This window comes from Flavobacterium sp. Sd200, assembly GCF_009826935.1.
In the GTDB taxonomy this organism is placed as follows: domain Bacteria; phylum Bacteroidota; class Bacteroidia; order Flavobacteriales; family Flavobacteriaceae; genus Flavobacterium.
This window is the reverse complement of record NZ_WUMN01000001.1, coordinates 288,358-346,028: the sequence shown is the minus strand read 5'-3', so window position 1 is coordinate 346,028 and position 57,671 is coordinate 288,358. Positions and strand designations below refer to the sequence as shown.

At 38.8% G+C, this 57,671-nt stretch carries 46 protein-coding genes, 1 tRNA gene and 2 pseudogenes (2 of these 49 only partly in view); 28 read left to right on the top strand and 21 right to left on the bottom strand.

Features of this window, described 5'->3' with window-relative positions; translation table 11 throughout:
- Positions 1–224: the 5' portion of a DUF2975 domain-containing protein gene (locus GR160_RS01520; RefSeq protein WP_160748066.1), read on the bottom strand. 325 nt of this gene lie to the left of the window's left edge; 224 of the gene's 549 nt are visible here — the first part of the coding sequence; its start codon is at positions 222–224; its stop codon lies beyond the left edge, outside the window.
- Positions 225–388: 164 nt separating this feature from the next.
- Here GR160_RS01520 and GR160_RS01515 point away from each other — a divergent pair, with 164 nt between their 5' ends.
- The 4 genes from GR160_RS01515 (at position 389) to GR160_RS01500 (ending at position 3,708) form a co-directional block, all read left to right on the top strand.
- Positions 389–832, top strand: coding sequence for a DUF1456 family protein (locus tag GR160_RS01515; RefSeq protein WP_160748065.1), 444 nt, complete (start codon positions 389–391; stop codon positions 830–832).
- Positions 833–895: 63 nt separating this feature from the next.
- Positions 896–1,621 carry a phytanoyl-CoA dioxygenase family protein gene (locus GR160_RS01510; protein WP_160748064.1) on the top strand — a complete coding sequence of 242 codons (726 nt, stop codon included), beginning with the start codon at positions 896–898 and terminating at the stop codon, positions 1,619–1,621.
- A gap of 4 nt (positions 1,622–1,625) precedes the next feature.
- Positions 1,626–2,153 carry a DUF4269 domain-containing protein gene (locus GR160_RS01505; protein WP_160748063.1) on the top strand — a complete coding sequence of 176 codons (528 nt, stop codon included), beginning with the start codon at positions 1,626–1,628 and terminating at the stop codon, positions 2,151–2,153.
- A 304-nt stretch (positions 2,154–2,457) separates the two neighbouring features.
- Positions 2,458–3,708, top strand: coding sequence for a T9SS type A sorting domain-containing protein (locus tag GR160_RS01500; RefSeq protein WP_160748062.1), 1,251 nt, complete (start codon positions 2,458–2,460; stop codon positions 3,706–3,708).
- Positions 3,709–3,783: 75 nt separating this feature from the next.
- Here GR160_RS01500 and GR160_RS01495 read toward each other — a convergent pair whose 3' ends face one another.
- On the bottom strand, positions 3,784–4,377 hold the full coding sequence (locus tag GR160_RS01495) for a hypothetical protein (RefSeq protein WP_160748061.1): 594 nt from the start codon (positions 4,375–4,377) through the stop codon (positions 3,784–3,786).
- Between the two features lie 252 nt (positions 4,378–4,629).
- Here GR160_RS01495 and GR160_RS01490 point away from each other — a divergent pair, with 252 nt between their 5' ends.
- A complete protein-coding gene (locus GR160_RS01490; RefSeq protein WP_160748060.1) occupies positions 4,630–6,819 on the top strand; it encodes a bifunctional alpha,alpha-trehalose-phosphate synthase (UDP-forming)/trehalose-phosphatase in 2,190 nt (729 codons plus the stop codon).
- Between the two features lie 87 nt (positions 6,820–6,906).
- On the opposite strand, the gene sucC is transcribed toward GR160_RS01490, so the two are convergent.
- The gene (sucC, locus tag GR160_RS01485) at positions 6,907–8,100 is read right to left on the bottom strand and encodes an ADP-forming succinate--CoA ligase subunit beta (protein ID WP_160748059.1); all 1,194 of its coding nucleotides are present in this window, start codon (positions 8,098–8,100) and stop codon (positions 6,907–6,909) included.
- A gap of 617 nt (positions 8,101–8,717) precedes the next feature.
- Between sucC and lysA the strand changes: the two genes are divergently transcribed.
- Positions 8,718–9,941: a diaminopimelate decarboxylase gene (lysA, locus tag GR160_RS01480; RefSeq protein WP_160748058.1), complete on the top strand. Its 1,224-nt coding sequence runs from the start codon at positions 8,718–8,720 to the stop codon at positions 9,939–9,941.
- A gap of 118 nt (positions 9,942–10,059) precedes the next feature.
- On the opposite strand, the gene GR160_RS01475 is transcribed toward lysA, so the two are convergent.
- The gene (locus tag GR160_RS01475; RefSeq protein ID WP_160748057.1) at positions 10,060–11,139 is read right to left on the bottom strand and encodes a T9SS type A sorting domain-containing protein; all 1,080 of its coding nucleotides are present in this window, start codon (positions 11,137–11,139) and stop codon (positions 10,060–10,062) included.
- A 346-nt stretch (positions 11,140–11,485) separates the two neighbouring features.
- Here GR160_RS01475 and GR160_RS01470 point away from each other — a divergent pair, with 346 nt between their 5' ends.
- The gene (locus GR160_RS01470) at positions 11,486–13,009 is read left to right on the top strand and encodes a tetratricopeptide repeat protein (RefSeq protein WP_237421153.1); all 1,524 of its coding nucleotides are present in this window, start codon (positions 11,486–11,488) and stop codon (positions 13,007–13,009) included.
- Positions 13,010–13,092: 83 nt separating this feature from the next.
- Entirely contained in the window at positions 13,093–13,791 is a 699-nt protein-coding gene (locus tag GR160_RS01465; RefSeq protein ID WP_160748055.1) for a hypothetical protein, read from the top strand.
- Between the two features lie 206 nt (positions 13,792–13,997).
- Here GR160_RS01465 and GR160_RS01460 read toward each other — a convergent pair whose 3' ends face one another.
- Genes GR160_RS01460 through GR160_RS01440 form a run of 5 tightly spaced genes read right to left on the bottom strand, consistent with a single transcriptional unit; the run spans position 13,998 to position 17,012 of the window.
- Entirely contained in the window at positions 13,998–14,315 is a 318-nt protein-coding gene (locus tag GR160_RS01460) for a 2TM domain-containing protein (protein ID WP_160748054.1), read from the bottom strand.
- 24 nt (positions 14,316–14,339) lie between these two features.
- Positions 14,340–14,633 carry a 2TM domain-containing protein gene (locus tag GR160_RS01455; RefSeq protein WP_160748053.1) on the bottom strand — a complete coding sequence of 98 codons (294 nt, stop codon included), beginning with the start codon at positions 14,631–14,633 and terminating at the stop codon, positions 14,340–14,342.
- A 35-nt stretch (positions 14,634–14,668) separates the two neighbouring features.
- Positions 14,669–14,968 carry a 2TM domain-containing protein gene (locus GR160_RS01450; RefSeq protein WP_160748052.1) on the bottom strand — a complete coding sequence of 100 codons (300 nt, stop codon included), beginning with the start codon at positions 14,966–14,968 and terminating at the stop codon, positions 14,669–14,671.
- Positions 14,969–15,003: 35 nt separating this feature from the next.
- On the bottom strand, positions 15,004–16,347 hold the full coding sequence (locus tag GR160_RS01445) for a 2TM domain-containing protein (protein WP_160748051.1): 1,344 nt from the start codon (positions 16,345–16,347) through the stop codon (positions 15,004–15,006).
- A 41-nt stretch (positions 16,348–16,388) separates the two neighbouring features.
- Positions 16,389–17,012 carry a hypothetical protein gene (locus GR160_RS01440; protein ID WP_160748050.1) on the bottom strand — a complete coding sequence of 208 codons (624 nt, stop codon included), beginning with the start codon at positions 17,010–17,012 and terminating at the stop codon, positions 16,389–16,391.
- A 607-nt stretch (positions 17,013–17,619) separates the two neighbouring features.
- Here GR160_RS01440 and GR160_RS01435 point away from each other — a divergent pair.
- The 4 genes from GR160_RS01435 to GR160_RS01420 all read left to right on the top strand — a co-directional run bounded on the left by GR160_RS01435 (position 17,620) and on the right by GR160_RS01420 (position 31,468).
- A complete protein-coding gene (locus GR160_RS01435; protein WP_160748049.1) occupies positions 17,620–19,956 on the top strand; it encodes a glycoside hydrolase family 127 protein in 2,337 nt (778 codons plus the stop codon).
- Positions 19,957–20,111: 155 nt separating this feature from the next.
- Entirely contained in the window at positions 20,112–21,155 is a 1,044-nt protein-coding gene (locus GR160_RS01430) for an endonuclease (RefSeq protein ID WP_160748048.1), read from the top strand.
- Between the two features lie 227 nt (positions 21,156–21,382).
- On the top strand, positions 21,383–25,834 hold the full coding sequence (locus GR160_RS01425; RefSeq protein WP_160748047.1) for an S-layer family protein: 4,452 nt from the start codon (positions 21,383–21,385) through the stop codon (positions 25,832–25,834).
- Between the two features lie 381 nt (positions 25,835–26,215).
- Entirely contained in the window at positions 26,216–31,468 is a 5,253-nt protein-coding gene (locus GR160_RS01420) for a GEVED domain-containing protein (RefSeq protein ID WP_160748046.1), read from the top strand.
- Between the two features lie 199 nt (positions 31,469–31,667).
- On the opposite strand, the gene GR160_RS01415 is transcribed toward GR160_RS01420, so the two are convergent.
- The 4 genes from GR160_RS01415 to GR160_RS01400 form a co-directional block, all read right to left on the bottom strand.
- Positions 31,668–33,431: a T9SS type A sorting domain-containing protein gene (locus GR160_RS01415; RefSeq protein WP_160748045.1), complete on the bottom strand. Its 1,764-nt coding sequence runs from the start codon at positions 33,429–33,431 to the stop codon at positions 31,668–31,670.
- Between the two features lie 293 nt (positions 33,432–33,724).
- Positions 33,725–37,666 (bottom strand): choice-of-anchor I family protein, encoded by a 3,942-nt coding sequence (locus tag GR160_RS01410; RefSeq protein ID WP_160748044.1) that lies wholly within the window; start codon positions 37,664–37,666, stop codon positions 33,725–33,727.
- Positions 37,667–37,862: 196 nt separating this feature from the next.
- The gene (locus GR160_RS01405; protein ID WP_160748043.1) at positions 37,863–38,486 is read right to left on the bottom strand and encodes a bifunctional 2-polyprenyl-6-hydroxyphenol methylase/3-demethylubiquinol 3-O-methyltransferase UbiG; all 624 of its coding nucleotides are present in this window, start codon (positions 38,484–38,486) and stop codon (positions 37,863–37,865) included.
- A 9-nt stretch (positions 38,487–38,495) separates the two neighbouring features.
- Positions 38,496–39,032 carry a YceI family protein gene (locus tag GR160_RS01400; protein WP_160748042.1) on the bottom strand — a complete coding sequence of 179 codons (537 nt, stop codon included), beginning with the start codon at positions 39,030–39,032 and terminating at the stop codon, positions 38,496–38,498.
- Between the two features lie 323 nt (positions 39,033–39,355).
- Between GR160_RS01400 and GR160_RS01395 the strand changes: the two genes are divergently transcribed.
- Together GR160_RS01395 and GR160_RS01390 are read left to right on the top strand one after the other, a co-directional pair.
- Positions 39,356–39,544 (top strand): hypothetical protein, encoded by a 189-nt coding sequence (locus GR160_RS01395; RefSeq protein ID WP_160748041.1) that lies wholly within the window; start codon positions 39,356–39,358, stop codon positions 39,542–39,544.
- Between the two features lie 20 nt (positions 39,545–39,564).
- Positions 39,565–39,891 carry a hypothetical protein gene (locus GR160_RS01390; RefSeq protein WP_160748040.1) on the top strand — a complete coding sequence of 109 codons (327 nt, stop codon included), beginning with the start codon at positions 39,565–39,567 and terminating at the stop codon, positions 39,889–39,891.
- 108 nt (positions 39,892–39,999) lie between these two features.
- On the opposite strand, the gene GR160_RS01385 is transcribed toward GR160_RS01390, so the two are convergent.
- The 3 genes from GR160_RS01385 to GR160_RS01375 form a co-directional block, all read right to left on the bottom strand.
- On the bottom strand, positions 40,000–40,443 hold the full coding sequence (locus tag GR160_RS01385) for a DUF6526 family protein (RefSeq protein ID WP_160748039.1): 444 nt from the start codon (positions 40,441–40,443) through the stop codon (positions 40,000–40,002).
- A gap of 28 nt (positions 40,444–40,471) precedes the next feature.
- Positions 40,472–41,041, bottom strand: coding sequence for a YdeI family protein (locus GR160_RS01380; protein WP_160748038.1), 570 nt, complete (start codon positions 41,039–41,041; stop codon positions 40,472–40,474).
- A 71-nt stretch (positions 41,042–41,112) separates the two neighbouring features.
- Complete coding sequence (locus tag GR160_RS01375; protein WP_160748037.1) at positions 41,113–41,802, bottom strand: HAD family hydrolase; 690 nt, start codon at positions 41,800–41,802, stop codon at positions 41,113–41,115.
- A 137-nt stretch (positions 41,803–41,939) separates the two neighbouring features.
- Between GR160_RS01375 and GR160_RS01370 the strand changes: the two genes are divergently transcribed.
- The gene (locus GR160_RS01370; RefSeq protein WP_160748036.1) at positions 41,940–43,367 is read left to right on the top strand and encodes an ATP-binding cassette domain-containing protein; all 1,428 of its coding nucleotides are present in this window, start codon (positions 41,940–41,942) and stop codon (positions 43,365–43,367) included.
- A gap of 350 nt (positions 43,368–43,717) precedes the next feature.
- Here the strand turns inward: GR160_RS01370 and GR160_RS01365 are convergent, their stop codons facing one another.
- Entirely contained in the window at positions 43,718–44,089 is a 372-nt protein-coding gene (locus tag GR160_RS01365; protein WP_160748035.1) for a nuclear transport factor 2 family protein, read from the bottom strand.
- 7 nt (positions 44,090–44,096) lie between these two features.
- A complete protein-coding gene (locus GR160_RS01360; protein WP_160748034.1) occupies positions 44,097–44,654 on the bottom strand; it encodes a putative glycolipid-binding domain-containing protein in 558 nt (185 codons plus the stop codon).
- A gap of 206 nt (positions 44,655–44,860) precedes the next feature.
- Here GR160_RS01360 and GR160_RS01355 point away from each other — a divergent pair, with 206 nt between their 5' ends.
- The 6 genes from GR160_RS01355 to GR160_RS01330 all read left to right on the top strand — a co-directional run bounded on the left by GR160_RS01355 (position 44,861) and on the right by GR160_RS01330 (position 49,959).
- A complete protein-coding gene (locus GR160_RS01355) occupies positions 44,861–45,415 on the top strand; it encodes an RNA polymerase sigma factor (protein ID WP_160748033.1) in 555 nt (184 codons plus the stop codon).
- Positions 45,412–45,954: a hypothetical protein gene (locus GR160_RS01350; protein ID WP_160748032.1), complete on the top strand. Its 543-nt coding sequence runs from the start codon at positions 45,412–45,414 to the stop codon at positions 45,952–45,954. Before GR160_RS01355 ends, GR160_RS01350 begins: the two co-directional genes overlap by 4 nt.
- Complete coding sequence (locus GR160_RS01345; RefSeq protein ID WP_160748031.1) at positions 45,935–46,990, top strand: DUF4097 family beta strand repeat-containing protein; 1,056 nt, start codon at positions 45,935–45,937, stop codon at positions 46,988–46,990. The genes GR160_RS01350 and GR160_RS01345 overlap by 20 nt, the downstream gene beginning before the upstream one ends.
- Positions 46,991–47,172: 182 nt before the next feature.
- Positions 47,173–47,532 carry a BlaI/MecI/CopY family transcriptional regulator gene (locus GR160_RS01340; RefSeq protein WP_160748030.1) on the top strand — a complete coding sequence of 120 codons (360 nt, stop codon included), beginning with the start codon at positions 47,173–47,175 and terminating at the stop codon, positions 47,530–47,532.
- 1 nt (position 47,533) lies between these two features.
- Positions 47,534–49,741, top strand: a complete 2,208-nt coding sequence (locus GR160_RS01335; RefSeq protein WP_160748029.1) for a M56 family metallopeptidase — start codon at positions 47,534–47,536, stop codon at positions 49,739–49,741.
- Between the two features lie 77 nt (positions 49,742–49,818).
- Complete coding sequence (locus tag GR160_RS01330) at positions 49,819–49,959, top strand: SsrA-binding protein (protein ID WP_160748028.1); 141 nt, start codon at positions 49,819–49,821, stop codon at positions 49,957–49,959.
- 9 nt (positions 49,960–49,968) lie between these two features.
- Here GR160_RS01330 and GR160_RS01325 read toward each other — a convergent pair whose 3' ends face one another.
- Positions 49,969–50,481, bottom strand: coding sequence for an adenine phosphoribosyltransferase (locus GR160_RS01325; RefSeq protein WP_160748027.1), 513 nt, complete (start codon positions 50,479–50,481; stop codon positions 49,969–49,971).
- Positions 50,482–50,591: 110 nt separating this feature from the next.
- Between GR160_RS01325 and GR160_RS01320 the strand changes: the two genes are divergently transcribed.
- Positions 50,592–50,665 (top strand) — tRNA-Arg (locus GR160_RS01320).
- Positions 50,666–50,801: 136 nt separating this feature from the next.
- Here GR160_RS01320 and GR160_RS01315 read toward each other — a convergent pair.
- Both GR160_RS01315 and GR160_RS01310 read right to left on the bottom strand, forming a co-directional pair.
- Positions 50,802–51,518 carry a response regulator transcription factor gene (locus GR160_RS01315; protein ID WP_160748026.1) on the bottom strand — a complete coding sequence of 239 codons (717 nt, stop codon included), beginning with the start codon at positions 51,516–51,518 and terminating at the stop codon, positions 50,802–50,804.
- Complete coding sequence (locus GR160_RS01310) at positions 51,515–52,876, bottom strand: cell wall metabolism sensor histidine kinase WalK (RefSeq protein ID WP_160748025.1); 1,362 nt, start codon at positions 52,874–52,876, stop codon at positions 51,515–51,517. Before GR160_RS01310 ends, GR160_RS01315 begins: the two co-directional genes overlap by 4 nt.
- Before the next feature lie 142 nt (positions 52,877–53,018).
- Between GR160_RS01310 and GR160_RS01305 the strand changes: the two genes are divergently transcribed.
- From GR160_RS01305 to GR160_RS01285, 6 genes and pseudogenes are all read left to right on the top strand, one after another.
- Positions 53,019–53,705 (top strand): peroxiredoxin, encoded by a 687-nt coding sequence (locus GR160_RS01305; protein ID WP_160748024.1) that lies wholly within the window; start codon positions 53,019–53,021, stop codon positions 53,703–53,705.
- A gap of 95 nt (positions 53,706–53,800) precedes the next feature.
- Entirely contained in the window at positions 53,801–54,370 is a 570-nt protein-coding gene (locus tag GR160_RS01300) for a Crp/Fnr family transcriptional regulator (RefSeq protein ID WP_160748023.1), read from the top strand.
- A gap of 416 nt (positions 54,371–54,786) precedes the next feature.
- Positions 54,787–55,449, top strand: a pseudogene (locus GR160_RS19540) (type 1 glutamine amidotransferase domain-containing protein); the annotation flags it as partial.
- A 24-nt stretch (positions 55,450–55,473) separates the two neighbouring features.
- On the top strand, positions 55,474–56,106 hold the full coding sequence (locus GR160_RS19535) for a putative quinol monooxygenase (RefSeq protein ID WP_370519202.1): 633 nt from the start codon (positions 55,474–55,476) through the stop codon (positions 56,104–56,106).
- 134 nt (positions 56,107–56,240) lie between these two features.
- A complete protein-coding gene (locus tag GR160_RS01290) occupies positions 56,241–57,056 on the top strand; it encodes a DJ-1/PfpI/YhbO family deglycase/protease (protein ID WP_160748021.1) in 816 nt (271 codons plus the stop codon).
- 77 nt (positions 57,057–57,133) lie between these two features.
- A pseudogene (locus tag GR160_RS01285) lies at positions 57,134–57,671 on the top strand (alkene reductase) (it continues 563 nt past the right edge of the window).

Below are 57,671 nucleotides of genomic sequence, written 5' to 3'. Positions count from 1 at the left end.
ACCAGGGTCATAAAAAAAGTCTGTACCAAATAATGCCCCACATCATAGCTATAAAGACCGGAAAGATCTATTTTTTCCCAAAAGTGCCCGGCTCCGGAAGGATTAACCGTAACTGTATAAACAGCATTAAATATAAAGCCTCCCGCTTCTATGCAAAGGCCAACAAAAATGATCCAGGCAAACACATAAAGTATTTTGAGCATCTGGGCAGTAGTTATTTTCATAATATCCTGTTTTTAATTTAACAGTACTAAAATAATAAATATTTATCGCAAAACAATAAATATTTATTAAATAATAATTTAAAATAAAACAAACAGTGCCAACATAAAGAACCCGGAAAGCTTTTATTTTTTTTACACTACCTTTGTGACTTATAAATTTATATATGAATAACAACGACGTATTTAAAAAACTGCGTGTAGCACTGCAACTTCGCGACGACCAGATCGTGGATATTTTACAGCTTGTAGACTTTAGGATATCTAAGGCGGAGCTTGGTGCATTTTTCAGGAATCAGGATCATCCTAACTACATGGAGTGTGGAGACCAGGTATTGCGCAATTTTTTAAATGGGCTTGTAATTCATCTTCGTGGCACAAAAGAGAATCCAACCAATGCTGCCGATGTTATAGCTAAAAACAGTGAAGCAGTAAAACAGCAGGGCACAGAAAAAAAAACTACACAGAATAAACCTGCCAACGCAGGCCAAAAACCTAAAAATCAGTCAAAAAAAGGGCCAGCGCAAAAGAAAAAGTTTGACAAGCCACAAAAACCTACACCTGTTGTTGAAAAGGTAAAATTTAATAACGGTAAGAATAAAAAGGGATAAAACCTTATATAAGCTGCTTTATATAGGCAGCTTTTTTGTATATCTTAATTTAGATTAATACATATGGAATTACATCAACATAAATCTGACATTGAAACTAATGGATTTACCATTATTAACAGCATTTATACCAAAGATGAAATTAACGGCCTTTTAAGTCTTATAGAAAATATTGAAGCCTTAGGTGAAACTTTTCGAAGATCTACCGATATTTTTGCTATCCGACAATTCCTAAAGGAGATACCTGCCACCATACCACTTGTATTTAATAAGAAACTTAACCAAATAATTGCTTCCATTTTTGGAAATGATTATTTTATTGTAAAGTCGATTTATTTTGATAAACCCGGAACTTCTAACTGGTTTGTAGCATACCATCAGGATCTTACTATATCAGTAGATAAAAAAGCCGAAATTGAAAATTTTGGACCCTGGACCGTAAAACAAAACCAATATGCCGTGCAACCTCCTGTAAAAATATTGGAAAATATTTATACGATACGCATACATTTGGACGAAACCACCCAAGATAATGGAGCACTTAAAGTAATACCTCGCTCTCATGCAAGGCAAATTTACAGACCCGAAACCATTAACTGGCAAACAGAAAGTGAAGCTATATGCGAAGTAGAAAAAGGCGGTATAATGATAATGAAACCATTATTACTACACAGTTCCGGTCGCACGGTAAACAATAGCAGACGTAGGGTTATACATATAGAGTTCAGTTCTGCAAAACTACCGGAAATTCTAAAATGGTCAGAAAAAATCGATCTATATATGAATTAGCGATATGTATTTTTTTGATTCAATAGATTACCTGCAGCACGGCACTCCCCGCCAGAAACATACCTTCAGGACGCTTTCTGAAATTGGTATTATAGAAAAACTCGCTGGCTACTCCCCTACACTTGCCGGAACCATACCCATTAATATTGATATAGATAAGAGCGATCTCGACATACTATGCCATTACACCAACGCCGATGTATTCTATAAAAAAGTTTTTGATGCCTTTAGTCATTTTCAGGATTTCAAAATAGTAAAAACCACTGTAAACGGAACAGAAACTGTTTTGGCTAATTTTTACTGTAATGATTTTGAAATAGAGATCTTTGGCCAGCCCATACCAGTGCACCAACAGAACGGATATCTGCACATGATAGCTGAATATCAAATACTGGTGAAATATGGTGAGCCATTTCGAAAGCAGGTTATTGCCCTTAAAGAAGCCGGATATAAAACAGAACCGGCATTCGCTAAACTATTAGGTCTTGAAGGTGATCCATACGAAGCACTTTTAAATTACAGGCTACTATAATATACTTTTAAGCAAATACTTAGCTTCACAAAACAACTCCTGCGGACCAACAATCCTTACTTTAATTAACACCAAAGAGTCAAAACGACTATTTCAGGCGGTAGATTTCCTTAACAATAACGCAAACGTTATCGAATAAAACGTTAAAAAAATTAACGTTTTGATGTTTTAAATAATAATTACTAAAAAATTACATTAAGTGTAAAAATATAAACTTAAAAAAAATTAATGTATAAAAATTACTGTTACATTTGAATAAGTGTAATTAACACACTTGCAATTTAAACCAAACTTAATTTAACCTATGAAAAAAAAATTACGATCAACCAAAACAATAGTCGCAATGTGTGCGCTATTTCTTGGACTCAGTTCTGCCGCCGTAGCCCAAACCTACGACTGGGTGGGAGGTGTGAGTTCGGATTTTTACAATGCTGCTAACTGGACCAGTACGCAAGGCCCGGTAGCTTTTGACGACTCGTCATTTAAATTTGTAAGAACCCACCAAACCAATGGTCATGCACCTGTAATTAGCAGCACAATGCCATGGCAGCCTGGAGTATTTGATAATACTGCAGGAGATCTCATTATTAATGCAAACTTTAATGTGTTTTACAATGACAAGCTTAACGGAAATGTTACCGTAAACCAAGGGGCTTATTTTACATGCCGCAACATTATGCGAATTGGGCGCGAAGGCACAGGCATTCTAAATGTATATGGCACCGCATGGAGCAATAACACCGACACATGGCAAGGTATGTTTATTGGTGCACTTGCCGGTGGCAACGGCACAGTAAATGTTTTTGACGGAGGTTTTGTTAGCGGAGGCTACAACATGGAGGTTGGAACCCGAAATAACTACCCTACCGGAACGCTAAATGTGAATGCAGGAGGTACATCTGACGCATTTTGGGCAACTGTTGTAGGACCTAACGGCACCATTAATGTTAATGGTGGTACAGTTAACACAGGGCAGGTTCTTTTTGTTGGCGATCTTTTTGTAGATAATCAAGGGACAGAGGGTACATTAGGCGCAGTAGTAGGAAAAATAAACATTAACTCTGGCTCGGTAATAATAAACCATAACGATCTTGCTGCACCCGACTTAGCAATGCATGCCAATGCTAAAATTATTATTGACAACGGCAGCCTTGCCATTAAGCGTACCGGAGTAGATTTTACAGCTATACTGAATAACTTTATAAACACGGGTCAAATCGAACCTGCACCCGGCAAAGCTTTAAGCGTTAACTACAATGGTATTTTTACTACTGTTACTGCAAGCCCTGTGGCAAGTTCAAAAAATGCCAACAAAAATAACTTTAGTGTATATCCAAATCCTGCTACAGATATTGTAACTATAAAAGGAACCGAAAACTTTAGCGGCAGCCTGAATGTTGCTGTGGTAAACATGCTGGGCGAAACGGTTATGCAAAGTCAGCTATCAGAGCTAAACAATTATAAACTAAATATTACACATTTAGCAGCAGGCATGTATGCTGTTAAAGTAAACAACGGCACACAAACAGCCACTTCCAAAATAATAAAAAGATAGTTTTTTCATACAGTTAGTTAATCCGGGGTGTTTTTAGCAGTTGGGCTAAAAACACCCTTTTTTTAACCCTATACCCTATAAAGCTGCAGGTTCTTTTTTAGTAGTATCCAAAAGTTCTACATTACCTTTCAGATCCATCAAAAAACTGTGTACGTTAAATTCTTCTGCATATTTGGCAGCATGCTTTTTAACACCTGCAACCTCACTAAGAGCCACACGCTCGCCGCTTTCTTTTACATATTTCAAAATAACATCCTTTAGCTGTACAGCATATTTTAAATGCGAGTTAAACTCTGCATCCACAGCTACGCCATCGGCATCAAAATCGCCTTTATTATCTTTAATAAAGTTCTTGTAAGCCCCGCAGTTTCTGTGTTCCAAAATATAAATATCACGAATTTCGTGTAGTTGTATAGCAAGGTCTATATGCTGTTTTAAAGTGGTAAGCCATGCACTGTAAGCCGGAATATGCTCAAGATCAGTATCAGTGCCATCTGCCACAAAAGCTCCTATAGATGTACCCGCAAGAATAAATTGGTCATAACGATTTGTAAGATTATCATGATCCATAAATCGCACGATATTATCCATTAATCGCAAATCAATGCAACTTATAAGTAAAACTTTAAAACGCGGAACACGGTAACCGGTAGGATAAATTTTAGACATATAATTTTTATTTAATGCTGTGTGCAAATTTGGGAAAAAATGCAATAACAAGCACTATCTTTCACAAATGTTAAAATCTGTGATGGCATATTATGAATATTATAACAGCTATATTGCCGATACCATAAAACACCCCTAAAAAAATGTTAACTAACATTTTGTAAACCCCTTAACGCGAAAGGGTTTTGTAATTTTAGGCTATAAACAGTACAGGAATCTTCCCTCCGTCTGTCCTGTACCAATAAATATTTCATGAAAATCATTACCGTTTCTTACAGGTTGCCCCTGTCTATAAAAACGCAAAACCGAAAAACATCTATTACCCAAAGCTCCGGCGGCCTTGCATCTGCAATACTTTCATATTCAGAAAAAAGCGAAGCGAACCTGACCTGGGTGGGGGTAGCTGATTTTGAAAAAAACATCTGGGAAAAACATAAAGACAACTTTCCTAAAACCTTTGATATTGAACCCGTTTTTTTAGAAAAAAAACTCAACAAAAACTTTTACAACATATTCAGCAATTCGGTTTTATGGGCTTTATTCCATTATTTCCCGTCTTTTGTAGAATACAGTGACGAAGCATTCGACGCTTACGTAGAGGCCAACGCTATTGTGGCACAAAAAATAAACGAAATTTATGAACCCGGCGATATTGTATGGATACACGATTACCATTTTTTAGGGCTTCCTAATTTAATAAGACAACAAAACCCAAAGGCCAAGATCGGTTTCTTCCTGCACATTCCTTTTCCTAATTTTGAGATATTCCGCATACTGCCCAACAAGGCAAAAAAATATATACTTGACGGTGTTTTAGGTGCCGATCTTGCCGGATTCCACACTTGGGATGATTCTATACATTTTACCGAATGTGTAGAGAAAATAATGGGTTACAGCCAGCGAAGCTTTACTTTTACCCAGGACAGCCACCGCACCAAAGTGGGGTCCTACCCTATCAGCATCGACTTTAATAAGTTTAACGATGCCTACAGTAAACCGGAAGTTGGAATACTTCGTGACGAAATAAAAGAACTATATCAGGATAAAAAAATAATATTCTCGGTAGACCGGCTTGATTATACTAAAGGTATAAACAACAGGCTGAATGCCTTTGAGCGTTTTTTAATAAAACACCCGGAATGGAAAGAAAAAGTAGTTTTTTTGCTCGTAATTGTACCATCGCGCGAAGAAATAAGCAAGTATGGCGAACGTAAACGTATGATCGAATTTAACGTGGGGCGCATAAACGGTGCATTAGGCAATTACAAATGGGCACCGGTGGTATATCAGTACCAATCAGTAGACTTTAACAGACTGATAGCATTGTACAGCAGCGCCGATGTAGCCCTTATATCACCAGTTCGCGATGGAATGAACCTTGTTGCCAAAGAGTATATAGCATCGCGTCAGGATAAAAACGGTGTTTTAATATTGAGCAGTATGGCAGGAGCAGCAAAAGAATTACAGGAAGCCATAACCATAAACCCGTTTGATACTGAACTTACCGGAGAAAAAATTGCCCTTGCACTGAATATGCCACAGGAAGAACAGCAAAGGCGAATGGAGCGCATGCAAAATTATCTTAAAAAACATGATGTGTTTTTGTGGGCCAACCGATTTCTTAAAGAGATTGAAACCCTGCATTTGCAAAACTCCAATGCAATACCACTCAACGCTAAAGAAATTCATAACATTACCGAAAAATATGAAACCGCCAACAAGCGATTGTTTTTACTGGATTTTGACGGTACGCTTGTAAGCCTGCAGCCGAGACCTGAAATGGCTGTACCCGATAAAAAACTGTTAGACTTGCTCTCCAAGCTTGCTGAAAATCCTAAAAATGAAATATGGATTATTAGCGGACGCGATAAAGAATTTCTGGAAAAACACTTAGGACATTTACCTATTGGTCTTGTAGCAGAACATGGTGGCTACATAAAACGTACACAATGGGATTCTGTTATACACGGAATGCCCGAATGGAAAGACCGCGTTATTGAGGTAATGGAAGAATATACCGACAGGAATGCCGAAAGCTTTATTGAGGTTAAGGAATTTGGTGTGGCTTATCATTACCGCAATGTAGATGAGAAACTTGGATTTTTAACTTCTCGAGAATTGCTTACACTACTTAAAAACCATCTGTACAATACTCCCGTACAAATTATAGACGGCAATAAGGTAATAGAAGTTAAGCACTTTATGGCACACAAAGGCACCACATGCAGGGATAATATTTTATGTGGCGACCACGATTTTGTGCTTGCTTTTGGCGATGACAAAACAGATGAAGATTTGTTTGAGCAGCTTACGGCAGAAAATCAGTTTTCTGTAAAAGTAGGTAAAGGTAACACAGCTGCTAAATACAGGATCGCATCTGTAGCAAAAGTACTGGAACTGTTGAGCGAATTAGCCGAAAACACAGTGGTTTTAAATAGATAAACCAAATAGCAATGTTATATTGGGTTAAAAAACAAACCCCGGGCAATGCCCGGGGTTATATATATATAAACTTATGTTTATCATTTATTATGCTAAAGCAGCTTTTACCTGATCTGCAGCTTCCTGGAACTGAACAGCAGAAAGTATTGGCATACCAGAGTTGTCTATAAGTTCTTTTGCAATATCTGCATTAGTACCCTGTAAACGTACAATGATTGGCACTTTAATAGAATCTCCCATGTTTTGGTAAGCATCTACAACACCTTGGGCAACACGGTCGCAACGAACAATACCACCAAATATGTTGATAAGGATAGCTTTTACGTTAGGATCTTTAAGGATAATACGGAAAGCTGTCTCTACACGTTTAGCATCGGCAGTACCACCCACGTCAAGGAAGTTAGCCGGTTCAAAACCTGCATATTTAATAAGGTCCATAGTTGCCATAGCAAGACCAGCACCATTAACCATACAACCCACAGTACCATCAAGATCTACATAGTTAAGACCAACTTCTTTAGCCTCAACTTCAATAGGGTTCTCTTCAAGAACATCACGCATTTCTGCATATTTTTTCTGACGGTAAAGTGCATTGTCATCAAGAACAACTTTAGCATCTACAGCAAGAATTTTATTGTCAGATGTTTTAAGAACAGGGTTAATTTCAAACATAGAAGCATCGCTGTCTACATAAGCTTTATAAAGCGCTGCAATAAATACAGTCATTTCTTTAAACGCATTGCCGCTAAGGCCAAGGTTAAAAGCAATTCTCCTTGCCTGGAAGCCCTGTAGGCCAACAGCAGGATCGATTTCTTCTGTAAAAATACGGTCAGGAGTGTGCTCAGCAACTTCTTCGATATCCATACCACCTTCGGTAGAATACATGATCATGTTACGGCCTTTACCCCTGTTTAGAAGTACAGATATATAAAACTCTGAAGTTTCACTTTCTCCCGGGTAATAAACATCCTCAGCAATAAGTACTTTATGTACTTTTTTACCTTCGGCAGATGTTTGAGGAGTAATCAGGTTCATACCTATTATTTGTCCTGCAATTTCTTCTACCTGTTGTAGGTTTTTAGCAAGTTTTACGCCTCCGCCTTTACCGCGGCCACCTGCATGTACTTGCGCTTTAACAACATACCAACCAGTACCTGTTTGGGCTGTAAGTTCTTTTGCAGCAACAACGGCTTCTGCCGGGCTGTTAGCAACAATACCACGTTGTACGCGCACGCCATGGCTTGCCAGGATCTCTTTTCCCTGATATTCGTGTAAATTCATATTAAATGCGTTTATCTTATTAAAAGTGGAACAAAAATAATAAAATACATTTTAAGGCAGAAAGTATTTTTAAGATTTATCTGCTAAAAAAGTATAGCTCATTGATTTTAATAATTTATAAACCTTTACGCAACCACTCCCCCATTAATGCATCTACAATTAAACAATTAAGGGGTTATTTATTTAATACATACGTATTTACAGGTAATTTTAAATTAGCCATGAGTATTTTACATCAATATTAACACCTTTGCACTTAGGGTTTAATAACATTTAGCGGTTTATTTACAATAAAATTAACAGTGCGGCAACCGTTACTTTTTACATAAATTTAATAATTTTATAAATACAGTCTCCACAACTAAACACCCAATTATGAAAGACATTTTTATATTAATCCTTGCCATTATGGTACTGCTTATTTATAGAAGAAGTACCGAAGCCGAATATTATGACAGTATAACAAATTAAAAATTCAGTACAAAATGTTACAAATAAAACACAAACAAAAATACATTGTTTTATTTGCAACATTTTGTTATTTTTTGTTAACCTTTACCTAATTGTTTGTCTTCTAAAGTACTGATGCTTAATTTTGCAGCATACAATATTATTTTATGGAAGTAAAAGATCTCGTACAGTTAGCAGAACAATTTGGAAGCCCGCTATATGTATATGATGCGGCAAAGATACAGTCGCAGTATCACAGGCTCGAAAAAGCCTTTAGCAAAGTAAATCACCTTCGCATTAACTATGCAGTTAAGGCGTTAAGCAACATATCAGTACTCAAGCTTTTAAAACAGTTGGGCTCCGGGCTTGACACCGTTTCTATACAGGAAGTTCAGCTTGGCCTTTTAGCCGGATATTCACCCGAGAAAATAATTTATACCCCAAACGGCGTTTCTATGGAAGAAATAGAAGAGGTAGCTGCACTTGGTGTACAAATTAATATAGACAACCTTTCTATACTGGAGCAATTTGGTGCAAAACATCCCACTACCCCTGTATGCATTCGTATAAACCCACACGTAATGGCGGGTGGAAACAGTAACATATCTGTTGGGCATATAGACAGTAAATTTGGTATTTCGATACACCAAATGCCACACCTGTTGCGCATAGTGCAAAATACGGGTATGCATATAAACGGTATACACATGCATACCGGAAGTGATATTCTTGATATAGAGGTATTTTTATATGCCGCCGAAATACTATTCGATACCGCAGTGCATTTTAAAGAGTTGGAATTTCTTGACTTTGGCAGCGGATTTAAAGTTCCTTACAAAAAAGACGACATACAAACCGATATTGATGAGCTGGGCAAAAAACTAGGCAAACGCTTTAATGCTTTTTGTGCCGAATATGGCCGCGACCTTACACTTACTTTTGAGCCAGGCAAATTTTTGGTTAGCCAGGCCGGATATTTTCTGGCAAAGGTAAATGTAGTTAAGCAAACTACCTCTACAGTGTTTGCCGGTATAGACAGTGGTTTTAACCACCTTATACGCCCAATGCTTTATGGATCGCACCATCATATAGAAAATATTAGCAACCCTAAAGGCAAAGAACGTTTTTACAGTGTTGTAGGCTACATTTGCGAGACCGATACTTTTGCAAACAACCGCCGCATTGCTGAGATAAATGAAGGCGACCTGCTGTGTTTCCATAACGCGGGGGCATATTGTTTTTCGATGTCGAGCAACTACAACTCAAGGGTGCGCCCGGCCGAAGTACTTTGGTATGAAGGCAAAGGCCACCTGATAAGGGAAAGGGAAACTTTTGAAGATATAGTCCGTAATCAGGTAATTATGGATTTTGAACCTGCGCCAGTCGCATAAAACACGCAACTATTTTTTTAATGAAACCGCGCTGAAAAGTGCGGTTTTTTTATGCCATAAAAAAACGACCCGCTCAGAAAAAAACACTGAACGGGCCGCCACTTTATGAAAATCAAATTTACTCCTTAATTACTTTCAGGGTAGCATTTTCGCTGCCCGATGTTACTTTTACCATATAATAACCTGCAGATAAAGCACTCATGTCTAAAGCTGTATTTGTGGTATTAAGTGCTTTAGAAATAACCTTTTGCCCTGCAACAGTATAAACTTCAACTAACGAAAGGCTTTTAGCAGCTGTAAGGTTTAGAACATCTTTTACCGGGCTTGGATAATATTGTAAGCCAAGTGTGCTAAATTGATTGTTACCCATAATTTGAGCAGTAACAGCTCCTATAACATTAGATGTTATAGAAGTTACATTCTCATTCGTTGCCTTAACCCTGTAAAAATATTGGCTGTTTGCCATTAATCCTTCCACAGGATAAGACCATGAATCTCCAAGAACGATACCTTCATATCCAGGCACAAAAGAATCGAACTCTAACGACATACTTACATCAAGAATATACCCCGTTGCACCGCTTACCCTGCCCCAGTTTGCCGTAAAGCCGCTCGAAATAATATCTGATGGTGGTGTCGCCACAGGACTTGCCAATATTTGCTCTTCTACCGTTGGTACGATCTTAATGTTATCTATAAAGGCTCTTTTCTCTGTAGTTTCAATAATGATCCTTGAGTTTTCTACGCCCCCTGTAAATTGAAGCGATATGTTTTCAAAAGGTTGGTCCATAGTAGCGGTGTAGGTAACAAATTGCGTTTCCAATCCGGTTATAATAACTTTTATCTGATTCTCTACAGTTTCCCACCCCTTAACATCAAAAGACAATGTAAACAGTCCACCGTTAACGCTAAGATCTATGTTTTGGGTGGTAACATAGCCAAGGTTTGCCGAAGCATTGCCGTTTCCAAGCCTTAATGCCCCGCCCGCCTGAAAGGTGCGCCATGCCGTACGGAAATTGCTGTTGGCAGCCCATGCCGTTTCAGATCCGTCAAGCGTTGTATTATCGCCTGTAGTTATTGTAGTGAAATCTTCTAAAAAAATAGGTTCCTGTGCATGCACTGCAATGGTACCTAAAAATACCGTAGCGAGTGCTACAGTCTTAACAATGCTTTGTAGTGTAGTAGTTTTCTTCATCATGATAGTTTTTACAGTTGTTTGGCAAATTTCAAAATTTTACACCCCGGCAACATTAAATTAACACCGAATAGCAGGGACAACACCTTAGAAAAACGGGGACATGGGCAAAAATGCAGCATTTTACACACACAAATGCTCTAAAAAATAAACAGCATTTAAAAAATACCTTAAAATTCAAACAACTGTAAACACTCTGTAATTCATAATCAAAAAAGACAATATTATAACCCAAAGTTAAGTACAGTTACAGTTTTGCCTGTAAAAAGTAGTATTTTAGCACATGCAATTTTATACCCGTAAAACTTTTTTGCCACTATGGCTTTTCATTTTTGCAGTCCTTCCCATAATGGCACAGGAAGAAATATCTGCACCCTTAAAAGTATGCCGCAATCTTATAGAAAAAGGATATAAAGCAAAAAACACCGGTGCCTATACCAAAGCGCTCGAGTATTTTTCTGAGGCAGAAATATTGGCCGAGAACGGGCAATGGCAGCAGGAACTTTTTGACTGCAAAAACAACATTGGAGTGGTTTATGTAAACCTGTCTAATTATGAAGAAGCCCGAGGCTACTATCAACAGGCACTCGAAATTGCAGAAAAAGACCCTAAAGACAATCTTTTCATGGTGCTGAATAACATAGCCAACACCTACAGCTATGAAAAAGATTATCAAAATGCCCTGAAATACTTTAAAAGTGCCTATAACAACCCAAAAGCTGTTAATACAGATCTAGGGAAAATAGTTATGGCTATAAACGTTGCTGACACTTACAACAAACTTGGCAATTTTAAACAGGCGCGCGCTTATTTACAGGCAGTTGAAAAACTGAAGCGCATTAAGATGACCGACAGGTTTTGGCGAATAAATTATGCCGAGACTTTTTTTATTGAAGGTAAAACTGATATTGCTGAACAAATGATGTTGCAATTGCTTCAGGATATGGGTAATGATAAAGACGCAGACAGCTATGTTTATATTACTGAATTATTATCGAAAATATATACCGTTAAGAATAACATAGAAAAGGCAATTTTTTATGCAAAAAAAGGATTGTTATATACCCATAAACCTAAAGGGCGGATAGATCTTTACAACAGGTTGTCTGACTTATATTTTAAGCAAAGTAGATATTCAGTAGCGGCTGCCTATAAAGATTCGGTTATTGTTACGAAAGATTCGGTTGCTGCACTGTTTAGTAAAGAACTTTTTGAAACAAATAAAATCAAACTTAAAATACAACGCTACCAAAACGAACTGAAAATTAACAGCGAAAAACAAAGTGCAGAACGAACATTATTTGCTATTGCTATAATCTTCAGTCTATTACTTTTCTTTTTTATTTACAGGGTTTTAAAAAATCGTTTACTTAAACAAAAACAGGAAAAGATAATTGCCGAAAACCAGCAAAAAATAGTTGAGCTGGAACTGGATCATCTACAAAACAGCATTGCCGAAAAAAACCGTAAGCTGAGTGCCAAAGCCCTATATCTTTCTGGACGCAACGAACTTATAGAAGAAGTTATAAATTCGGTCTCTAAAATAAAAGAAGTATCGCACAATGAGGAAGTGGCTAATTATATAAAATCACTTAAAGGTTACCTAAAAGCAGATGCCGAATGGGACGATTTTATTAGCTATTTTGAAATGGTTAACCCCACATTTCTAAGTACTTTAACCACATCCCATCCACAACTTAACCCTGCCGACATAAGGTTTATCTGCTACCTTTATATGAATCTTGACCTGAAGGAGATAAGCAATATTTTTAGTATTACCGTTGAAGCTGCTAAAAAACGTAAACAGCGTATTGCAAAAAAAATGGAAATTGAAGCTGATGAATTGTATGGTTATATTTTAAGTTTGAATTAAAGAATGGAAAATATTTTTTTTTAATTAACGAAAAGTTGTAGTAATTTAACATAAAAACCTACTTTTACAACAAAAACAATAAAATGAAATTCAAACTTTTTCTTCTCTTCGCATTTTTTTCTTTTCCTAAAGCATTTTGCCAGGACAGAGTTAATAATGTTGCCAGTATTTCTTTCGAAAAAACCTCTGATACTTTAAAGGCAGCCACTGGTTGGATTTTGGAATCAAATTCGGGGGAATGGCGTGATAATCCTAATGTTATTTACACTTCCAAAAATTGGGTTAAGAATACAGATGACAGTGGTATGTCTATGAATGTAGACCAAAACTTTATTAAGATGTATGTTCGTACACTTACTTATAAAGATAAAAAATATTATGCTTTAATAATGAATTATTGGAATGGAAGTTTTGAATATCCTTCATTAAAGAGAGGTTGGCAACCAGACAGGAGAATAAAAGCGTTTATATTTCCTGAGGATGAATTTAAAAAACTTGATAATTTAAACAAGCCTATTGAACTAAAAAGTAATTATCGAGTTGGAATGATGGAAAGCAATTACAGTGAAAAACAAATACTCTTGGATATTGAACGAGAATTATCCAGAAAAGTTGATAAATATTCTGCTAAATATCTTTTTCCAGTAATGAAATCAGATAAAGGTGATATACGCTTTTTAGTTCCTGAACTTTTCTCAAAATATAACAATAATTTATACGATTTTAGTAAAGCATATTTTGAAACAGATGCACAAAATTTTTCTAAACTTACAATTAAATAATACCCCAATATTAAACCGCATTTTTAATGCGGTTTTTTTAGGTTTGAACTTTTTTGATTTAAAATAGGAATTTTGCTCCAAATTTTAACTTTTTGCATTGCATAGCAGTAATACGAAGCAAGAAAACATGTTAAATCTCGTACAAAAAGGCCATTTGTGAACCAATTGAAAAAAAACCAAACTAGTTCTTCAAATATTTATATAAACTACTCCCATTTATTTTTGGTAGCCTGCTCATTATCCATAAGCTTACGTATTTTGCGTTCTTCCCAGTTGTTACCAAAAATAAAATCGGTTCCAAAGGTATTAAAAGCGTGTAGTGCAAGCCCTATGCCCCAGAAGAAAGCAGTAGAGAATGTATTGAATTCTAAAAAGCGTTCGCCCGGCTCAAGATCTGCCACTTTCATGATTATCATAACTGCATTAACAATTATATAAGCAAGAAGGTGCTTATAAAACCCTTTTATGGCTTTTACTTTTTTTACAGCCATATCTCTTTTTTGCTCGTCGTATAAATTTTCCATGATGATTAATTTTTAAATTGTTGGTTATATTTTATTCTCTTTATCTTTTTCCATAAACTCCCTTAGTTTTCGTTCCTCCCAGTCGGCACCCATAAAAGGTATGCGCCCAAAGGCACTCAGCCCATGAAAAACAACTCCTGTACCCCAGCCCACCAACGAAAACCAAAACCAATGAAACTGTGGGTTAAATTTTAAATTTATAAATACAAGTATTGGTATAACAATACTGTAACACATAAGGTTGTAATAAAAACCTCTTATTTCGCGCGCTTTTTGTCTTGCCTTAAGATATGCTATATTTTTATTATTACTTTTCATAAAATTAGCTTTTAAATTAAACAATGCTCAAAACCCTATTCCCACTTACTGTTTTTTTCTTTATCTAAAAGTTCCTGTATTTTGCGCTCTTCCCAATCGTGTCCAAAAAAGGGCATAACATTAAATACTGCAATACCGTGCATACACACGCCAAGCCCCCAGCCTAATGCCGGCCAAAAAAACCACAAATAATCTCTGTAAGTAGCCAGATTTATTATCATTAGCACTATGATTACCATAACATAAGAAGCCAGGTGCGAATAAAACCCTTTAATCTCTTTTACCTGTTTTTTTGCCTCTCTGTATAACTCTCTGTCAAAATCCGAATTTTCCATAACTTCTGTTCTTTAAATATTTTCAACGTTTCGGCCTATCGCCACTTCTCATTTTGTTTCCTGTCCATTATTTCCCTTATCTTGCGTTCTTCCCATCCTGATCCCATAAACGGCAGAATATTAAATACACTCATTGCATGTATGATCACCCCAATACCCCAGCCAAATGCCGGCCAAAAGAACCATAAATGTTTAGGGCTGGTTACAAGGTTTAAAATGGCAAGCCCTGAAATGATAACTATATAAGAAAACAGGTTACCATAAAAGCCTTTTATGTCTTCTACTTTTTTCTGGGCACGCTCGTAGCTGCTGTTTTTTTCTGAATATACTGGTTGCATGATGTTTACCTGTTTAGTTAATACCGGTAATTTTACCGTAAAATATTTCTCTGTCTGTTCTATTACCACCTGTCTCGAACTGATTATAGCATATCGGCTTATAATGTTTTGCAGCCCCACGCCTTTCCTGTCCTGTAAGACTTCCTTTTTCTGATAATCATTTTGTACCACCAGGAAACCGTCTTCTTCAAAAATGCGAATGTGTAATGGCTGTTCCTGGCTTACAATATTGTGCTTAACAGTATTTTCGAGCAATAGCTGTAAAGAAAGTGGCACCACACGCGCATCCGAGCTGGAAACCTGCTGGGGTACTTCATAAAAAACACTATTCTCAAACCTCATTTTTAGCAGGTTCATGTAAGTTTTTGCAAAAGCCAGCTCTTCTTCTACACTTACCAGTTCTTTGTCCTTTTGTTCCAACACATAGCGGTACACCTTGCTTAATGATGTTGTAAAACGCTGTGCACTATCGGGATTTTCTTCAATAAGTGAGCTAAGAACATTAAGGCTGTTGAACAAAAAATGTGGGTCTATCTGGTTTTTAAGAGTTTCAAACTTTGCCGATGCAGTACCTGCAATTATTTTTTGCTGCTTTACCCTGTTTTCCTGATACTTTTTATAAAAATGGAACAAGTGAAGCGAAAGCGTAATAACCATTGTAATTATCATTGCCATGTAATAATCGCTAACGCGCTCTGTGGCAAAAAAATCAACCAGGCATTCGCCCTCAATAATCACATCTTCAAAAATGCGCAAAGCGAGTACAATCAACAACGACACTATAAAAGAACTCATAACCCCGACAAGCAGCCGTTTAACCGATAGTCCGGTATTTCCAAACACCCTGTCTATTACAACAAATACCCCTGCATTGCCCAAGTGAAGCATTACAGTATAAAGCATAATATATAAGAACTGCACCGCAAGCTCAAGATCCCATCCAAAATATTTTCCCTGAGCCAGGGCAATAAGATAAAGCACAATAAAAATTATAAACCCAAGCACCAGCGCCCTTAAAAGTTCTTTGTTAATCAGTTTCATGTATGTATTTTATGATGCTTTACTGTTCTTATTTGTTATACCTACTTCTTACACTCTTTAAGTGCCTCCTCTGCATTTTCTTTACCCCATTTAGGATGAAAAGGTGTTTCCGGCTTAAAGTTAGCAAAAAGAGTAACAGAACGTTCAATCTGCTCGCACATAGGTTTAGTACTGCTGCCGAAAAACTGCGCCGACCCCATTTCAAACTGTGCCTTATTGAACACCACACGAGGGTTATTTGGTGCTAACTTCAGGGCTTTATCATAAAGTTCTGTAACTACAGGCGACAGCTTCATACCATTATTCATTGGATCGGCTACTATTTTAGCGGTGTGTATCATGGCCTGCACTACAAGCAACTCAGCATTATCGGCAGAAATTACAACTGCATTGTCTAAAGCTGTTTGTGCTTTTACAAGCAGGGCATTGATGGTTTGCTTATCTTTGGTTTTAAATGCCTCGGTAGTATTAACTAAAGCTACATAATATGATGGTAGCCAGTTGTTTTTTTCTACAGCTGCTATCCTTTCAAAAAGTGCCGATGCTTCTGTAGGCTTATTATCTCCCCAAAGGGTGAAAGCTTTTTGCATACCGTTTTCATACTGAGACTGTGCTGCTGCTATATTGCATACAAAAGCGATAAGAATGGTAATAATACGTATCATAATTTTAATTTTTAAGTGGTTGATGTTATTTGATGAAGCAAAGATGCGCACTATTTCTATCCTGCAAAAAAGCGTTTTACCGAACTGTAGAATTTTAAGGATGAGTTGTAATTTTAGCTAACTTTATCTATCTATAAAATACACTTTAACGATCCGGAAGCTTTACTGCTTAAATAATTTCAAATTCGTAAACCTCTATAAAACAATACATTTTAACAATTTACCTAAACTTAATAGTATTATTTTACTTCAAGAGGTAGGGTAAATTTATTTTTACCTGTTAAATAGGCTAAAAATACATTACCACAAAAAAACACATTTAGATATTACAGAATAATGCGTTTGTTTTAAATAGCGCTACAATACAATTTCCGTTGTATAAATATTCTTAGAGTATTTGGCCCCGAACCGTGGGAAGTTCGGGGTGTTTTTTTTTCTTAAATTATCTGTTTAAAAGTCTCTTAAATTTCAATTTACAGTATCTGTAAAATTTCAATTTTAGCTCTCCAATAAACCTTAACGGCATAAAATTTGAACAATAATTTTGATATTCGCTTTAAAAGTGTACTTTTAACATTTATAAATTTCCACCTCTATTATACAAATAATGAACAAAAAAATATGGGGTGCGCTAACCCTTACTATAGCGCTATCTTATACTGGTTTTGCACAAAAAAACAAACTCGAAAGCTTCCCTATCTCATCGGTAAGGCTATTGGACAGCCCTTTTAAAAAGGCTCAGCAAACCGACATGCAGTACATACTCGACCTTGATATGGATAAACTGCTTGCACCATACCGCACCGAGGCCGGACTGCAACCAAAGAAAGAAAGCTATGGCAATTGGGAAAACAGCGGACTAAACGGACATATAGGCGGGCATTATGTATCGGCATTGGCCGACATGTATGCCGCAACAGGCGATAAAGAGATCCTTCGCAGGCTTAATTATATGATAGACGAGTGGGAACTTTGCCAAAATGCTGCCGGAGACGGCTACATAGGAGGTGTTCCTAAAGGAAGGATATTTTGGAAAAACATAAGTGAAGGTAAAGTTGAAGCCATGGACGGGCAATGGGTGCCATTTTACAATATACATAAGGTTTATGCTGGCCTTGTAGATGCCTACATCGTAGCAGGCAACCAAAAAGCAAAAGGTATGCTGGCTAAATATTGCGATTGGCTTTATAATTTAACAGCTAACCTAAGCGACGACCAACTGCAGGTAATACTGAAGATGGAGCATGGCGGTATGAACGAGTCTTTAGCACAGGCTTATGAAATTACGGGAGATAAAAAGTATCTCACGCTTGCTAAGCGTTTTTCACACAGGGCTATTTTGAACCCGCTATTGCATGGCAAAGATTCCTTAACAGGTTTACACGCAAATACGCAAATACCTAAGGTTATTGGCTTTATGGAAGTAGCCAAGAATGAGAACAATGCCGAATGGGCAGGTGCTGCGGAATATTTTTGGAACACGGTTGTACACAACAGGTCGGTTTCGTTTGGAGGTAACAGCGTTAGGGAACATTTTAACCCGGCCGAAGATTTCACCTCCGTTATAGAAGACCGCGAAGGTCCTGAAAGTTGTAACTCATACAACATGCTGAAACTTACTAAGCAGTTGTTCCTTGCCAACCCGCAACGTGAGTATATGGATTATTATGAACGTACACTTTATAATCATATACTGTCTACCCAAAAACCGGGTGGAGGCTTTGTTTACTTTACACCTATACGCCCAAGGCATTACAGGGTATATTCGCAACCGCAAATGGGCATGTGGTGCTGTGTGGGCAGTGGTATGGAAAACCACGGCAAATATGGCGAAATGATCTATGCCCATGGCGATAAAGATGTTTATGTAAATCTTTTCATCCCTTCTACCCTAACCTGGGCAGATAAAGGATTGATACTGGAACAGACCAATACATTCCCTTATGAAGAATCGACACATATAAAACTGTCATTAAAAAAATCGGCTAAATTCAGCCTTAGCTTACGCTATCCGTCGTGGGTTACTAAAGATGGCCTGCAAGTATTGGTTAATGGAAAAAAAGAACCCAAAATGCTTCTTGAAGGCGGCTATATAATACTGAACCGTAAATGGAAAAACAGTGATGTGGTTACACTTATACTGCCAATGGAAACAAAAGCCGAACAACTGCCCGATAAATCTCAGTTTGTATCCTTCATTCATGGTCCTATAGTTTTGGCTGCTGCAACAGAAACTACTGATATGTTTGGTCTTATGGCCGATGACAGCCGCATGGGGCACATTGCCCACGGACCTTTATACCCAATGAACGACGCACCACTTATTGTGAGCAACAATAAAGATCTTGCTCCACTGGTTAAAGAAACGGATAATTTTACTTTTAGTGTGGGTGATGCTACGTATCAGGATAAATACAAGAACCTGAAACTGGTTCCGTTCTACACACTGCATGACACACGCTATGTATTGTATTTTCCGTTTACTACACCTGATGGGCTTGAAAAAATGCAGGCCGATATAAAAGCCAAAGAAGAAAAAGCTCTTGCCTTAGACGCAATAACAGTAGACAAAGTAACTGCCGGAGAACAACAACCGGAAAGTGATCACGGCTATAAATTTGAACGATCTGATGTGGGCATTTATAAAGACCGCCACTACCGCAATGCAAGAGGTTGGTTTAGCTACGACCTAAAGAACACGACGGCACAGGCTAAAAAACTACGTGCTACTTATACTTATAATAAGAACACTAATTTTGATGTACTGGTTAACGACAAACTTATTGCAACTCTAAATCCTATAGACACAAAAGAAGGACAGTTTACTGAAGTTGATTATGAACTGCCAAAGGAATTGCAAACTGCTAAAGTATTAAAGGTAAAATTTGTTGCAAAAGACAAATCCCGCACAGCAAATGTATATGATGTGAGAATACTTAAGTAATTTCATCTATTGAATTAGAAGAATCCCGTAACAGCGTTTTTGTTACGGGATTTTTTTTAACAGTAATACCTTTAGCAGCTACGATCAGTCATGGCTATAAATCGTTATATTTGAAGCCCTCCTTTTTACACGGGAAAATCCTAAACACGAAAACTATGAAAAAAACACTACTCTTATTTTTACTACCCTTTTACTGCCTTGCACAAATACCGGAATACTACAGCACTATAGATTTTACGCTTACCGGAGACGCACTTAAAGACGAGTTGGCAGAACTGATTACTGAAACCCATACAACCGAACTTATATATACTCCGGATGTGTGGAATGCACTACGCCAATCTGACCTTGACCCCGACAATCCGCAGAATGTATTGCTTTTTTATGGTTACAATGACACTGACAATGTTGTTAGTAACGACCGCACAAGAGATGTAAGCCTTAGCTGCAACAGAACCGGAAGCTGCATTGGGTATTGGGTTAGAGAACATGTATATGCACAGTCGTTAGGTGAGCCCGATCTTGAACGCGAGGGTCCCGGAAGCGATGCGCACCATCTTCGTGCTATAGACAGCCAAATGAACGGAAGCCGTAATAACAGAAAGTTTACAGCAGGCAGTGGCAATTCACATACCCTGCCAGGCGATCTGTTTTATCCCGGTGATGAATGGAAAGGCGATGTTGCCCGAATGATGATGTATATGTATGTACGCTACCAGGAACAATGTGCCGCCACGAGAGTGGGTACAGGAAGTACTGATTACAGCACCTTTGGAGACATGCCTGATATTTTTTTAGAATGGAATGTGCAGGATCCTGTGAGCCAATATGAGAGAAACCGCAACACTGTATTAGAAGGCATGCAGGGCAACCGCAACCCTTTTATAGACGAGCCATATCTTGCCACCTTAATTTGGAATGGCCCTAACGCTCAGGACAACTGGCAACTACTTGCTACAGAAGAATATGCCCTAAATACACTTGTAGTTTACCCAACCGTTACAACCGGAAAAGTATATTTGCAAAATGCCACTGCACAGGCCGGATATACTTATATTGTATATAATAGTTTAGGTCAACAGGCTAATATGGCAGTAAGCAACAATGAGATTGACATAGACAATAATGCTCCGGGAATGTACTTTATAAACATAAAAAATGGCAGTGCAACAAAAACTTTTAAAGTAATATTAAACTAACACTATATAGCACGGCTTTTATTTATTGAATAATTCTTAAAATACAGGCAACACACCAAGCTAATCGATACTGTAACGACATCAAAATTGCGGTTACCATAGTTAACACTATGGTAACCTTGTTTTTACACAAAACCTCCTGTTAATATTTTAACAACTGTTATATTTGCAAAATGCATATTTACCGCATTATTCGCAAAGAAAACTATCTAAAAATTAACTATTTTATGCAAAAACAATTACCTAAATTATTGCAAGGGTTAACAATTCTTGCTTTATTGTTTACGGTTACGACCTCATGGGGGCAGACAAATCCAACGGCTCAAAATTTACCTTATTCATTTACGGCCTTGTCTACCGGAACTCTTCCTGCGGGTATGGCTGCACACCGATTCGGTACATCTGCAGGGGCGATACCTACAACAAGAACAACTGCTAACGGTACAGGTGATTTACCAAATAGCCAGACAAATAACAGTGGTTCCTGGAAATATGAAGGTAATAACGGAATTAGTATGCTTGCATCCGGAAGTCAATCAGCCGGTGCAGTTGTTGTAGCGATAGTAACTACAGGAAGAACAAGTGTTACTGTAAACTGGAGGGCTGGTACAATTTTACAACAAGCATCAAGAGATCACTCAGTCGCATTACAGTATAGAGTTGGTACCACTGCAACCTGGACTGATGTGGGTACTACAACAACATATACATCTGCCGGGAAGAGCGATGGCGACTTTTCAGGCACTCTAACCGAAGTACTTCCTGCAGCCGCAAACAACCAGGCTGTAGTACAGGTACGATGGATATACTGGGAAAGTGCAGGATCTAGCGGCTCAAGAGACAGGATAGCTGTTGATGATATCAGCATTACAAGTAGTGTAATGGCTACTGCTCCAACAGTTTCAACTACTGCTTTAGCTAACGGAACTACTGTTAACACAGACTCTGCAACTGTACCGGGAGGTAATGTAACTAATGCTGGTACAGCAACTGTTACGGCAAGAGGTATAGTGTGGGGTACTGCCACAGACCCTACAATATCAAACAATATAGTTTCAGGTGGTACAGGCACAGGTGCTTTTACAGTACCAGCAATTACAGGGCTAACCCCTAATACACGCTACTATTACAGAGCTTATGCTACTAACTCTGTAGACACTGCTTACGGAACCACTTACTCATTTGTTACCAAAGCAAATACTCCGGGTGCTCCGGTTATAGATACAGAGAGTATTACCGTTACACAACTTGCACTATCATTAAACGAAAACAGCAATAACAATACGGTTGTATATTCTATAAGAGTAAACGGAACAAACTTTGTTCAGGCAGATGGCACTCTTGGAACAACAGAAGTTCTCCAAACTGCCGCTGTATGGAACAGCCCGATAATCGTTAGCGGATTAACAGCCAATACGCAGTACACTTTCGACTCAAGAGCGAGAACCATGACAACAGGAGGTGTTATAGGAACTTCTACCTTTACTGATTACAGCCCTGTTGCAACAGCAACGACATTGCCTGCAACGTCACCAATGTTAACCATAGATTCTTCAGCAATTGATTTTGGTAATACATGTATCAATACAACATCTGCTACTGGTTCGTTTACATTTACAGGAGCTAACATTAGTGGCAATGGTACGCTTGAGGTTTCGGCACTTGAAGGATTTACTTATTCGTTAACAGAAAACGGAACATATACTCCTACCCTAACAATTACTAACTTTACAGGGGCATCTACTACAGTATATGTTCATTTCTCACCAACAACGGTACAAAGCTACAACGGTTCTATTTCAGTAGCAGGACAGGGCGATAACTCATCTGCACAGCTTACGGTTAATGCCACCGGAGCAGGCATAAACCCGGCTGGTACAGTAACTACATCTACACCTGCAACAGGCATTGCAGTAACATCTGCCACACTTGCAGGTACAGCTACAGCCGGAGCGTGTTCAGCATTTTCAGCATATGGTTTCGAATACAGCACTACAAACAACTTTGCAAACGGTTCAGGCACGCAGGTAGTATCAAATAACCTTACAGGCGGCAACTTTAGTGCTACTGTAACAGGTCTTTTACCAAATACCACTTACTACTTTAAAGCTTATGGCACCGACGGAACAAGCACTTATTATGGTGTTCAGCGTTCATTTACTACAACTGCCCTAACAACAAATCCTGTTACTACCGCAGCCACAGAAGTTACACAAACAACCTTTACTGCCAACTGGGCAACTATTGAGGGCGCACAAAGCTATAGACTTGATATAAGTACAAACGCTAATTTTGCCACAGGACTTGCTTCCGAACTTATTATATCTGAATATGTTGAAGGAGGTACACAGGCTTCTAATCCGGAAGCAACGAACAGCGACCGTGCCATAGAAATTTATAATGGCACCGGAAATACGGTAGACCTTTCTACCTATTCTTTAAGAACAGCTATTAACGGTTCAACTTCTTTCACAGGAAACTTAACATTATCCGGCACTTTAGAACACGGTCAGGCTTACGTAATTACAAGCAGTTCTGCCGGTGCTCCGATGAGAGCTGCAGCCGACAAAATTGTAGCTTATTCTACCGACAACATTGCAGTGTTCTTTACAGGCAACGATGCAATTGGATTATTTAAAAGTGAGACTATGATCGATGTTGTAGGTGTAAGCCAATCATCAGGCAACTGGGGCGCAGACGTTACATTAAGAAGAAAAAGCAACATATCTACTCCTTCAACAACATACAGCTCAGCTGAATGGGATACCTATGCACTTAATACGATAGACGGGCTTGGAAGCCACGTATATGACTTTACCCCTGTATTTCTTGCAGGATATGAAAATGCTACAGTAAACGGCACATCTTTAACTATTACAGGACTTGATCCTTACACGGCATATTATTACAGAGTTAGAGCTTACAGCCCTAACAGCACTACAGGCAACTCTAACGTTACAAGCGTTACTACTAAACCTGCCGTAGTAACATGGACGGGAACTCCTGCCGCATGGGTACCAAACGTTACTCCTGACAGCACAATTGATGTAGTTATTGATGCAAACTTTACTACCGGCACCAACAGCCTTGCTGTAAAAAACATCACTCTAAACAACGGAAAAACATTTACTGTTACAAGAGGAACAACTCTTACCGTAGAAGAAAGTATTACAAACAATGCTGCAGTTGCTGATTTTGTAGTTCAAAACAATGCTGCTCTATTACAAAACACAGACGTTAATAATACTGATGATATTACTGTGATTAAAAACAGCAACCAACTTTTCAGGTTAGACTATACACTATGGTCGTCTCCTGTTAGTGGACTGACACTTGGCGATTTCTCTCCTCAAACTACTACAGGACGTTTTTATGAGTACAAATATGATTTTGACGCTACTTTAGGAGCAAACGTTGAGCAATATTTTATTGTAGACCCTTCAACACAGTTTGAAGAAGCTAAAGGATACCTTATACGTATGCCAAACGGCAATCTTAGTGTTCCCGGCTACAACGGTGGCACAATAGCATACAGCTATGAAGGAATATTTACAGGTACTCCTAACAACGGTACGGTTTCTAAAACTGCTTCTACACAGGGTGACCGTTTTACAGCAGTAGGTAACCCTTACCCATCGCCAATAAGCGTTGTAGATTTCTTCACAACCAACAGCGGTGTACTAAACGAAACATCAGGTCTTTATTTCTGGAGAAAAAGAAACGGTGCAGGAGATTCATCTTATGCTACATTAACCCTTGCAGGATATGCGTCGAGCCAGGAAGAAGAAGGATATGTACCGAGCCCTGTTGAAGGAGGAGATCCGGCAGGTCAGGCTTCATACTACCAGGGCGCAGAAAACACTTGGTTAATTTCTCAGGGACAGGGCTTTATTGTAAAAACAAAAGCAGCACCATCTACTACAGATATTACCTTTAACAATGCCATGAGAAGACCTGCTCCTGCAAGCGGCAATCAAGGCTTCTTTAGAACGGCTTCTTCTACAAGATCGCGTATATGGTTAAACCTTAAAAACAGTCAGCAGGGCTTTAGCCAGGCAGCAGTTGCCTATATGGATAATGCTACTAATGGTATAGACTTTGGTTATGACGGAGCAATGCTTAACGACAGTAGAGGGATAGCTTTATACACTATTGCCGAAAACACCAATCTGTCTGTACAGGCAAGACCGGCATTTACAGCTAATGATGTTGTAGCATTAGGATTTACGACTGCAACAGCAGGACAGTTTACAATAAATGTTAGCCGTGTAGATGGTTTGTTTGAGCAAGGACAACAAGTATTTATTAAAGACAATTTACTAAACACAGTAACCAGCCTTGAAGAAACCTACAGCTTTACAAGTGAGGCAGGTACATTTAACGGCCGTTTTGAAATTGTGTATGCAGCCAGCCCTATTCTTGGAAACAACAACCCTATACTTGACGCCAACAGTGTTGTAGTATTTAAAGAAGGTAATAACATAAACATAAACATAAGCACAGGTAACAACACCATAAACAGTGTTACCGTATATGATATTAACGGAAGGACATTGTACAACAAAAACAATATGAACAGCTCAAAAGCATCTGTAAATAATTTACAAGTGGCTCAGCAGGTATTAATTATAGAGGTTAATACAGAAAAAGGGAAAGTGAGTAAAAGAATTGTTTTTTAAGTAAAATAGTACTCAATTAATTAAGGGTTGGCACATATGTGCCAACCCTTAATTTTTGTTATATACATAACACAACCAACAGGTTGTTGTTATAAAATTTTATCATTTTTCAAAACAATTATCAGTAAAATAATATTGTTTTCAAAAAAAAAGCAAAAAATAAGTATTTTTAGCACCTCAAAATATCAAATAATCAGATTAGAGATTTTAATCTTTACACGAAAATTATTAAAATTTAGCATTTTAGTAACACATATTTCTCATAAAAAACAATGTATGATAAAAATTTAGGCAAAGATTTATCTATTTACTAAATCAATTCAAAAGATTAACAAGAGAGGTAAATATTTGTAAATTACAAAACACAAATATTACATTCTTATGAAAAAAAACTACAACTTGCCATCCATTCGGCATGGCAACCACTTGCGGTTACCTGTAGTCAATAGCCATGCTATTGATTCCTGTCAGGTATTAGTCAAAAAAAGTTGGATGTTGGTAGCAGCATTCTTCTTAATGTTAAATTCGGCAAATACATTTGCTCAGGACGGGGAAACCTGTGCAACTGCTATTGATCTTGCCACATTGACAAGCCCCTACAGCAGCACAACCGATGGGGCAACAAATGACTATACGCCTAACTGCCATGACTGGGGTTCAGCACCAGATCTATTTTATTCTATCGTGGTTCCTAACGGATACACTTTAAACATTGGTCAGGTAGAGAACAACTATGACTCTGTACACAGTGTATTCTACGGAAGCTGCGACGACCAAAATCTTGTCAGATGTACTGACGACCCGGATTCTCAGGCTGATTATGAAGGCTGGGAAGTGGTTTGGGAGAACACAACCGGAACATCACAAACAGTGTATTGGGTTCAGGATGGCTACAACGCAAATTTTGGAAACTTTACTTTACAGTGGACCTTAACCCCTCCCCCGCCATGTAACCTTCCAAGTGCAGTTACTACACAACTTACATCGGCAACATCTGTAGATGTAAGCTGGGGAGCACCTATTACAGGTACAGCATTAAACTATGAATATGCCGTAACGCAGGAAGAAACACCTCCGGCAAGCGGAACGGTTATATCTGCAACATCTGTTACAGGAATTACTGTTCCGGTAAACGTTTACAGTTATCTTCACGTTCGTTCTAACTGTGGTACTACAGATGGATACAGCGAGTGGGTAACAGTTAGGTTTTATACAGGCTATTGTTTTGCAACACCTCAATCTGTAAGCGGTAGGGGTATAACTAATGTAAGCATAGGCAGTATTAATAATACTACAAGCAATGAAACCAATAACTATGGTGATTATACAAGCCAAATAGCAAACATTGGGCAAGGTGTAACACAGCCTGTGAGCATCTCTCTTGCTACAGATTTTAATGACTATAATGTAAAAATATGGATAGACTGGAACAACGACCTTGACTTTGAAGATGAAGGCGAAGAAGTTTATGCCGGGCTTTCGGGAGTAGCAGCTGCATACACCCTAACGGGTAGCTTTACTGTTCCGGTAAACGCAACATTGGGCCACCACCGTATGAGAATAGGCGGTGTTGTATCATGGAACACTATTAGCCCTTGTTACACAGGTTGGACAGGAGCATTTGAAGATTATACTATAAATGTTACTACACCTCCATCGTGCTTTATGCCAGAAGCACTTACAGCAAGCAGTACCAGTGTAGGAGTAGGCGAATTTAGCTGGACAGCACCAACTCTTGGCGCAACACCACAAGGGTATGAATATGCCATTACAACAACTCCGGGAGCACCTGCAAGCGGTACAGCTACTACAGCAACATCTGTTACAGGAGCAACACTTACAGTAAATGCAACTAACTATATATATGTACGCACCAATTGTGGCAGCGGCGATTATAGTGAGTGGATAGCATATTCTCTTTATCATGGCGTGTGTGTACCTAATCCTCAAACCACAGCAGGACAAGGTTTTACAAACGTTACTATTGGCTCTATAAACAATACAACAGGATTAGAAAATGGTGGCTATGGCAACTATTCTGATCAATCTGTTAGCATAGGTCAGGGTGTTACACAGGCTTTTAGCATAACATATAATTCAGACTGGACTGGTCATAACGTAAGAATATGGGTAGACTGGAATAACGACCTTGATTTTGATGATGAAGGAGAGCAAGTTTATGCAGGTTCTTTCACCGGAGCACAACAAATCTCATCTTTATCAGGAATTTTTACAGTACCTACAACAGCTTCTTTAGGAGAACATCGCTTAAGAATAGGTGCTGTTGTTAACTGGAACACTATCTCTGCCTGTTATACAGGATATACAGCTTCTTTTGAAGATTATACCATTAACGTAACAGATCCGCCAGCCTGTCTTACACCAACAGGTGTTACGGGTGTGGCTACAGCATCGGGTCTTGCTGACCTTAGCTGGGTAGCTCCTACAATTGGGGGTACACCTACCGGATATGAGTATGCGGTTACAACATCTGCAACACCACCTGCAAGTGGTACTACAACATCTGCAACTTCAGTTACAGGTTACAGCGGCATAGAAGACAACGTATACTATTATGTACATGTTCGCACAAACTGTGGACCTGATGGATATAGCGAATGGTTTACATCTCCTCAATTCAGGTTCCTTCCTGGTGATACCTGCGAAACTGCAATTAACTTAGAGACACTTACAAGCCCATACAGCTCAAGCACTGTAGGTGCTACACACAATTTTACAAATGGTTGTACCTTTGAAAATACTGCAGCAGACCTATTTTATTATATAGTTGTGCCTCATGGTTATACTTTAACTATTGGCCAGACTACTAATGATTATGACTCAACCAACTATATAGGCTACGGTTCAACATGTCCGGGCGAAACAGAAATTGCCTGCTGGGATGATAGCGATGAGCAAACATTTATTTGGGAAAATACTACAGGAAGCACACAAACTGTTTACTGGGTACAGGATGGATATAACATTGGCGAAGGTAACTTTACTTTAGAGTGGGATTTAGTAGCACCTCCTGCCTGTAACATACCAAGAGAGGTTGAAGGCGTAATGACATCGCTAACAACAGCCGATATTAGCTGGGCGCTACCAAATACAGGTACACCAACAGGCTATGAATATGCCATTACAACATCTGAAACACCACCTGCAAGCGGTACAGCTACCACAGCACTGTCTGTAGATGGCGTTACAAGTACTGCAAATGCATTTAACTATGTGCATGTGCGCACAAACTGTGGTCCTGACGGATATAGTGAGTGGGTTACTTACAGATTCTATTCTGGCCACTGTGTACCGAATTCAAACTGGACTGGTTACAGATTATTAGCATTTGAAACTTTTGTAGGTTTCACAAATATCTCTAACCCGGAAGATTCTGGTGTAGTATATACTAACAATTATGATAGTATGGTTGTAAGCCAGGAGCCTGGAGGCGCCTTTAACTACAGCGCTACTATAGAGGGTTATACCAACTATGAAATATGGGTAGACTGGAACAACGACCTTGATTTTGACGATGAAGGCGAACTTGTTAGCGAAGGTGAGAACACTACCTGGAATCAGGTTACAATAGATGGCACCATTAACATACCGGGAACTGCAACAGAAGGTTCTTACAGGATGAGGATACGTTCTCGCAGCAACTGGGAAAGCCCGGATCCATGTGCCCTTTATGAATATGGTATGGCTTATGATTACAGAATAAACGTTACTGCCCCCCCAACATGTTATGCTCCTATAGGGGTTGTGGGTGTTGGTGTTGCATCGGGTACAGCTAACCTTAGCTGGAGAACTCAAAACCTTGGTGACACACCTGTAGGTTATGAATATTTTGTATCTACATCTCCTGTTTCTCCTGAATCAGGTACACCAACAACTGAAACTAGTGTTGAAGGATACACTACGATTATTGACAATACATGGTATTACCTTCACGTAAGAGTTAATTGTGGCGATGGCGACTACAGCCAGTGGTCGGTATCAAGAGCATTTAGGTATTTACAGGGCGATACATGTGCAAGCGCAATAGACCTTGCAACACTTACAAGCCCATACAGCTACAGCACTGCGGGTGCAGCTAATGACTATTCTCCGGTTTGTCATGAAGGAAGCGCATCTGATATGTTCTATTATGTAGACGTACCTAACGGATATACTTTAAACATTGGTCTTAGGACAAGTGGTTACGACTCTGTTCACTCAATTTTTATAGGAGACTGTAATGAAGACAATCAGGAGTTCCTTCTTTGTACTGACTCTGAAACAGAGCAAACAGAATGGGAAAACCTTACAGGAAGCACACAGAGGATCTATTGGGTACAGGATGGCTGGAATGCAAATTCAGGCACCTTTACACTACAATGGGAGCTTACACCTCCACCTGCATGTGATGTTCCTAGGGAACTTGATCTGAACCTTACATCGCTTACAAGTGCAGACATTAGCTGGATAGTTCCTAACACAGGATCTCCGGAAGGTTACGAGTATGCTATTACAACATCGGCTACACCACCTGCAAGCGGTACTGCTACAACAGCCCTGAGCGCTACAGGAGTAACTGTAACACCAAATACTGCAAGCTACCTGCATGTTCGTTCAGTTTGTGGTGAAGACGGTACCAGTACATGGGTTACTTATGAGTTCTTTAGCGGCTACTGCCCTGCCGGTAATACAAATGCTACGAACAGATATATAAGCAACATTAGCACAACTCTTGGAGAAACTAACTTTAGTAATACCTCAACGTTCTCTACAGGTGGTTTTGGTGATTACACTTCTCAGTACACTGTATCTACTTATGCCGGTGGTTCGTTTGCTCTTGCAGCAACGCACCCTTCAGGAACGTATGCATACTGTGTTTGGATTGACTGGAACGGTAACTTCGACTTTACTGATGCAGGCGAAAGAGCTATTGCAACCCAATATGTTACATCACCAGTAGCATTAGGAACTATAACTGTGCCGATTGGAACACCTGTAGGCACTTACAGAATGAGGATTAGAAACTCATTTAATACAGCTCCAATACCAGTATGTGGTAACTTAGGTGATGGCGAAACAGAAGATTACATTATTAATGTAGTTGAGACACCTACTTGTTTTGTTCCTTATGGTGTAGAAATACTACCACAGGACGAAACTATTGCAAACCTTACTTGGGGTGCACCTATGTTAGGAAATCCACCAACTGGCTACGAGTATGTGCTTTCATCATCTCCAACGCCTCCTACAGAGCCGGGTACAATAACATCATCTACTTATATTTTTGATGTGCCTTTTAATCCTGCTACAGACACTTACCTATTTGTTCGCAGTATATGTGGTGAAAACGAATACAGCAACTGGGCAAGTAACGTTGTGATGGGTAATGGAAATAACCAGTTTAACGCCAACAACGTTATGGTTTATCAGGAAGGTAAATCTATTAACATCACCGCAGGTACTACACTTATAAAAAATGTAACTGTGTACGATATTCGCGGAAGAAAACTTTATTCTGAAAAAGATATTAATGCTCCAAAGGCTGCTATTAGCAACCTGCAGGTACAGCAACAGGTACTTATACTTGAAATTAATACTGAGAAAGGTAAAGTAAGCAAAAGGATAGTTTACTAAAACTGACCAATTGTAAAACTCAAAAAGAGGCTGTCTATTTTTTAGGCAGCCTCTTCTTATTTTTGCAACGTGTCACATCTTAATAACTTGTAATTATATAAATGAAGAATAGTGATGCTGTTAGATAGAGATAATACTAAAACAAAAAATCCCCGCTGTTACAAAAAACAACGGAGATTTCAACCAATCACTATCAACCTTAAAAAACAATCTTTTTATTTACTTTACCTTTTACAGTATTTATTTGTACAATAAGCACCTCCTGTGCTGCATTTAAACCTGTTACAGACATTTCTAAAGCATTTACATTGTTCCTGCTATAAACCATCCTCCCATTCATATCAAAAACCAAAACATCAGTCATCTGGGCAGTACCCGTTGCTATATTTATAGCACCGTCTTTTTTATAAACCATTACCTCGTCAGTCGTAAGTACAGGTGTATTTGAAGATAAAGCAGCAGACCTGTACATAACCTCAAACCTGTTATTGAAAGTTCCCATTGCGGTTGTAAAAGTATAATCAGTTGCAAGATTGTGTATCACACCTGTCTGGTTATCTTTAATAAATATCTCCTGACCGTTTTCGAACACGCCATCTGCACGATGAACGCTTATGGTATAAGTTCCTGTTGCATCTGCAACATAGCCCATTGGCACCACATCATTAGCTGTAAACTCCGGCCTTGCCTGTATGGTTAACTGTGTTGTTTGCTGTGCAAGAGAATAAAAAGAAACCGCCCCACTGGTAATTTGCATACCATCTCTTCCATAATCAATTCCAAGTGTGGCGGTGTTACTGTATACTATTGCTGTTTGGCTAAAGCCATTGTTTCCTGCAAGGTTAAGCCAAAGCCTCGATTTTTGCGCATCGGCAGGCTGTGCTGTTCTAAAAAACTGGTTGTTGTGCACGTCTCCCCTACGCATTGCGTTGTTAAACATTAACACAGGATTTGCAACGTTTTGTGCTGTGCGAACAAAAAATCCCTGTCCTGCATTTATAACCCAGTTTTCTTCAGATGTGTTTACATTAAAAAGTTCATCCCACTGCTCGCCTCCAAACTGTCCGTTGCTACCCTCTACATGATTGTACACATAAGCATCTCTTGTAATAGCCACATAGCTGCCTGCATTGGTGTCGCTTTTCTTTCTCCAAAAATACAGGGCTGCTCCGGCATCAAGAACATTAGTATTAGCTGTATAAAAATCGTTTATGTTTATTGGCGATGCATAAGGGTTTCCTACAGATGTATAACGTTCACCCTGTGTAGAAAGCTCTTTTGTAATAACACCGTTGTTTGGTGTTCCGGTAAATACGCCTTCAAACGTTAAGGCTGTAGTACCGGCATTATATCCGGGTGTAACATCGGCATTTGGCATACGGATAAGATATGCATTACCGGCAGTAAAATTGGTAGTAGCAGCGTTTATATTAAAATACTGTCCTGATACTGCACCTGTATTAGCCTCAACAGCATATCTGTACTCATAAAAACGATTAGTTGATGTTTGTGGAGAGAACGCTAAAATGTTTTGAGCTGCCACAGGTGAAGACCATAAAGTATAATCTAACCTGAATAGCTGTGAACTGTTTCTTTTTACTGTAACGTTGCCTGTATTAACCGCACCGTCGTTTATTTGTACAAGACTCGCATTATTGTTTATAGTTAGCTGAGAGTTACTGCTAACATTTATGTTATTTTGTACTGTTAATGTAGTTCCTGCATTTAATATTACCTGTGCTCCGTTAGTAACCGAAAGGCTGCAGGCTGAAAGATTTGCAGATGCTGTATAGTTACCCGAAATTACAGCTCTTACATTTAGTGCAGGCACACCATTGCTCCATGCATTTCCGTTCCAAACTGTCTCAGCCGTACACTGCGCATTTACAGCAGTAGAAAAAACTGTAAAAAGAGCAACTGTCATTGCGTTTTTAAGATTGGTAAGTGAGTAGAATGCTTTCATTTTCGTTGCAATTATTAGGTATGATTACCTGCTTGTTCTTTAATTATGAGACAAAGTAACAACCTAATACGTCGCTAAAAAGTCAACTTTCGACGAATGGTATTTATGTGCAGACAGAGCGAACCAAAAACCTGATAAACAAAGAAACTGAATACGTTAAAATTTAGACGAATGGTTTTAGCTTGTTGCATACCAATGATTGGATCGGATATGGGCAAAAAAAAATCCTGCCCAGGACGGGCAGGATCTCATTCCGGAACCGGAATAAAAATTAAAACACGAAACTATTATTATTATTTTATAACCAGCTTTTTAACAATGCCCTCAGATGTTTTTACAAGGTAAATACCCGAAGCCATGTTAGTAGTATCAAGCGTAAGTGCCTGTTTGGCCGACTTAATAAGTTTGCCACTGTAGTCATATACCTCAACATCGGCAACACGGTTAAAGTAAACAATACCGGTTTCAGACGGGTTAGGGAATACTACAAAAGTTTTAGGTTCAAGACCCGGTTTGTTAGTGCTAAGAGCATCTGTATTAACTTCAAATATGGTTAGTGTACCACTAATTTCGTTTGCAACAATAATATATGGCGTAGCATTAGGGCTGTCTTCGTTGTTAATGTATACTATACCTTCAGGGCCATTATCGCCACCGTAAGAAGAAACCAGCCTTGTATTGGCATAGTCTACAAACTGTGCATTGGTAGGATCAGTAACATCATAAACCATAACACCACCTATTCTTTCAAGGCCAACAAAAGCAAATACCCTGTCGCCAATGTGTGCAACGGTTACACCTTCCGGTTCAGGGCCTTTAGCACGGCTGCGTCCTTTAGCAGTATTATCTTCGCTATCAGCATTAAATAGTGCGCTTATAGACGGTTCTGTAGAAGTGTACATTTCAAAATCGTCGCCACTGTCAAATACTATCTCTTTAGTATCTGCATTAAAGATCGAGAACGAACGGCTACCCAGCGCATAAATTCCGTTGTAACCTGTACCGTCCTGATTAAGACCTTCAAGGTTACTTACCCTGAACCTTCCTGCATTAAAACTCTTTTTAAGCATTTCTGCCTGTGGGAATAATACAGCATCTAAGTTATAGCTGCCAGCGCCAACCGTTGTACGCTCTACAAAACCTGTATATTCTTTTTCGTCACCCTCGTTAGCGGTAACAATATAGTTTGTACCGTTTACGCTGTAAGTAGCAACACCATCAGGAATAAAGTAGGTTTGTATTGGCCAATTGGCAATAAGCACCTCGCCATTGTTATCAGATATATCGAAACCGTTACCCGGCTGGCTCATATCCTTTGTACCAAGAGCCCAAACATCTGTAATAGTATTGTTTGTAAGGTTTATCTCTGCAATTGCATTGTTTTCCTGTAGGGCAACCCATGCTTTTTGAGAATCAGCGCTTGTCGTGATGTATTCTGGCTCAAAATCCTGAGACATAGTACTTGTAAGTTTCAGTTTACGAACACCAGATGCTCTAAGGGCAGCCTCAGCTTCCGGGCTGTTGTATGCTTCAAAGCCTAATGTTGTAACGTTAGCATTGGTCAATGAAGCTACGCCACCAGAAATATCGATAATGCTCACAGAACCCTCAGGATCTATAGAATAATCTGCGTTTGGCTGGCCTTCGTTAGCGGTAAGCACTTTTGTTCCATCTGGGGTAAAAGAAATATTATCCGGCAGGGCACCTACAGTTACCTGGCTGATAAACTCTCCATCAGTGCTAAAGAACACCACACTTCCGTTAAGGGCTTCATCGGCATTTGGAGAAGCTACAGCTACAACACCATTTTTAACAGCTACACTCGTAACACCACCATAGGTGTTCATATTGATAGACTGTATAGTTTGAGGAGCCTCCGGGTTTTCAAAGTTTATAATATCAAGCCTGCCTTCTACAGCGCTGGTAGCAAACAGTTTTCTACTCACAGGGTCGTAAGCTACGATCTCGCAGGTACTGTCATTAACCCCCGAAGGGTCAAAGCTGGTAACATAATCTAATGCTATGCTACGGCTTGGCACCGGAGCCTGAACATCGTTATCTTTTATATAAACAGTAGCAAAACTGTCACCTTCGATACTAACACCTACAGGATTTTCAAGGCTCAGAACAAAATATTCGGCCTGTTGTTCTGCAACGGCATCGTCAATAATAGGAATAGCAATGGTTTGAACACGATCGCTTGTTCCTGTAAAATTAAGTGTACGGGTCTCATAAGTAAAATCTCCCGCATCAGCAGTACTGAAAGGAGCTGTTTTTAAAACAAGGTCTACAGATCCTGTTGCTGGGTTTTCAAGGTTTACAACAAAGTTTAGTGTTCCTTCTCCCTCGCTAACCACAACAAATGTTTCATCTAAAGAAACAGTGCTATTGTAGTTAAAGCTAAATACATAAGGGCAAGCCATTGTAAGCCCGGCTTCGTCTGTAATGTTCGTTACGGTAAGTTCATAATCTGTACCCGCAGCAAAAGGAGTACCGTAAGTTAGCGTAACAACATTGCCAACTACAGTTGCAGTTGCGAGACCACTGATACCTGTATAGTTGCTAATGTCAGCAGCCTCAGTTTCGTTAAGTTCGTTATTAAAGGTCAGCACCAAAGTAGTATTGTTCTCTACAATTGTGCCCTGTACTGTAGGCGAAGATGGGAAAGCCCACTCCGGCCATACCTGCGCAGTGGTGCTTCCAGCTACACCTGTCCAGTTTTCAGGGTTTAAAATTGCTGTTTTAAGCTCAGCAACTGTACCCTCGTTAGTACCGCTGTAATAGGCATTAACCGTGTTGCCCGATGTGTTGCCCGGAGCAGTACTAAGGTTAGAAGCCGTTACAAGATCAGTAAGTCCGGCAGGAAGCATAGAATCGCTTCCATTACAGGTAGTGTTTGCAGCAACCCACCCTTTAGATGAAAGTGCTGTAATATAGTTTGGAGATGCAGCTGTACCGGTATATACGATTACCTGATCGCCACCCGAACTAAGGCCAAAGCCGCTCCCTGCAGTCGAACCTGTATTGGCTACAAGTGTATCTGTTTGTATAGTAATTACCGAACCGGCTGGTAAACAGCTATCGGCAGTCCATGTAAAACCACCTGTACACTGAGGTTGAGCGTTGGTTGTATATTTAGCATCGGTAAAGTTTATCATAGTTCCCGGTGCAATGTCTACAAAAGTAACAAGGGCTATTTCGTCTTCAGTACCTGTTGCGTTCATCCTGTAAGCTACAAACGCCAGGTCTCCGGCTGTAAGTGGCGACTGCACAGCAATTGTAGAGAATGTAGAAGACACAACAGTTGCAACAGCGTTGTCGCTGGTATCTTCTATACTGTTAGCCAATAAAGCCACATAATACTGCTCGTTATTAGCAAGTGCTGTAACAGGCGTTAGTGTTATAGTGTTATTTGCAAAAGTAGCAGTAGTGGGCACAACAGCTCCTGTAGCATCACCTACGCGAAGTTCTGCCACTGTACCGGCATTTACATTTGTTATAGCTTCATTGTTTACAAGCCTTACATTTTCGTTAAAGGCAATAGCTGCCACTGTATTTACTGCCACGTTAGCAGCATTGTTTTCAGGGGTAACAGTTACAACCGGGGCAGTAGTATCTACCGTGCCGGGTAGTGGTGTTCCTGTAAGTGTAAAATTGTCAAAACGGTTGTTGCCTCCATCACCGCCCGGGCCTACAGAAAATTCTACTTTAATTTTAAAATTAGGATTATTATCTGTTTCAGGCAGGGCTGTAAAAGCTATTGTAACAAGGGCAGGATCGCCATTATTAGGCTCTCTGGTTATAAACGTGGTAAAGTTAGTACCATCTGTAGAGTATGACCATGTTTGCGTGCCTGCGCTAGATCCTGAACGCCTTGTAGCAACATTCATTATAACATTTCTATAACCTGTAGTAGGCAATGCAAAAATAAGTGAGCCGCCTATAGGCTGATTGTATCGTAAGTGCGTTCCTGCCGGATCATTATTTTGTGCGTTAAGGTTTAGTACATCAAAATTCTGGCCTGTACCTCCGGCAAAATCGATAGTGGTTTCACCGTTAATGAATGCTGTTAAAGACGGTGTACCTACAACCGACTGAGACACTGCAGTTATGGCCTCAATACTACTGTTATCGTTAAAATTCCAGTAATGCAGCACTGTTGACTGCGCCCCGGCAACCTGAGCCAGTGTGCCACAAAACAGGAGCATAAACAGCTTTTTGTAGTTTTTTTTCATGGATTCGTGTTGTTTAAATAGTTGCCGCAAAAATCCATGAACAATATTACCCCGTCTTTAATTTAAAAAAAACGTTGTATTAATAAAAACAACCCGAAGTTTACAAATAGTAACCACTATGTAAAATTATATCTCAAACCTGATGCCCTAAAAAATAGCAACAGATTTGAGATACATTTAATGTCACATTTGAAATTTATCGTTTTTTACCTAAAAAGCGTATTACAGATCCCTCTCCGTTATGGTAAAGCCCTTCGTTGAGGGTAATTTCCGTCTCACTTAGTTCTATAAAATCAAACCCTTCAAAGTCTGCTTTTATTTCGTCTATTGAAAAGAGCGATTCTATATCTTTAGGCCCGCCAACATCTTTGTTACGCTCTAAATATTCGAGATGCTTTTTACTGAAAGCCTCAAATATAACATAGCCTCCGGAACGCAAAAGAGTTGTAAGCATTCTGTGCAACTGTGACTTTATTTGTGCCGGGAAATGCGCATAAATTAAAGCTATTGCGTCAAATTGTGCGGCTTTATAATCTAAGGCTTGTAATTCGCCTACTTTATAGGCTATACTTACATTATTTTTTTGTGCCAGCAGTAAAGCCTTGTTCCTGCCCTCGGCACTTATATCAAAGGCATGCACATTCCAGCCGAGCTTTGCTGCAAAAACAGCATTACGCCCTTCGCCCTCAGCAGGAAACAGTATAGAACCGGGTTGTATTTCTTGCAGTTGCTCTTTTAAATAATTGTTTGGCTGTTCACCATAGGCAAATTCTGTGCTGCTGTAGCGATCATCCCATCGTTGGGTCCAAATATCGGTCATGTGTATAAATTAAACTTCGTTAGTAAACTGTATATTGGCATGCAGCTTAATATCTTCTCCCAACACAAGGCCTCCGGCTTCGGTAACATCAGCAGAATGTATATCAAAATCATTGCGGTTAATAATTCCGCTAATTTCAAAACCTGCCCTCATTACACCAAACCCATCTTTAGCTTCGCCACCAAACAATACTGTAAGAGTAACTTCTTTAGAAATCCCTTTAACGGTAAAAACCCCGGTCAGTTCATGCTTATCTCCATCTATATGTTTAAATTGTGTTGAGCGAAACTCTATTACTGGAAACGCATCTGCATTAAAAAAATCAGGCGATTTTAAATGTTCATCCCGGTCGCGGTTGTTGGTGTCTATGCTGTAAACGTCTATGCTAAGGTTTACCTGCGCATCGTTAAAATTATCGTGTTCTTTAGTAACCATAGTTCCGGAGAAGACATTAAACGAGCCCGTTACTGTAGCAATTACCAAATGCCTTATACTAAAACTAATGTTAGAATGTGCCGGGTCTATTACCCAATTGCGTGTTGCCATAAGTTGTTGTTTTACTGAGAATATAAAAGCTATACCAATGCATTTGATCTTTTTAAAATTCTTTTATAAGTAATGCCCTGTTAAGCCCCTACTAATTTAGTCAGGATAAGGCTTTTTCCAGCCGATATAGCCGTGAATTATTTGTTAAATTTTGAGAGCAGGAATAGTCCACATAACCGTAAAACATTATAAATACTGGCGTTGACGGGGGACTGTGAATTTCATTAGGAATATCAAACTCTAAATCGTTGTTAATTAGTGGTACAACAATATTTGATACCTCCGAAATTTGTAAATATACATAACCCAAAACCTTAAACGCCATGGCAACAACAAAACAAACCCCTGCCCCGAAGGCCGACAGCGGAAAGCCTTTACACAAACAGGAAACCCCCGAGTTAAAAAAAGCGGTTAGCAATGCCGAAAAGGGCAGCGCTGCAAAAGTTACTGCCACAAAAACGCCGCAAAAAATACAGGATGGCAATACAAGCCAAAAGAAACGCGAATACTAACTCTAAACCATTACAACACTATGAAACCACACATAAACAACGATATTAGAGACCAAAAAGAAGATTTGATGCACGAACAGCTTGTAAACAGCGTTACTAATAAAAAGGTCAAAAACAGCTGGGATGCTCAATCTAAAACCTTTAATGGCAAAGCGCCTAAAAATAACGAAGAAATTACCGAGCGTGACCGCTGGGATACCAACAATAACATAATTACCGCTACAGGCCGCGATTATGAAGAGCCTTATGATGTTTATACAAAGGACGACTACATAGACAGCGATCATAGCGAATACAACCGCAGCAACAGCCGTTTTAGATGGGAAGAACCTGAGGAAGAGGAATAAGTTAGACGTACGGATCTTTTATGGTCCAGAACCTAATTTGAATGAGTGGGATAGCAGTTTTAGCAGCTATCCCACTTTTATTTTATAGCAAATTAATGGTATAATTGCCTACACCCTCCTGTGGTCTGGTTTCCAGTTTGATATTGCCTTTTTAATATCAGTGCCCGCCAGGTTTTCTTTTACAGCACGTTCGGCCAGTAAGGGCAGTTCGTTATCGGGAGCAAAGCGCAGGGCAAAAAGCTGGCTGTCTGTAAGCTGTTCTTCAATAGGTTCAAAACGATTTCCTGTAGTTGCAAAATAGCGGCAGCGCAACTCCAACAGCACCAGCCTGTTTTGAAGGGTTAGCGCATAATGCTGTCTTAGCATAAAGGCCACCCATGTGAGGCAGCCAAAACCAATACCTATAGCTATCCATATATAGCGCTCGTTGCCATGACTATACCACGCGTGCAGGGCACTTAACCCCATAAGCACAAGCATTACAGGATAAAACACAAAATGATGCGGCGGATACCAGCGTATATGGTTTTTATAATTCTGAACGGTTTTCATTTTATTTATATTTTTTCTAATCAATAGTTTATCCCCAATTGCTGATGCGTTCGCCTTTTACACTGGCAGCAATCACTTTATCAAAGCGCGACCGTCTTGTTTTTTCCTGTTTGGCACTCATAATTAAATGTATAACCACTTTTCTGTAAGACGGTGCCTGTTTTTCAAAAAAATCCCATGCAGCAATGTTAGCTTTAAACTCCGCTTCAAACTCAGGAGACAGTTCCGGTACAGCCTTTTTTTCGTGAGAATATATTTCCGAATGCGATTCCCGTCGTTTGGCATAGGCAACAAGTCCGGCTTGCTGCATGAGACCACTTTTTTTAAGTGCTTCCACTTTATTTATGTTTATAGTACTCCAAATACTGGTATCTCTCCTTGGCGTAAAACGCACAGTGTAAGCTTCCTCCCCTGCCGATTTGCGAACGCCGTCTATCCATCCATAACACAGCGCCTGATCTACCGACTGTGGCCAGGTCATGCTGGGCCTGCCGCTTTTGGTTTTATAAAACCCCACAAGCAGCTCCGGCTCTTTATCATGGTTTTTGTCGAGCCATTCGCGAAAATCGTTTTCAGTTTCAAAAAAAGTAGGACTCATATTTTTGGTTTCTGGTTTAAAGTTTAAAGTTTTTTGAAAGTTGTGCACTTAACTCTAATAAACATCAAACTTTAAACTTTAAACAAATTTAACACCTCTCTAATATCCGTTAAAGCTTTAAAGCGTTGGTGGGTAACTTCATGGTCTATACGTTCATAAGCCCATGTGGTATGAAACGGAATGTGGCAGGCATAACCGCCAACTTCCAGCACAGGGAGGACATCACTTTTTAGCGAGTTGCCTATCATCATAAACTCATTAGCATTAATATCAAGGCGTTTTAAAAGCTTTTCGTAATTAATAACCTCTTTATCGGCCATCACCTCAATATGGTGAAAATAATGTCCTAAACCACTGTCGTGCAGTTTGCGCTGCTGGTCTTTAAGGTCACCTTTAGTAGCCACTACCAGTTTATATTTACCATGCAGGGCAGCAAGAGTCTCTTCTACCCCATCAATAAGTTCTATAGGTTTTTGAAGCAGCTCTTTGCCCAATTGCAGTATTTTTTCTATATGCTTAATGCTAACGGTGCCACTACTCACTTTTATAGAAGTTTCTATCATGCTCAATATATAAGCCTTTATGCCATAACCATACTGCGGCAAATTAGCAATCTGGGTAGTGTAAAGCTCCTTTTCGAGGCTGCTGTGGCTCAGGTAATCTTCCATAAGCACACAAAAGGCCTTTTCGGTCTCTTCAAAATAAGGCTCGTTTATAAAAAGAGTATCATCGGCATCAAATGCTATTACTTTTAAATTCATCCGTTACATTTTAAGGAATACTAAGTTATTGGTTTTTGCACAATCTATCATGATAGTTGTAAAAAATACTTACATCGGTGTAAGCTGTCTAAAGTCCTTCCATCAAAAAACTCTATATTTGAAAAAATCAGATTACAATGCCTTTCCTCCACTTTCCCAACGTTACCATAAAAAACAATAATACCGCTGTTTTTACAAATCTTACTTTTACAATTGCTAAAGGCGAACAGTGGGCATTAACAGGCAAAAGCGGCAGCGGCAAAACCACGTTGCTCGAAGCTATTGCAGGCAAACGCCTGATTATTGGAACTGATATTATACGCCCGAAAAATGTGGTCTTGGTTTCGCCTAAACCTGCATTTAAAAACCTTGCCAATACCTCTAATTTTTATTATCAGCAACGGTTTAACTCGGCTGATGCCGAAGATGCCCAAACCGTTACAGAATATCTTGAAACAGCCGTTAAAACTAAAGGAAAATGGACACTGGATAATGTTTTAGACAGACTGAACCTGCGTTACCTTGCTGATAAAGAAGTAATAAAACTTTCTAACGGAGAAACAAGGCGGCTACTACTGGCTGAAGCATTGCTTAAAAATCCTGAACTTTTATTGCTGGACAGCCCGCTTGTGGGATTAGACGTGCAAAGCCGCGCTGATTTTAATATGCTCCTGGCAGATATTACAGCATCGGGCATACAGGTGGTAATAACTGCCACAACAGAAGAATTGCCGGAATGCATTACTCATGTGGCCGTATTGGATAATTGCACTGTAAGGCAAACCCTTGCCGCTCCTGATTTTAAAAATAACCTTATACAGCAAACATCTAAAGCTCAATTAGACCAAAACCTACTTCAAAAATTACTCAATCACAACCCTATACCTCCGTATGAGTTTATTGTAAATATGAGCGATGTGGTTATACAATATGGAGATAAAACCATATTAGACCATGTAGACTGGACAATTTTACAGGGCGAATGCTGGGCACTATCAGGACATAATGGAGCAGGAAAATCGACCTTATTGAGCCTTATAAACGGCGACAACCCCCAGGCGTATGCTAATGATATTGTTTTGTTCGACCGTAAACGCGGTACCGGCGAATCGATATGGGAAATAAAAAAGAACACAGGGTTTGTATCTCCTGAGCTGTTTCAATACTTTCCCGGAGACAGTTCGTGCAGCAATGTTATAGAGTCGGGCCTGTATGACACGCTTGGATTATTCAGGAACCCGCTGCCTAAAAACAAGGAACTTATTGCCAATTGGATGCAATTGTTAGGCATTGAGGCTTATGCAAATACACTTTTCAGAAATGTATCCGGAGCTGTACAACGCTCCTACCTGCTGGCACGTGCACTGATTAAAAATCCGCCCCTTCTTATATTAGATGAACCCACACAGGGCATGGACGATGAGCAACGCGAAAATTTTAAACATCTAATAAACACCATTTGCAGCAACAGCAACGTAACGCTTATATATGTAAGCCATTACATACAGGATATACCCGAATGCGTAACAAAAAAACTGGTATTGGAAAAGGGAAAAGCTGTTTGATTTTTGTCTTTTAGCCACTAACAACACAAATTTTCATTAATTTTTTGGCTAAACCACTATGGACTTTCAGTCCATAGTGGTTTAGAAGCAGACAGAAAGTCTGCACTCGGCCGATTAACCGACACGAATTACACAGATATACACAAATTAATTTGTGGTAATTTGTGAGATTAGTGTGAGAGACATTTTTAGAAGCTGAAATCTAAATGCACTAAAGTGCATAGTTTGAACTATTTTTGAGACCAGTCAATCAATGTCATGGGGTTTGCATAAATTAAATATTTGATTTGTGTAGTCCGTGTAATTAATTAGCCAGTTCGCTGACGCTCGGGTCGTGGCTGAAAAAATATTTAAATAACTTGGCTGGAATGGGCGGCAACAATTTGCCAATTACCACTTTTGTTGTGCCATACACGTGTAAACCTGAAAATGCCAATTGAGGCATGACCTGCAAAAGAAAGGCTCATATCTTTAACCACCGATACAATGGCCGTGTTTGCGTCGAGCACCTCAATAAGCTGCGCGCTGGTCTCTAATGAAAATATTTCGAGTTCGCCCGAACGGTGCGCATTAAGGTCGTCTTCCTTGGTAACAATGTGCCCGTTATGGTTGGTAAAAATAACATTGTCGGCAAGCAATGCATCAAGTTCTGCAACATTGCTGGTTTTCATGGCCTCAAGAAGGCGGTTTTCAAGCGATTGAATTAGCTGTAAGGTTTCCATATAGTTATTAGTGGGGTTTAAGCATTTCAAAAAGTTTGGGGTAATGGGTAACAAAACCATTGGTGTCTATAGTTATCTCTGCCGAAAAATTACCCCCATTGTTCTCAAAAAGGTAAGTGGTTTCGTTAAGTTTCGTGTAACGCTGCACATCGTTGCGAACATCGTTATGAAGAATATCAAAATACAAAACATCGGTTTGTTCTGTACTACCTTTAAAATCAATAACCTTTAGAGCAAGCGTATTGGTAAAAGGCGTAAGCGAAATATCAACAAAATGGCATTGATCGAATCTTCGCAGCCATGTTCCTTCGGCATCTGTCCACTGCCCTGTTTCATGACGAATATAATGATAGCTGTGCTGCTCTGTGCCAACAGTAAAGCTAATCTCAACTTCACGCATGGTCCAGTCTTTGTTCAGGGTAAGTACATAATCTACATAAACGGCTTTATGCTCTGCCCAGCCTTCAATTTCGCTACGCACCACAATGGCATCTTCAAGATAATTAATACTGCAATGTTCCTCAGTATCATAGTGCAGTCCCTGCCACACAATGGTTTGTTGCATATCCGGATTTTTAACTGCAATTTAGCGAAAAATGTTTATTCGTTATTTTGACCATTTGTTAATTTGGTGTTAGAGTCATGGTATGCAAAACGCATAAACCTTTAACCCTGCAAATAGCAAAATCAGCAAAAAAATGAACTTTTTTTAATCAAACTGTAACATATTAAAATTAGCACCGTCATTATAATAAACCAGGCCACAAACAATTGAACAACACAAACCCTGATATAGATAATTTGATATCCTTGTGCAAACAGGGCAATCGCAATGCACAGTTCGAGGTATATAACCGCTATTATAAACCTATGTACAATACAGCATTGCGCATTGTTAAAGATGCACATTGGGCAGAAGATGTTATGCAGGAAGCGTTTTTAAAGGCTTTTACCAAGTTAGAGCTTTTTAAGGGCGAGGTTACTTTTGGGGCATGGCTCAAAAAAATTGTGGTAAACCACAGTATAGACAATTACAAAAAGATAAACAGGAATACTGCAGACAGCCTGGACGATGTTTTGTATAAAGTGGAAGACGACGGTTATAAACAGGAAGCAGTACTTGATTTTACAAGCATGAAAGTACAGCAGGTGATAGCGGCCCTGCAACAGCTCAAGGAAAGTTATCGTATTGTGCTTACACTACTCTATATTGAAGGGTATGACCACGAAGAAATAAGCGACATTTTGGGCATTACCGCAGGTAATTGCCGTACCACCATAAGCAGGGCTAAAGAAAGCCTTCTTAAAAAACTGAATGAACGATGAATGATGAAAAAGACAATTTAAAAGACCTATTTAGCCAGTTTGAAGACCAGTGGGATAATGAGCATCCTGAGCTGGGGCATCAGCAACGCTTTTTGAACAGGCTGGAAGGCAAAAAACAAAAACGCTTTGATCTAAAAATTGCAGTGCCTGTAGCGGCAGCATTTGTAATAGTTATAGGGCTTTTGTTTTGGTTACTGCCAATGCAGGGCAATGCTATGGCTAACGAAATATCTCCAAAAGCACAGGAAACACAGCTGTACTTTTCGGCTATAATTGCAAAAGAACTGGCCAAAGTAGAAAAAGAGAACAGCCCAGAAACCCAACGCATTGTGCGCGATGCCCTAACACACATGCAGGAGCTTGAAAGCGACTATGATAAACTTACCCTAGAACTGCAGGAAAAGGGTGAAAACAAGAAAATTTTACATGCCATGATCACTAATTTGCAAACACGTATAAAGTTTTTGGAAAAGGTGATGGTGCAAATAGAAAACATCAAAAAAATAAAAGAAAACTACCATGAAAACCATACTACATAAAATACTGATCTTAGCCCTTTTGCTACCTGCTGTTGGTTTGGCAGCAACCCCTAAAGGTAAATATACGCGTGAGAAAAAAATAAATAAGAGCTACGCTGTAAACGGCAATGCAGGCCTTACGCTCGCAAACAAATATGGCAGCGTATACATAACTACCTGGAACGAAAATAAAACCGAAATAGATGTTACCATAACTGTTAGTGGTGATAATGAAGATGACGTAATAAAAAGACTTAGCGGGATAGATGTAGATTTTGAAGCCGGGAACTCTCTGGTCGTTGCAAAAACACGCATAGATAATTTTAGAGGGAAAAGAACCAGTATGGAAATTAACTACACCGTTAAAATACCTAAAAATGGCACTTTGGGTGTTAACAACCAGTATGGTACTATTAAACTTGGCAAAATTTATGGTGCAGTAAACCTTAGTTGCCAGTATGGAGGTATAACTATAGATGAGCTTAACGGTGACAGCAACTCATTAAAAACACAATACTGCGACAACAGCAAAATTACGTTTGTAAAAAATGCCGATATGAGCATACAATATTCAGACGTGGTTATAAGCAAAGCTAACACGTTAAATTTATCTACACAATATGGCGATATTAGTATAGGAACGGTTAGCTCACTTACCTACAAATCGCAATATGGTGACCTTTCTGTAAAAGTAGCCGATAAAATTAACGGCGGGGGTAATTATTCTGACATATCTGTGGGCTATGTAGATAACTCATTAAACATCTCCTGCAATTATGGCGACATACATGTGGCAAAACTGGGTAAAGACCTGAAGAGTGTGAGTATTAATTCTACATACGGAGACGTACTTTTAAAATATGACGATGCTGTTGCTTTCGACTTTGAACTCTCGGGTGCATATGCCGATATAAATGGATTGTCAGGATTAAAAATATCTGAGAAAATCGAAAAATCGAGCCTGTCAAGCTATAAAGGCTATCATAAAAACAGTGGCGGTGCACGCATATATGTAAAAACCATGTATGGCGATGTTACATTAGCCAAAAGTTTATAAACAGAAACGCACATATTAACACTTTAAAATCCTGCACTTTAGCAGGATTTTTTTTTATTCCTGCTTTACCTCCCTACAGTCAGGCATCTCTACAAAAAACTAATGTTTTAGTTATTTAACTAAAAAAATAGTTTGAAAACTAAAAAAATAGTTTAACTTTGAAATATCAAAATAATATCACGATGCAAAAGCTCACTAATAAAGAAGAAGAAATAATGCACATATTATGGAAGCTGGAAAAAGCTTTTGTAAAAGATGTGATGGCCCAAATAGAAGATGATAAGCCGCACTACAACACCCTTTCTACAATAATAAGAAATCTTGAAGAAAAAGGCTATGTGAGCCATACTGCATTTGGCAATACCCATCAATACTTTCCTATAGTAGCAAAAGAAGAATACCGCAAAGGGTTTATGAGCAATGCTATTGAAAGTTATTTTAATAACTCTTATAAAAGCATGATCTCTTTCTTTGCTAAAGAAGAAAAAATAAGTGCAGACGAGCTTAGGGAAATATTAGAAATGATTGAAAAAGATAAATGATATGGAAGCATTATTTATTTATTTAGCAAAAGTGTCGGGCCTTATAGCGCTTTTTTGGATGGCTTACACCCTATTTCTAAAAAAAGAAACTTTTTTTAGCGGCAACAGGTTCTATTTGCTTGCCGGATTGCTTACCTCTGCCCTATTGCCTTTTGTGATTTATACAAAAATTGTTTGGGTAACTCCTCAACCGATGATCATGACATCTCTTCCTGATGTTGCAGTAACCAGTTATGCCCCAGAACCCGAAGAAGCTTTTACAATAAACTGGTGGTATGTAGCAATAGCAGCCTACGCTGCCGGACTATTGTTTTTTGCAGGATTACTGATAAAAGACCTTCTTACTGTAAGCAAAATGCTTAAACATGAAGATGCCCTTAGCAAAAATGGTTTTAAATACATTGATTCTGAAAATGTACTGTCTCCGTTTTCTTTCTTCAAATATATTGTTTACAATTCAGCTGTACTTCAAACACAGGAGCTTACCGATATTATTGCACACGAGCAAGTGCACAGCAGACAAAAACACTCGCTGGATGTGCTTATAAGTCAGGTGTTCTGTATAGTGTTTTGGTTCAATCCATTTATTTGGCTTTATAAAAAGGCCATATCTCAAAACCTTGAATTTATTGCCGATGCCGAGGCCACCAAAACCGTTTCTGATAAAAAAGCGTATCAAAAAACATTATTAAAAATAACAATGCAGCCCGAGTGCATTGCAATCACCAATCATTTTTATCAATCATTAATCAAAAAACGAATCGTTATGTTAAACAAGAAGCAATCTAACAGGCGTAACTTTTACAAGTATGCCCTTATTGCACCCGCCCTGGTAGCTTTTATAGCAGTGTTTCAGGTAGAAGTAGTTGCTCAGGAAAAGAACCCTGACACAAAAACGCAAACCCAATCAGGAAAATTTATTGATGTAAGGGTTGTACTGGATATTACCAAAGACACTAAAGACGAAGTATTTGAAAAAGAAGCTGCATTTTTTAAACAACAATTTGAAGCTGATGTTACCTTTACGAATGTTAAGCGAAACAGCAACGGAGAGTTAACAGCAATTAAAGTTACTATTAGAGACAAAGATAATCAGGAATCATATCCTGTATATGAAGTTACCGCAGACGATGATAAAGGTATTGAACCATTTAATATTGATATTCGTCGCGACAGCAAGACGGGTAAAAACATTATCAACTTTGGGCAGCCGGAAGCTAAAATAAAAGTTATAAAAGCAGTTACAACAACATCTGAGGGAGATACTATAAAAAAGGTTAATATTACAAAAGTTGATGCGCAAGCTCCTAAAAATGTTCTTTACATTATAGATGGCATAGCCCAAACTTTAGACAGTGAAGGGATAAGCGCAATTGATCCTGACGATATTGACAGCATTGAGGTTTTAAAAAACACTGACGCTCTCATAAAAAAATATGGTGAAAACGCTAAAAATGGTGTTATACTTGTCACGACCAAAAAGAAAAAAAGGGGCTTTAATGTATCAGGTACAGGAGTAAGCAGTAACCTGTTCGATAAAAGTGAGCCCGTTAATCAGCAAACCGCTGGTGTTGTTTTTACAACTCAGCCCCAAACTAATTTGACAAATGGGATGGTAAAAGGTAGGAGCTATGTATATTCTACCACCTACACCGCCAACAACAACAACGATATTATAAATAACATTTTAGAAAGCAGCACTGTAGATTATAAAAAAGCCTATATTTTAATAAACGGAAAACCATCTACAGCCAAAGAGCTTGAAAAACTCAACCCAAAAAAAGTAAGTACTACAACTGTAGCTATTGGAAACGAAATTTCTATAAGTAAATATGGAGAAAAAGCTGCCAATGGCGTTATAGTTGTAGATCTAAAAGGATATGAGTCAGAAACAATAAAAGCGATCAATGCCGCTGCAGAGAGTAAAAACATTACTGAAGACAAGGATAATACAGGATATATTATTCATAAAAAGTCATCTAAAAGCGACATTAAATTCTATACAAAATCATTAAAAGACATAGGTGTAGAAGCAACCATATCTGGTATAGAGCGTAATAAAGAAAAAGAAATTATTGCCATAGAAATTGTACTTAAAGATGAAAAAGGAGGAGACGACATTACTTCTTCTTACAGCAACAACAAAGGCATACCAAATATTTATGTTGGGCGCAAAAATGGTAAGGCAATTGCTTATGCAACAAAATAATAAGCTGCTTAATAAATTCTTAAAAGGCTGTCGATATCGACAGCCTTTTGTTATTTTTACATAAAAATGATACGGCCATGTTTAAATTCTTAGCTAAAATTAACCGTTGGCTCCTGCCAAATTATACTAAAGAGCAGTTAGACCTTGCAAAGGCTACTAAACTTCAAAAAGCTATAATTGCATGGAAATATTATGTAACTACACGCGCTTTAGATTAGCAAGTATGTTTAGTAAACAAGCTGTGCGTATACTTCATAACCTTCCAGTTTTTTGCGGCCATTCAAAAAAGAAAGCTCCATTAAAAAATTGCATTGCACAATAATGCCTCCTGCCTGCTCTACAAGCTCACATAGTGCTTTTGCCGTGCCTCCGGTAGCCAGCACATCATCATGTACTACTACGCGCTCTCCGGGCTTTATGGCATCTGTATGCATTTCTAATTTATCGGTACCGTATTCCAATTCGTAGGACACGGAAATTTTATCGTAAGGAAGTTTATTGGGTTTACGCACCGGCACAAAACCGGCATTAAGCTTATGAGCAAGTAACGTTGCAAAAAAGAAACCGCGACTTTCTGCCCCAACAACCTTATCTATATTTTTATCCTGAAGATTATTTATAAGTAAAGCCATGCATTCTTTAACTGCCTGTGGATTGGCTAAAAGCGGTGTTATATCTTTAAAAACAATACCCTGTTTTGGAAAATCCTGAATATCACGTATATACTTATTAAGCGTCATTTTTTTATATTTTATTGGTAAATTTTGTTTGCAAGATAAACATTTATTTATATATTTGCACCCGCAATCAAGGCAGTAAACCACTTAAAGTTTAAGCCTGATTACACTAAGGCCTCGTGGCGCAACTGAATAGCGCATCTGATTACGGCTCAGAAGGTTACTGGTTTGAATCCAGTCGAGGTCACTTTAAAAAAGTGTTAGATCATACGATTTAGCACTTTTTTTTATATCAATAAACTCCACATTATAAGTTTAAAACTTTTATTTAGATAGTCTGTATATTCTGTAATGTTGAACCACAATGATTAAAATTTAAAAACCTATCCAATTCCTCCTTTATCAAGTAATTTATATCCTTTATTCCTAACATTCATAATTTCAATATTAGGATCAGCATTCAGACACTTACGAAGCCTCGTAATATATACATCCATGCTTCTTGCCGTAAATGGATTGCTATCGCCCCAAAGTTTCAACAATGCTGCATCACGGTCTAAAAGACGGTTTTTGTTTTGGGCCAGTAATTCTAACAGTTCCGACTCCCGTTGTGACAATGTAATAATTTCTTTTTCAAAAGATAAATGCAGTAGCTGTGGTTTGAAATGAAACTTACCAATAGATATACTGGTATGCAACTGAGGAGAATCGGCCTCTTCCAAATTTGTCCGGCTTCTTCGCACAAGTTTATGTATTCTCAATATCAGTTCCTCCATACTAAACGGCTTCTTCATATAGTCGTCTCCTCCTACTGTCAGACCCTTAAGTACATCGGGAATCTGATTCTTAGCAGTGAGAAAGATTACAGGTGTCCATTCGTCAACTCTGCGTATATCCTCTACAAGAGAATAGCCATCCTTTCTGGGCATCATTACATCCACTACGCAGATATCGGGTTTTTCATTCCGGAACATCTCCCAGCCTTCTACCCCATTTCGCGCAATCGTGAAACGAAATCCCCTTTGCTCAAGCGTCTCTTTAATAATTGTGGTAAGAATTTCCTCATCCTCTACCAACAGTATATGTATAGAATTTGTCATATCGGAAAAGTAATTGTAAATGTTGTTCCTATTCCCAGTTCGCTATGTACCCTGATATCGCCGCCCAGTTGCAACACCAGCTGCTTGACGTAGCTTAGGCCGATACCATACCCCTTTACATCATGCTGATCTCCGGAACTGACCCTAAAAAACTTATCGAAGATGAGCGGAAGGTGCTCTTCACTGATGCCTATACCGTCATCATCTACCTCCAGCTGCCAACCGTTGGATACAGACGTTGCACTAACCCTAACCGTTGCCGGGCTCATGCTGTATTTTAGGGCATTGTCGACAAGATTTGCTACAATGTCCTTAAGCATTGAAGCATCACTTTTTAGAATGTTTTTGTCCAGTGCTACAGACAGTGAAACCATACCCCGTTTATTCTCCCGGAAGCTTCCTGTTACCTCTTCTAACAGCGCAGGTATATCAACTTGCGCAAGGGAGGCAGCCTTAGCTCCCAATTCATATTGCCTGATCCTGAGCAGCCTGTCAATGCCGTCCTCCAGCTTGTCCAGAACATTGGCATTGAATTGAAGGTAACGGTTTGTCTTCTCGATATCTGAGATTTGCCCAAAATGCAACAGTGCCTCATTGGTAGACTTTAATATTGCTACCGGGGTACGCAGTTCATGAGCAAGATTATCGATAAAATCATTCTTAGTCTGATCCAACCTTCGTTGCCTGGATATTATAAATCCCATATACCAAAGGCATCCGGCAGTAAGCAGTATAAGTGAAAGAGAAATCACTGCCGGCAGCATATTTTTACCCAAAAGATGCCACCCTTTCCCCGTGGGTATAGCGATAATGCCCCAATCTCCCTTGCTTCGTCCTATAGAGACAGAAATTGCCCTCCCAGTCTCATCTAATTGTCTTTTCTCAAACGAAAGTCTAAAGTCAACAGTTATTCCATCTCTCTCCAGCTCTTTACGAAAATAGCGTTCTACAACAGGTATTTCTATTTTTTGTTTATTGGAAAGGGCAGTCATTTGTGCAACAAACAACCGCACACTCTCAAGATTGGCTGTGTCGATCTGCAATGAATGGAACGCAATTTTGAAAGGATTTGTGTTCTTTAGAGGCGCCTTCATATTATTGGAAACATCCTCTGCTCCTTCCCGTGATACCCTACTGATTATAGACAGGCTGGGTGCCGGTCCGGTAAGACTTACAGGAGTAGGTATCTGTTCAAGCAGATACTGGTCAACGCTCTTTTGCAATGCTTCCCTTACCTTGATTGTAAAGTTTTCCTCGCTGGTACGATAGTTCCTGTATACCCATACTGCCTGAAATACCAGGATACTTCCCGCTGTAAGGGACGCTATCCATTGTATGGTCCTGAAATAATTTTTCATAATGTTAAATATTTACAAACATACGGCATTTAAAAACGTAAATATCTCAGTTAACATTAGTTAACACGAGTTAGTATCCGGTTAACTTTTGGCAGATAAATGAAAGATAATTTTGCTATGTAATCTTTTAATAACATATACAATGAAAAATTATCTATTTATGGCAACAGTAATGCTTTTAGGAAGCACTGCATCGGCACAGGAAAATTCTGATGGAGAAATAATAATGACAAAAATGGTGCTTCCAAATGGAAAAGAACTAAAATATGGAAAACTTGACAGTCTTAAAAATGCCTGGGGAGGTGAAGACCGAGTGCTATTTCGTCGCAAAGAGAATGAAAAAGAAATCATCTATCTTGTAAGGAAAACCGACGAGGAATTTAAGAAGGAAGCTGAAGCAATCAAAGCCCTGAATGCGATGGTTGGAAATGCAGCTCCTCAATTTGAAATTACAGATCTTAACGGAAAAAAATGGTCATTAAAAGACTTGCGCGGAAAAATTGTAGCGCTCAACTTTTGGTTTACCTCCTGCGAGCCTTGTATTCGCGAAATTCCTGAGCTCAATCAACTTGTAGAAAAGTATAAAGGCAAGGATATTGTGTTTTTGGCACTGGCAACTGACAAGGCTGCAAAAATAACTACGTTCCTGGAAAAGCGCGAATTTGGATACACAATCGTACACGATTCATTTAAAGTGAGCCAAGACTACAATATAACAAGTTGGCCAACCAGCATAGTTATTGACAAAAAAGGTATAATAAGGTTTGTACAGGTATCAGGCGAAGACATACAAAATAAACTGAAAACGGCAATAAACAAAGCCGGATAGCACTTTACTGAAATAACCTTAAAATATTAAGTTTTTTACTAACTTTAATAATCCTTTTTAGATTTAGATTTAGCTCTATAACCTGAAATGTTTAGATGGAAAGACTAAGAACTCATATCGAAGAAATTACACCTGTATCAAATGAAGAATTTGAATATATAAAGACATTCTTTACTGAGAAAAAAGTACGTAAACATCAATACCTAATTCAGGAAGGAGATAAGGTTGCTTGTGAATACTGGATAATTAAAGGGATTTTTAGGGCCTTTTATCTTGATGAGGATGGACGTGAACATATAATCCAGTTCGCTCTTGAAAACTGGTGGCTTTCAGATTACAATGCTTTTTTTAACCAAACAGAATCAAAGATCAACATTGTATGTATGGAAGATGCCGAAGTGGTATGCCTGACACTTTTTGCCAGGGAACAATTAGCCTCTGAACTTCATAAAATGGAACATTTTTTCAGGATGAAGCTTACTAAAGGGTATTCGGCCCAGCAACGCAGGATTATGTCGCTCCTTTCAGGAAATCCTAAACAGCGATATGAAGAATTTGCAGGACTTTACCCTACAATAATGCAAAAAATACCTAAAAAATACATAGCAGAATATCTGGGAGTTAGCCGCGAAACTTTAAGCCGACTGTATTCGAACAATCAGTAGCAAATTTTCTACCCTTTTTTATTTTTACTTATTATAAGCCAAAAAAAATCTGCTGCTTCATACCATCATCTTTGACCTGAGCCAATAATTCTTCGCTTTTAGCTTCAATACGCTTACATATATAACACACTAATATTCAGTGCAGTTTTGAAATAAAACTATAGCATTGGGGTGAAATATGTTAGATAATCACTCTGGCTGATTATAAAACTGTGATTCAAATCACAGTTTTAAAGTGAGTCCAATCAACCTCTATGCGGCTGTAACAAAAGAACTTTGTAACAGTAATCAGAACCATATTAAAAAAATAAAATATGAAAACTAATACGCTTATAACTGTACTTAAAAAGGCAGTAGCCATAATTATCATTCTCATAACAACTACAAATGTTATGAAAGCAGGAAATACGCACACCATGAAAAAGATTTTATTTGTTGTTACCAGTCATGACAAAAAAGGAAATACAGGCGAACACACAGGTTTTTACCTTTCGGAAGTATCACATCCATGGGAAATACTGGTCAATGCAGGATATGAAATTGATTTTGTAAGTCCAAAAGGTGGTAAGGCGCCAGTAGATGGCTTTAATCTTAGCGATCCTGTAAACAGGAAATTTTGGGAAAACAAACTATACAGAAGTAAAATAGAAAACACACTAAAACCATCCGAAGTAAATGCGGACACCTATGTAGCTATACATTATGCCGGCGGACATGGAGCGATGTGGGATTTTCCTGAAAACAAAGAACTGGCAGCAATAGCAGCGAGAATATATGAAAACAAAGGTATAGTAAGCGCTGTATGTCATGGGCCGGCAGGTTTGCTAAATATCAAACTATCTAACGGTAAATACCTTGTTGACGGTAAAAAAGTAAATGCTTTTACTAACCAAGAAGAAACAGCAGTTAAACTGGATAAAGTTGTTCCGTTTCTATTAGAACTGAAATTGATAGAAAGAGGTGCCAAATTTGAAAAATCAGGACTTTGGCAATCACATGTAGTAACAGACCAGCGCCTGGTAACAGGACAAAACCCACAATCTGCAAAAGCAGTTGGTGAAGCAGTACTACAGTTACTTAACAGCAATAATCTTTTTGCACGTATAACACGCTATGAAGTAAAACCTCAACAGGTTGCTGAATTCCAAAAAGCCCTTGGTAACTATGTCTCATCTGCTCTGGCAAATCAAAACAACATTATGGCTGAAGCTTATTATGAGCAGGATAAACCATCTATACTTTGGGTTATAGAAAGATGGAACAGTAAAAAACATCTGGATGCTTTTGAAAAAAATGAACAGGCCCAAACAGTAACTGCTCTTTCTAAAAAAGCACTTGCCAAAACTACGAAGGAATATCTGCTAAAAGACCTTGAGCCATTAAACAAAGAACAATGGCGTAAAGCTTCTAAAAAAGAAGACAAACAAATTGTTATAATGCTTTTTGTTGATGCCAAAGCAGGTACCCAGCAAAACTTTAAAGATACTTATCATACAGCAATGCCTCAGTTTCGAAGTGAGCCGGGGGTAGTTACCTATCAGTTAAGTGAGATAGAAGGTGATGGTACTCACTTTGTAACTTATGAAAAATTTAGAGGACAAGATGCCTTTCAATACCATTTGAACTTCCCTCCCATCCAGCCTGTTATCGATTATTTAAATACAAGCATTGAGGGGCAACCATTCCAAAACGGACTACATACATTAATAGAATTTGCTCCAATGACAAGAGAATAGCATTGATGTATTCTTAACCAAAGTCAATGAAGCATCCGCAGGAACACAACTACATTTGCCAATAACATATTATAAATCAGATAAAAAAACAAAAAAAATCAAAAACCATTATTAATAATAAAAAGAAACGTATCATGAAAAATTTAAAACAAATCTTCGCAACAGTTTTTTTCAGTGCATTTATAGCAATTAGTTCAAATGCACAGGTAAAAGTCCATGCAAACCAGGTTACTGACCACGAACTGACAGTAATGAATCAATTAGCTACGCCTTCAGTAGTTTCGGTGATGCCGGTATCAGCATTACTAAATGCACCCGGTAATGAAGCTCTGAGGGCTTTCTTCTTTACTCCTGTAAAAGACAGGAACGTATTAAAAGGTAAAAGAATTGCCGTGCTTGCGGCCGACGGATTTGAAGAAATTGAATTAACCGGACCAGTATGGTATTTTAAGGAGCTTGGTGCACAGGTAGATATTATAGCACCAAAATATAATCCTGCCCCTGCCCGATATGGCCTTAGCAGCCCTGAAATGGCCAAGACACACATAATGGCTATTCAATACTTACAGCCTGTAGGATGGATCAAATTTGACCGTACTGCAGACCAGATAAAAGTGAGTGATTATGACGCAGTATTTATTCCCGGGGGTGCCTGGAACCCGGATAACCTTCGTTACGACAAAGATGTGATCAAATTCATTCAGGATTTCAATAAATCAGGAAAGTTGATTGCTGCCATTTGTCACGCTCCTGTGGTACTTGCTTCGGCAGATATTCTTAAAGGCAGAAAATTAACAGGCTACTGGAATATTCAGTCCGATCTTAAAAATGCAGGAGGAATTGTATATGATGTACCTGTAGTTACTGACGGAAATATTATAACCAGCAGACACCCAATAGATGTAGCTGATTTCTCTAAGGCTGTTGAAAACTGGCTCACAAAAAAATAATAAAAAAATGATTCCGGGAGATAGCCGGCTATCTCCCGGAATCTGAAACAAGACTTAACGTGATAAAAAATTTAGACATGAAAAATATTTTTGAACCCGTAAAGATCGGTTCGTTACAACTGAAAAACCGTATATCAATGGCTCCTATGACAAGAGCCAGAAACGAAGACGGTATACCGAATGAAAATAATGCACTATACTATGCACAGCGCGCAGATGCAGGATTAATAATAACCGAAGGAACCGCTATTTCTGATACTGCTAAAGGTGTGCTCTATATTCCGGGGCTTTACACACCGGAACAGGTTGAAGGATAGAAAAAAGTTACTAAAGCAGTCCATGAAAAAGGAAGTATCATTTTTACTCAGTTATGGCATGTGGGAAGAGTGTCGCATACCTCGAACCAACCCGGCGGAATAGCTCCTGTAGGGCCATCAGATATTCAGGCTATAAACTCATATGCCTGGGGATATGATGAAAACGGAAAAGAAGGTCCAATAATTTCATCAAAACCAAGGGCATTATCTACTTTAGAAATAAAACAGGTAGTAAACGATTTTGCCAACGCTGCAAAAAATGCAACAGAAGCCGGATTTGACGGCGTAGAACTACATG

What these genes read in the sequence shown, in the direction of transcription:
- GR160_RS01325 (WP_160748027.1), bottom strand. Translation starts at nt 50,481, where the DNA reads ATGACGCTTAATAAGTATATACGTGATATTCAGGATTTTCCAAAACAG.
- GR160_RS01395 (WP_160748041.1), top strand. Translation starts at nt 39,356, where the DNA reads ATGGCAACAACAAAACAAACCCCTGCCCCGAAGGCCGACAGCGGAAAG.
- GR160_RS01360 (WP_160748034.1), bottom strand. Translation starts at nt 44,654, where the DNA reads ATGCAACAAACCATTGTGTGGCAGGGACTGCACTATGATACTGAGGAA.
- GR160_RS01470 (WP_237421153.1), top strand. Translation starts at nt 11,486, where the DNA reads ATGGCACAGGAAGAAATATCTGCACCCTTAAAAGTATGCCGCAATCTT.
- GR160_RS01515 (WP_160748065.1), top strand. Translation starts at nt 389, where the DNA reads ATGAATAACAACGACGTATTTAAAAAACTGCGTGTAGCACTGCAACTT.
- GR160_RS01450 (WP_160748052.1), bottom strand. Translation starts at nt 14,968, where the DNA reads ATGGAAAATTCGGATTTTGACAGAGAGTTATACAGAGAGGCAAAAAAA.
- GR160_RS01500 (WP_160748062.1), top strand. Translation starts at nt 2,458, where the DNA reads ATGAAAAAAAAATTACGATCAACCAAAACAATAGTCGCAATGTGTGCG.
- GR160_RS01460 (WP_160748054.1), bottom strand. Translation starts at nt 14,315, where the DNA reads ATGGAAAATTTATACGACGAGCAAAAAAGAGATATGGCTGTAAAAAAA.
- GR160_RS01330 (WP_160748028.1), top strand. Translation starts at nt 49,819, where the DNA reads ATGTTTAAATTCTTAGCTAAAATTAACCGTTGGCTCCTGCCAAATTAT.
- GR160_RS01335 (WP_160748029.1), top strand. Translation starts at nt 47,534, where the DNA reads ATGGAAGCATTATTTATTTATTTAGCAAAAGTGTCGGGCCTTATAGCG.
- GR160_RS01490 (WP_160748060.1), top strand. Translation starts at nt 4,630, where the DNA reads ATGAAAATCATTACCGTTTCTTACAGGTTGCCCCTGTCTATAAAAACG.
- GR160_RS01390 (WP_160748040.1), top strand. Translation starts at nt 39,565, where the DNA reads ATGAAACCACACATAAACAACGATATTAGAGACCAAAAAGAAGATTTG.
- GR160_RS01310 (WP_160748025.1), bottom strand. Translation starts at nt 52,876, where the DNA reads ATGAAAAATTATTTCAGGACCATACAATGGATAGCGTCCCTTACAGCG.
- GR160_RS01440 (WP_160748050.1), bottom strand. Translation starts at nt 17,012, where the DNA reads ATGATACGTATTATTACCATTCTTATCGCTTTTGTATGCAATATAGCA.
- GR160_RS01475 (WP_160748057.1), bottom strand. Translation starts at nt 11,139, where the DNA reads ATGATGAAGAAAACTACTACACTACAAAGCATTGTTAAGACTGTAGCA.
- GR160_RS01415 (WP_160748045.1), bottom strand. Translation starts at nt 33,431, where the DNA reads ATGAAAGCATTCTACTCACTTACCAATCTTAAAAACGCAATGACAGTT.
- GR160_RS01340 (WP_160748030.1), top strand. Translation starts at nt 47,173, where the DNA reads ATGCAAAAGCTCACTAATAAAGAAGAAGAAATAATGCACATATTATGG.
- GR160_RS01300 (WP_160748023.1), top strand. Translation starts at nt 53,801, where the DNA reads ATGGAAAGACTAAGAACTCATATCGAAGAAATTACACCTGTATCAAAT.
- GR160_RS01455 (WP_160748053.1), bottom strand. Translation starts at nt 14,633, where the DNA reads ATGAAAAGTAATAATAAAAATATAGCATATCTTAAGGCAAGACAAAAA.
- lysA (WP_160748058.1), top strand. Translation starts at nt 8,718, where the DNA reads ATGGAAGTAAAAGATCTCGTACAGTTAGCAGAACAATTTGGAAGCCCG.
- GR160_RS01385 (WP_160748039.1), bottom strand. Translation starts at nt 40,443, where the DNA reads ATGAAAACCGTTCAGAATTATAAAAACCATATACGCTGGTATCCGCCG.
- GR160_RS01420 (WP_160748046.1), top strand. Translation starts at nt 26,216, where the DNA reads ATGAAAAAAAACTACAACTTGCCATCCATTCGGCATGGCAACCACTTG.
- GR160_RS01425 (WP_160748047.1), top strand. Translation starts at nt 21,383, where the DNA reads ATGCAAAAACAATTACCTAAATTATTGCAAGGGTTAACAATTCTTGCT.
- GR160_RS01505 (WP_160748063.1), top strand. Translation starts at nt 1,626, where the DNA reads ATGTATTTTTTTGATTCAATAGATTACCTGCAGCACGGCACTCCCCGC.
- GR160_RS01430 (WP_160748048.1), top strand. Translation starts at nt 20,112, where the DNA reads ATGAAAAAAACACTACTCTTATTTTTACTACCCTTTTACTGCCTTGCA.
- GR160_RS01380 (WP_160748038.1), bottom strand. Translation starts at nt 41,041, where the DNA reads ATGAGTCCTACTTTTTTTGAAACTGAAAACGATTTTCGCGAATGGCTC.
- GR160_RS01375 (WP_160748037.1), bottom strand. Translation starts at nt 41,802, where the DNA reads ATGAATTTAAAAGTAATAGCATTTGATGCCGATGATACTCTTTTTATA.
- GR160_RS01400 (WP_160748042.1), bottom strand. Translation starts at nt 39,032, where the DNA reads ATGGCAACACGCAATTGGGTAATAGACCCGGCACATTCTAACATTAGT.
- GR160_RS01465 (WP_160748055.1), top strand. Translation starts at nt 13,093, where the DNA reads ATGAAATTCAAACTTTTTCTTCTCTTCGCATTTTTTTCTTTTCCTAAA.
- GR160_RS01410 (WP_160748044.1), bottom strand. Translation starts at nt 37,666, where the DNA reads ATGAAAAAAAACTACAAAAAGCTGTTTATGCTCCTGTTTTGTGGCACA.
- GR160_RS01405 (WP_160748043.1), bottom strand. Translation starts at nt 38,486, where the DNA reads ATGACCGATATTTGGACCCAACGATGGGATGATCGCTACAGCAGCACA.
- GR160_RS01315 (WP_160748026.1), bottom strand. Translation starts at nt 51,518, where the DNA reads ATGACAAATTCTATACATATACTGTTGGTAGAGGATGAGGAAATTCTT.
- GR160_RS01305 (WP_160748024.1), top strand. Translation starts at nt 53,019, where the DNA reads ATGAAAAATTATCTATTTATGGCAACAGTAATGCTTTTAGGAAGCACT.
- GR160_RS01435 (WP_160748049.1), top strand. Translation starts at nt 17,620, where the DNA reads ATGAACAAAAAAATATGGGGTGCGCTAACCCTTACTATAGCGCTATCT.
- GR160_RS01495 (WP_160748061.1), bottom strand. Translation starts at nt 4,377, where the DNA reads ATGTCTAAAATTTATCCTACCGGTTACCGTGTTCCGCGTTTTAAAGTT.
- sucC (WP_160748059.1), bottom strand. Translation starts at nt 8,100, where the DNA reads ATGAATTTACACGAATATCAGGGAAAAGAGATCCTGGCAAGCCATGGC.
- GR160_RS01370 (WP_160748036.1), top strand. Translation starts at nt 41,940, where the DNA reads ATGCCTTTCCTCCACTTTCCCAACGTTACCATAAAAAACAATAATACC.
- GR160_RS01510 (WP_160748064.1), top strand. Translation starts at nt 896, where the DNA reads ATGGAATTACATCAACATAAATCTGACATTGAAACTAATGGATTTACC.
- GR160_RS01365 (WP_160748035.1), bottom strand. Translation starts at nt 44,089, where the DNA reads ATGGAAACCTTACAGCTAATTCAATCGCTTGAAAACCGCCTTCTTGAG.
- GR160_RS01345 (WP_160748031.1), top strand. Translation starts at nt 45,935, where the DNA reads ATGAAAACCATACTACATAAAATACTGATCTTAGCCCTTTTGCTACCT.
- GR160_RS01350 (WP_160748032.1), top strand. Translation starts at nt 45,412, where the DNA reads ATGAATGATGAAAAAGACAATTTAAAAGACCTATTTAGCCAGTTTGAA.
- GR160_RS01445 (WP_160748051.1), bottom strand. Translation starts at nt 16,347, where the DNA reads ATGAAACTGATTAACAAAGAACTTTTAAGGGCGCTGGTGCTTGGGTTT.
- GR160_RS01290 (WP_160748021.1), top strand. Translation starts at nt 56,241, where the DNA reads ATGAAAAATTTAAAACAAATCTTCGCAACAGTTTTTTTCAGTGCATTT.